General features: G+C 63.6%; 56 protein-coding genes and 1 pseudogene (1 of these 57 cut by a window edge). 29 read left to right on the top strand and 28 right to left on the bottom strand.

The genetic code is table 11. The features are described from left to right. On the top strand, nt 1-1,374 hold the 3' portion of the coding sequence (locus AB6N07_RS06275) for an L-fuculokinase (RefSeq protein WP_370676946.1). The gene continues 120 nt to the left of window position 1, outside the view; the window shows 1,374 of its 1,494 coding nt (coding positions 121-1,494); its start codon lies off the left edge, out of view; it ends in the stop codon at nt 1,372-1,374. On the opposite strand, the gene AB6N07_RS06270 is transcribed toward AB6N07_RS06275, so the two are convergent. Together AB6N07_RS06270 and AB6N07_RS06265 are read right to left on the bottom strand one after the other, a co-directional pair. Continuing rightward, on the bottom strand, nt 1,347-3,389 hold the full coding sequence (locus AB6N07_RS06270) for a VTT domain-containing protein (protein ID WP_370676945.1): 2,043 nt from the start codon (nt 3,387-3,389) through the stop codon (nt 1,347-1,349). The genes AB6N07_RS06275 and AB6N07_RS06270 overlap by 28 nt on opposite strands. A gap of 187 nt (nt 3,390-3,576) precedes the next feature. Then, nucleotides 3,577-4,641, bottom strand: a complete 1,065-nt coding sequence (locus AB6N07_RS06265) for a Tat pathway signal protein (RefSeq protein ID WP_370678198.1) — start codon at nt 4,639-4,641, stop codon at nt 3,577-3,579. Between the two features lie 250 nt (nt 4,642-4,891). On the opposite strand from AB6N07_RS06265, the gene AB6N07_RS06260 reads away from it, so the two are divergent. Next, entirely contained in the window at nt 4,892-5,440 is a 549-nt protein-coding gene (locus AB6N07_RS06260; RefSeq protein ID WP_370676944.1) for a DUF1003 domain-containing protein, read from the top strand. A gap of 64 nt (nt 5,441-5,504) precedes the next feature. Here the strand turns inward: AB6N07_RS06260 and AB6N07_RS06255 are convergent, their stop codons facing one another. From AB6N07_RS06255 to AB6N07_RS06235, 5 genes are all read right to left on the bottom strand, one after another. Continuing rightward, nucleotides 5,505-5,912, bottom strand: a complete 408-nt coding sequence (locus tag AB6N07_RS06255) for a VOC family protein (protein ID WP_370676943.1) — start codon at nt 5,910-5,912, stop codon at nt 5,505-5,507. 108 nt (nt 5,913-6,020) lie between these two features. Further along, nucleotides 6,021-8,111 (bottom strand): methyl-accepting chemotaxis protein, encoded by a 2,091-nt coding sequence (locus AB6N07_RS06250; protein ID WP_370676942.1) that lies wholly within the window; start codon nt 8,109-8,111, stop codon nt 6,021-6,023. A 283-nt stretch (nt 8,112-8,394) separates the two neighbouring features. Beyond that, nucleotides 8,395-9,219 carry a response regulator gene (locus AB6N07_RS06245; protein ID WP_370676941.1) on the bottom strand — a complete coding sequence of 275 codons (825 nt, stop codon included), beginning with the start codon at nt 9,217-9,219 and terminating at the stop codon, nt 8,395-8,397. A 54-nt stretch (nt 9,220-9,273) separates the two neighbouring features. After that, complete coding sequence (locus tag AB6N07_RS06240; protein ID WP_370676940.1) at nt 9,274-10,386, bottom strand: HD-GYP domain-containing protein; 1,113 nt, start codon at nt 10,384-10,386, stop codon at nt 9,274-9,276. Between the two features lie 587 nt (nt 10,387-10,973). Continuing rightward, entirely contained in the window at nt 10,974-11,825 is an 852-nt protein-coding gene (locus AB6N07_RS06235) for a 23S rRNA (adenine(2030)-N(6))-methyltransferase RlmJ (RefSeq protein ID WP_370676939.1), read from the bottom strand. Nucleotides 11,826-11,953: 128 nt separating this feature from the next. On the opposite strand from AB6N07_RS06235, the gene AB6N07_RS06230 reads away from it, so the two are divergent. From AB6N07_RS06230 to AB6N07_RS06200, 7 genes are all read left to right on the top strand, one after another. Then, on the top strand, nt 11,954-12,772 hold the full coding sequence (locus AB6N07_RS06230) for an SH3 domain-containing protein (protein ID WP_370676938.1): 819 nt from the start codon (nt 11,954-11,956) through the stop codon (nt 12,770-12,772). A gap of 102 nt (nt 12,773-12,874) precedes the next feature. Further along, on the top strand, nt 12,875-13,735 hold the full coding sequence (locus tag AB6N07_RS06225) for an SH3 domain-containing protein (protein WP_370676937.1): 861 nt from the start codon (nt 12,875-12,877) through the stop codon (nt 13,733-13,735). A 90-nt stretch (nt 13,736-13,825) separates the two neighbouring features. Then, a complete protein-coding gene (uvrB, locus tag AB6N07_RS06220) occupies nt 13,826-16,522 on the top strand; it encodes an excinuclease ABC subunit UvrB (protein ID WP_370676936.1) in 2,697 nt (898 codons plus the stop codon). Nucleotides 16,523-16,561: 39 nt separating this feature from the next. Beyond that, nucleotides 16,562-16,777 carry a DUF4440 domain-containing protein gene (locus AB6N07_RS06215; protein WP_370676935.1) on the top strand — a complete coding sequence of 72 codons (216 nt, stop codon included), beginning with the start codon at nt 16,562-16,564 and terminating at the stop codon, nt 16,775-16,777. A gap of 28 nt (nt 16,778-16,805) precedes the next feature. Next, nucleotides 16,806-17,566, top strand: a protein-coding gene (locus AB6N07_RS06210; RefSeq protein WP_370676934.1) for an IS5 family transposase whose coding sequence is annotated in 2 segments (ribosomal slippage) — nt 16,806-17,139 and nt 17,139-17,566 — 762 coding nt in all. Because the reading frame shifts where the segments join, the coding sequence is not laid out codon by codon here. Nucleotides 17,567-17,617: 51 nt separating this feature from the next. Then, nucleotides 17,618-17,797 carry a DUF4440 domain-containing protein gene (locus AB6N07_RS06205; protein WP_370676933.1) on the top strand — a complete coding sequence of 60 codons (180 nt, stop codon included), beginning with the start codon at nt 17,618-17,620 and terminating at the stop codon, nt 17,795-17,797. Between the two features lie 199 nt (nt 17,798-17,996). Continuing rightward, nucleotides 17,997-18,890 (top strand): alpha/beta fold hydrolase, encoded by an 894-nt coding sequence (locus AB6N07_RS06200; protein ID WP_370678197.1) that lies wholly within the window; start codon nt 17,997-17,999, stop codon nt 18,888-18,890. A gap of 64 nt (nt 18,891-18,954) precedes the next feature. Here AB6N07_RS06200 and AB6N07_RS06195 read toward each other — a convergent pair whose 3' ends face one another. The 3 genes from AB6N07_RS06195 to AB6N07_RS06185 form a co-directional block, all read right to left on the bottom strand. Beyond that, entirely contained in the window at nt 18,955-19,167 is a 213-nt protein-coding gene (locus AB6N07_RS06195) for a hypothetical protein (protein WP_370676932.1), read from the bottom strand. Further along, nucleotides 19,131-20,264, bottom strand: a complete 1,134-nt coding sequence (locus tag AB6N07_RS06190; protein ID WP_370678196.1) for an MFS transporter — start codon at nt 20,262-20,264, stop codon at nt 19,131-19,133. The genes AB6N07_RS06195 and AB6N07_RS06190 overlap by 37 nt, the downstream gene beginning before the upstream one ends. Before the next feature lie 75 nt (nt 20,265-20,339). Further along, on the bottom strand, nt 20,340-21,194 hold the full coding sequence (locus AB6N07_RS06185; protein ID WP_370676931.1) for a DMT family transporter: 855 nt from the start codon (nt 21,192-21,194) through the stop codon (nt 20,340-20,342). A 79-nt stretch (nt 21,195-21,273) separates the two neighbouring features. Between AB6N07_RS06185 and AB6N07_RS06180 the strand changes: the two genes are divergently transcribed. Continuing rightward, the gene (locus AB6N07_RS06180; protein ID WP_370676930.1) at nt 21,274-21,777 is read left to right on the top strand and encodes a MarR family winged helix-turn-helix transcriptional regulator; all 504 of its coding nucleotides are present in this window, start codon (nt 21,274-21,276) and stop codon (nt 21,775-21,777) included. Nucleotides 21,778-21,810: 33 nt separating this feature from the next. On the opposite strand, the gene AB6N07_RS06175 is transcribed toward AB6N07_RS06180, so the two are convergent. Then, a complete protein-coding gene (locus tag AB6N07_RS06175) occupies nt 21,811-23,178 on the bottom strand; it encodes a methyl-accepting chemotaxis protein (protein ID WP_370676929.1) in 1,368 nt (455 codons plus the stop codon). A gap of 304 nt (nt 23,179-23,482) precedes the next feature. Here AB6N07_RS06175 and AB6N07_RS06170 point away from each other — a divergent pair, with 304 nt between their 5' ends. Continuing rightward, on the top strand, nt 23,483-24,103 hold the full coding sequence (locus tag AB6N07_RS06170; protein WP_370676928.1) for an NAD(P)H-dependent oxidoreductase: 621 nt from the start codon (nt 23,483-23,485) through the stop codon (nt 24,101-24,103). Nucleotides 24,104-24,141: 38 nt separating this feature from the next. Here AB6N07_RS06170 and AB6N07_RS06165 read toward each other — a convergent pair whose 3' ends face one another. The 4 genes from AB6N07_RS06165 to AB6N07_RS06150 are packed head-to-tail and all read right to left on the bottom strand — an operon-like array spanning nt 24,142 to nt 28,166. Further along, a complete protein-coding gene (locus AB6N07_RS06165) occupies nt 24,142-25,008 on the bottom strand; it encodes an ABC transporter permease (RefSeq protein WP_370676927.1) in 867 nt (288 codons plus the stop codon). A gap of 5 nt (nt 25,009-25,013) precedes the next feature. Next, nucleotides 25,014-25,868 (bottom strand): ABC transporter permease, encoded by an 855-nt coding sequence (locus AB6N07_RS06160; protein WP_370676926.1) that lies wholly within the window; start codon nt 25,866-25,868, stop codon nt 25,014-25,016. Nucleotides 25,869-25,870: 2 nt separating this feature from the next. After that, nucleotides 25,871-26,902 (bottom strand): ABC transporter ATP-binding protein, encoded by a 1,032-nt coding sequence (locus tag AB6N07_RS06155; RefSeq protein WP_370676925.1) that lies wholly within the window; start codon nt 26,900-26,902, stop codon nt 25,871-25,873. Nucleotides 26,903-26,927: 25 nt separating this feature from the next. Then, nucleotides 26,928-28,166 carry an extracellular solute-binding protein gene (locus AB6N07_RS06150; RefSeq protein ID WP_370676924.1) on the bottom strand — a complete coding sequence of 413 codons (1,239 nt, stop codon included), beginning with the start codon at nt 28,164-28,166 and terminating at the stop codon, nt 26,928-26,930. A 212-nt stretch (nt 28,167-28,378) separates the two neighbouring features. On the opposite strand from AB6N07_RS06150, the gene AB6N07_RS06145 reads away from it, so the two are divergent. Beyond that, a complete protein-coding gene (locus AB6N07_RS06145) occupies nt 28,379-28,987 on the top strand; it encodes a YdcF family protein (protein WP_370676923.1) in 609 nt (202 codons plus the stop codon). Between the two features lie 99 nt (nt 28,988-29,086). On the opposite strand, the gene AB6N07_RS06140 is transcribed toward AB6N07_RS06145, so the two are convergent. Further along, nucleotides 29,087-29,542, bottom strand: a complete 456-nt coding sequence (locus AB6N07_RS06140; protein ID WP_370676922.1) for a MarR family winged helix-turn-helix transcriptional regulator — start codon at nt 29,540-29,542, stop codon at nt 29,087-29,089. A 94-nt stretch (nt 29,543-29,636) separates the two neighbouring features. On the opposite strand from AB6N07_RS06140, the gene AB6N07_RS06135 reads away from it, so the two are divergent. The 3 genes from AB6N07_RS06135 (at nt 29,637) to AB6N07_RS06125 (ending at nt 32,674) form a co-directional block, all read left to right on the top strand. Continuing rightward, the gene (locus tag AB6N07_RS06135) at nt 29,637-31,316 is read left to right on the top strand and encodes an MFS transporter (protein WP_370676921.1); all 1,680 of its coding nucleotides are present in this window, start codon (nt 29,637-29,639) and stop codon (nt 31,314-31,316) included. Between the two features lie 81 nt (nt 31,317-31,397). Continuing rightward, nucleotides 31,398-32,270 (top strand): pirin family protein, encoded by an 873-nt coding sequence (locus tag AB6N07_RS06130; protein ID WP_370676920.1) that lies wholly within the window; start codon nt 31,398-31,400, stop codon nt 32,268-32,270. Between the two features lie 191 nt (nt 32,271-32,461). Continuing rightward, a complete protein-coding gene (locus AB6N07_RS06125; protein WP_370676919.1) occupies nt 32,462-32,674 on the top strand; it encodes an AbrB/MazE/SpoVT family DNA-binding domain-containing protein in 213 nt (70 codons plus the stop codon). A 71-nt stretch (nt 32,675-32,745) separates the two neighbouring features. Here AB6N07_RS06125 and AB6N07_RS06120 read toward each other — a convergent pair whose 3' ends face one another. Genes AB6N07_RS06120 through pgsA form a run of 3 tightly spaced genes read right to left on the bottom strand, consistent with a single transcriptional unit; the run spans nt 32,746 to nt 34,065 of the window. Beyond that, entirely contained in the window at nt 32,746-33,225 is a 480-nt protein-coding gene (locus AB6N07_RS06120) for a molybdenum cofactor biosynthesis protein MoaE (RefSeq protein ID WP_370678195.1), read from the bottom strand. Nucleotides 33,226-33,230: 5 nt separating this feature from the next. After that, nucleotides 33,231-33,482, bottom strand: a complete 252-nt coding sequence (gene moaD / locus AB6N07_RS06115) for a molybdopterin converting factor subunit 1 (RefSeq protein ID WP_370678194.1) — start codon at nt 33,480-33,482, stop codon at nt 33,231-33,233. A 4-nt stretch (nt 33,483-33,486) separates the two neighbouring features. Further along, nucleotides 33,487-34,065 carry a CDP-diacylglycerol--glycerol-3-phosphate 3-phosphatidyltransferase gene (gene pgsA / locus AB6N07_RS06110; RefSeq protein ID WP_370676918.1) on the bottom strand — a complete coding sequence of 193 codons (579 nt, stop codon included), beginning with the start codon at nt 34,063-34,065 and terminating at the stop codon, nt 33,487-33,489. Between the two features lie 315 nt (nt 34,066-34,380). Here pgsA and AB6N07_RS06105 point away from each other — a divergent pair, with 315 nt between their 5' ends. Beyond that, complete coding sequence (locus tag AB6N07_RS06105; protein ID WP_370676917.1) at nt 34,381-34,725, top strand: multidrug efflux SMR transporter; 345 nt, start codon at nt 34,381-34,383, stop codon at nt 34,723-34,725. 1 nt (nt 34,726) lies between these two features. Further along, entirely contained in the window at nt 34,727-35,317 is a 591-nt protein-coding gene (locus AB6N07_RS06100; protein ID WP_370676916.1) for a TetR/AcrR family transcriptional regulator, read from the top strand. Nucleotides 35,318-35,327: 10 nt separating this feature from the next. Here the strand turns inward: AB6N07_RS06100 and AB6N07_RS06095 are convergent, their stop codons facing one another. Beyond that, on the bottom strand, nt 35,328-35,897 hold the full coding sequence (locus tag AB6N07_RS06095; protein ID WP_370676915.1) for a DoxX family protein: 570 nt from the start codon (nt 35,895-35,897) through the stop codon (nt 35,328-35,330). A gap of 220 nt (nt 35,898-36,117) precedes the next feature. On the opposite strand from AB6N07_RS06095, the gene AB6N07_RS06090 reads away from it, so the two are divergent. After that, nucleotides 36,118-36,795 (top strand): DUF1345 domain-containing protein, encoded by a 678-nt coding sequence (locus tag AB6N07_RS06090; protein ID WP_370676914.1) that lies wholly within the window; start codon nt 36,118-36,120, stop codon nt 36,793-36,795. 24 nt (nt 36,796-36,819) lie between these two features. On the opposite strand, the gene uvrC is transcribed toward AB6N07_RS06090, so the two are convergent. The 3 genes from uvrC to AB6N07_RS06075 all read right to left on the bottom strand — a co-directional run bounded on the left by uvrC (nt 36,820) and on the right by AB6N07_RS06075 (nt 40,002). Then, nucleotides 36,820-38,847, bottom strand: coding sequence for an excinuclease ABC subunit UvrC (gene uvrC, locus AB6N07_RS06085; protein WP_370676913.1), 2,028 nt, complete (start codon nt 38,845-38,847; stop codon nt 36,820-36,822). A gap of 111 nt (nt 38,848-38,958) precedes the next feature. After that, a complete protein-coding gene (locus AB6N07_RS06080; protein ID WP_370676912.1) occupies nt 38,959-39,459 on the bottom strand; it encodes a YbjN domain-containing protein in 501 nt (166 codons plus the stop codon). Nucleotides 39,460-39,714: 255 nt separating this feature from the next. Beyond that, the gene (locus AB6N07_RS06075; RefSeq protein ID WP_370676911.1) at nt 39,715-40,002 is read right to left on the bottom strand and encodes an accessory factor UbiK family protein; all 288 of its coding nucleotides are present in this window, start codon (nt 40,000-40,002) and stop codon (nt 39,715-39,717) included. Between the two features lie 274 nt (nt 40,003-40,276). Between AB6N07_RS06075 and lgt the strand changes: the two genes are divergently transcribed. After that, on the top strand, nt 40,277-41,116 hold the full coding sequence (gene lgt / locus AB6N07_RS06070; protein WP_370676910.1) for a prolipoprotein diacylglyceryl transferase: 840 nt from the start codon (nt 40,277-40,279) through the stop codon (nt 41,114-41,116). Next, entirely contained in the window at nt 41,113-42,186 is a 1,074-nt protein-coding gene (locus tag AB6N07_RS06065; RefSeq protein WP_370676909.1) for a class I SAM-dependent methyltransferase, read from the top strand. The genes lgt and AB6N07_RS06065 overlap by 4 nt, the downstream gene beginning before the upstream one ends. A gap of 70 nt (nt 42,187-42,256) precedes the next feature. On the opposite strand, the gene AB6N07_RS06060 is transcribed toward AB6N07_RS06065, so the two are convergent. Continuing rightward, complete coding sequence (locus tag AB6N07_RS06060) at nt 42,257-42,688, bottom strand: VOC family protein (RefSeq protein WP_370676908.1); 432 nt, start codon at nt 42,686-42,688, stop codon at nt 42,257-42,259. A gap of 73 nt (nt 42,689-42,761) precedes the next feature. Here AB6N07_RS06060 and AB6N07_RS06055 point away from each other — a divergent pair, with 73 nt between their 5' ends. The 4 genes from AB6N07_RS06055 to AB6N07_RS06040 all read left to right on the top strand — a co-directional run bounded on the left by AB6N07_RS06055 (nt 42,762) and on the right by AB6N07_RS06040 (nt 46,224). Further along, nucleotides 42,762-43,358 carry a TetR/AcrR family transcriptional regulator gene (locus tag AB6N07_RS06055; RefSeq protein ID WP_370676907.1) on the top strand — a complete coding sequence of 199 codons (597 nt, stop codon included), beginning with the start codon at nt 42,762-42,764 and terminating at the stop codon, nt 43,356-43,358. 174 nt (nt 43,359-43,532) lie between these two features. Beyond that, nucleotides 43,533-44,303 (top strand): peptidoglycan editing factor PgeF, encoded by a 771-nt coding sequence (gene pgeF, locus AB6N07_RS06050; RefSeq protein WP_370676906.1) that lies wholly within the window; start codon nt 43,533-43,535, stop codon nt 44,301-44,303. A gap of 115 nt (nt 44,304-44,418) precedes the next feature. Then, the gene (locus AB6N07_RS06045; protein ID WP_370676905.1) at nt 44,419-45,054 is read left to right on the top strand and encodes a hypothetical protein; all 636 of its coding nucleotides are present in this window, start codon (nt 44,419-44,421) and stop codon (nt 45,052-45,054) included. 237 nt (nt 45,055-45,291) lie between these two features. After that, on the top strand, nt 45,292-46,224 hold the full coding sequence (locus AB6N07_RS06040) for a ribose-phosphate pyrophosphokinase (protein WP_370676904.1): 933 nt from the start codon (nt 45,292-45,294) through the stop codon (nt 46,222-46,224). 89 nt (nt 46,225-46,313) lie between these two features. Here AB6N07_RS06040 and AB6N07_RS06035 read toward each other — a convergent pair whose 3' ends face one another. Next, the gene (locus tag AB6N07_RS06035) at nt 46,314-47,516 is read right to left on the bottom strand and encodes an AGE family epimerase/isomerase (RefSeq protein WP_370676903.1); all 1,203 of its coding nucleotides are present in this window, start codon (nt 47,514-47,516) and stop codon (nt 46,314-46,316) included. Nucleotides 47,517-47,624: 108 nt separating this feature from the next. Further along, nucleotides 47,625-48,179 (bottom strand): hypothetical protein, encoded by a 555-nt coding sequence (locus AB6N07_RS06030; protein WP_370676902.1) that lies wholly within the window; start codon nt 48,177-48,179, stop codon nt 47,625-47,627. A gap of 276 nt (nt 48,180-48,455) precedes the next feature. Between AB6N07_RS06030 and AB6N07_RS06025 the strand changes: the two genes are divergently transcribed. The 4 genes and pseudogenes from AB6N07_RS06025 to AB6N07_RS06010 all read left to right on the top strand — a co-directional run bounded on the left by AB6N07_RS06025 (nt 48,456) and on the right by AB6N07_RS06010 (nt 51,463). After that, complete coding sequence (locus AB6N07_RS06025) at nt 48,456-49,088, top strand: 50S ribosomal protein L25/general stress protein Ctc (RefSeq protein ID WP_370676901.1); 633 nt, start codon at nt 48,456-48,458, stop codon at nt 49,086-49,088. A 75-nt stretch (nt 49,089-49,163) separates the two neighbouring features. Further along, nucleotides 49,164-49,870 (top strand): annotated as a pseudogene (gene pth / locus AB6N07_RS06020) (aminoacyl-tRNA hydrolase). A 97-nt stretch (nt 49,871-49,967) separates the two neighbouring features. Next, the gene (gene ychF / locus AB6N07_RS06015; protein WP_370676900.1) at nt 49,968-51,062 is read left to right on the top strand and encodes a redox-regulated ATPase YchF; all 1,095 of its coding nucleotides are present in this window, start codon (nt 49,968-49,970) and stop codon (nt 51,060-51,062) included. Between the two features lie 227 nt (nt 51,063-51,289). Next, a complete protein-coding gene (locus tag AB6N07_RS06010; RefSeq protein WP_370676899.1) occupies nt 51,290-51,463 on the top strand; it encodes a hypothetical protein in 174 nt (57 codons plus the stop codon). Between the two features lie 123 nt (nt 51,464-51,586). Here the strand turns inward: AB6N07_RS06010 and fliJ are convergent, their stop codons facing one another. Both fliJ and fliI read right to left on the bottom strand, forming a co-directional pair. After that, a complete protein-coding gene (fliJ, locus tag AB6N07_RS06005; protein ID WP_370676898.1) occupies nt 51,587-52,000 on the bottom strand; it encodes a flagellar export protein FliJ in 414 nt (137 codons plus the stop codon). A gap of 6 nt (nt 52,001-52,006) precedes the next feature. Continuing rightward, nucleotides 52,007-53,359, bottom strand: a complete 1,353-nt coding sequence (fliI, locus tag AB6N07_RS06000; RefSeq protein WP_370676897.1) for a flagellar protein export ATPase FliI — start codon at nt 53,357-53,359, stop codon at nt 52,007-52,009. Between the two features lie 398 nt (nt 53,360-53,757). On the opposite strand from fliI, the gene ctrA reads away from it, so the two are divergent. Continuing rightward, nucleotides 53,758-54,453, top strand: coding sequence for a response regulator transcription factor CtrA (ctrA, locus tag AB6N07_RS05995; protein ID WP_026792093.1), 696 nt, complete (start codon nt 53,758-53,760; stop codon nt 54,451-54,453). The last annotated feature ends 267 nt before the right edge of the window (nt 54,454-54,720 follow it).

Genomic DNA, 54,720 nt, shown 5'->3' with positions numbered 1-54,720 from the left:
TTCCCCCCCGACAGCCTGTGGCGGGCGCTGGGCGACGTTATCCATCGTCTGCGCGATGTCGCGCCGAGGGCCGAGATCCGGGCGGCGGCCATCTCCAGCCACGGCGAAAGCTTCGTACCGGTCGATCGCGACGGGCGGGCCATCGGCCCCTTCATCCTCAATACGGCACCAATAGCCGTCGATGAGGCCGCCGCCTTCGCCGCGCACTTCGGCAAGGCGGAGATTTTCCAGCGGACCGGACTTCCCATCCACTCGATGTACACGTTGCCGAAGATCGCCTGGCTCAGGGCCAACCGTCCTGAGGTGTTCGCCGCCGCCGATCGCTTCCTCTGCGTCGAGGACTATATCCTGAACCGGCTCGGCGTCGGCGCGTGGATCAGCACCTCGCTCGCCTCGCGCACCATGGCCCTCGATGTCGAAAGCTGCGCCTGGATCGAGGAGTATCTCGCCTTCGCCGGCATCGCGCCGACGCAACTGGCAACGCCTGTCGGTTCCGGCACGCCGGTCGGTCGCGCCGCGCCAGCCGCCGCTGATGAGCTCGGCCTGCCGTATGATGTACAGTGGGTGACCGGGGGGCATGACCAGGGATGCTGCTCGCTGGGCGCCGGCGGCGTGGCCGAGGGCATCGCCGTCGACGGCACCGGCACCTTCGAATGCGTCTCCATTCCGGTTCGTGAAGCCGTGCTGACGGCTGCGGCACTCGGCTGCAATTTCCCAACCGAGCGCCACACCGTGGCGCCGCTGAAACTCACCCTCTCCTACATTGCTGGCGGCGTGGCGCTGAAATGGTTCCGCGACGTGGCGAGCCGCCATTTGCTGGAGCTGGCGACGCTCAAGGGTGTCGACCCCTATGAGCTGATCCTCGCCGACCTGCCGGAAGAGCCGACCGATCTCCTGATGTTTCCCCATCTCGTCGGCACCGGCACGCCCTGGCTCGATGCCCGGGCACGCGGCGCGGTGGTCGGCATCGACGCCAACACCACCTACGAAGATTTCGCCAAGTCGGCCATCGAGGGCATCACGCTGGAGATGGGCTGGAACCTAGAACTGCAAGCCTCGATCGGCATCGACATCGGCCGCATCCACGCCGTCGGCGGCGGCGCCCGGTCCGAGCGCTGGCTGCAAATGAAGGCCGATATCTTCAACCGCGAGGTGGTCGCCGTAACAGGCGAGGCGAGCTGTGCCGGAGCCGCCATGGGCGCGGGCGTCGGCATCGGCGTCTTCGGCTCCTATGCCGAAGCGGCGGCTGCTTTCGTCCGCGAGGGCAAGGCCTTCACGCCGCGAGCGCAGCAGGTGGCAGCTTACCGGGAGAAGGCCGCGCGTTATCGCGACGTCGCCGGTCGTCTCTACGGCTTCGTCGCGCCGACTTCCTGACGGGCCAGCAGAACGCGCCCGTCCCACTCCGCGTTCGTTGGCGCGCCGGCCCGCACCATCAGAGTGCCACCGTCAAAGGATCGTGCCAGCGTCTGCCTCGGCGCGTTGAAGTCCGATCCGGTCGAGACCACGGTGATCAGGGAGAGGGGGTGATGGATGCGCTCCTCCATGACCGACCCTGTCCAAAGCGGCTTCGGTTCTACGCCCGCCAGCTCCATGTCCGTTGCCCAGAGACGAAGAACTAGGCGGGAAGCAGAGGAAGCAGGCGCAACCGAAGACTGGATGAGGGTGAGATCGGGAAGGCGGCCGCTGGCAAAGAGAGGGACCACCGGGATGAACGCGGCGTCTGTGGTCGGGCTCAGCCACGCCACCGTGGTCGTCACAGACCAACCCACGGGTTGCCTCCATCCATCTTTTTGCAGAACCTCCTGCAAATTCTGAAGGCTACCGGCCCATTGGAACGTCAGCGGCTCCTCCACCTCACCGGTAAGATCGAACCGCCACGCCGGAAGCGTCTGCCAACCTGTCGTCTGCCAATCGGCAACGGTTACGGTCTGCGTCGTATGTCGAACGGCATAGCGTTGGACATCGCCCGCATGGTTTTGAAAAATGTTGGCGCTCCCCGCCAGAAGCAGCGCGGCGCACGCGGCGACCAGCAAGGCGGGCGAGCCTATGCGTTCAGCCGGCCTGCGTAGATAGAGCAGGCTGAGCAGTATCAACCACGCGGAGCCGAATGCCGCCCCGCCAACCACGTCGGAAAACCAATGCGCGCCGAGATAGAGGCGCGAAACGGCGATGAGGAAGATCAGGCTCAGCGCACCGAGAGCAACCGAAAGCCTTGGTGCCGGCCGAAGCTCACGGGCAACGAGGACCGCGAGGAACCCATAGAGCACCATATTTGTCGTGCTATGGCCGCTCGGAAAGGAAAACGCGCTCCAGCCCGAATAAAGCAGTTCGTCAGGCCTTGCCCTGTGAAGAGTGACCTTGATCGCCGTGTTGAGGGCCGACGCTCCGGCGACGGCGATCAGCCAGAAAGCGGCCGTGTGCCACGCACGCTTCCAGGCGAGCCATAGGAACACGACGGCCGTGACAGCCACCACGACTTTTGGGTCGCCAAGCTCGGTGATGCCGATCATGACAGCATCGCCGGCTGGCGAACGAATTTCCTGCAGGGCATTGTAGATGGCGCCATCGGCGAGAACCAGCGGTTCGCCATTGACGACGTCCTCAAGGATGCCGAGGAACACCCAGGCCGCGCCGACGAGGAGGGCCAGCATCACGGCGAGAACCCGCGCTTCGGAACGCTCCGGATCGAGCAGACCGACGATGCTGCGGCTGAGCCAGCTGTCGCGGACCTCAGCCCAGCACCGCAACTTTGTGATGCCGGCATCTACCAGCGGAACGGCGCGCTTCAATGTCCAGCGCACCAGACTCCACACCGCCCAGCCCGCGGCGAGAAGAACCACCAGAAGGATAGCCACCGGCTTTGCCGCCGCGCCGAGAACGCGGAACGTGGCCCCGAACAGAACGCCCGACAAGATATGCGAGCCCGCCCAGACCAGCGCCGACGCGATGTTGACGGCATAGAACCGCCGCACCGGCATCGCGAGCATACCAGCGAGAATGGGGATGAAGGCACGAACACCCGGCGCGAAACGGGCGATGAAAACGCTCTTGTCCCCGTGCCGTTCGAAGAAAGCCTCGCTGCGCTTGATGAGGTCCGGATACTTGCTGAGCGGCCAACGCCGAAGGATCTCGCCACGGTAACGGTGACCGAGCCAGAAGGAGACGCCATCTCCGACGATCGCACCCGCCGTCGCCGCCACGAGCAGAGGCCACAGCCTCAGAACACCGCTCGGAATGAGGGCGCTCAACGCAAGGATCACCGCCGTTCCCGGCACGACGACGCCGACCATTGGGATCGACTCGGAAAAGGCAAGCAGGAACACCGCGAGATAGGCAATGAGCGAGTGCGCGCTGAGCCAGTCGGTTGCCGATGATATCAGGGATGCCAAGGCTACTATCCTACAGGATGCGGGTCATCAGCCGGTCGGCTCTGGTGCCTTCTCGATACACCCCGCGAACGATGAGCGCGGCAACAGTCCCTGTCAGCACGCCATCGAGAGCGTCGCTGGCATAGTGGGGCCGGCATGAGCAGGCGGGGAAATCACCGCCGGCCGTGCCGTGAGGCGCCCCGCCCCGTCACACCATCACGGCTTCAACCGGTCGGCGCAGTGAAAACGGCATTTGCGGCCCATGGCCGAAGCGCATGACGATGTCGGGGCGCAGACCGGGTTCGCCGACCAGAGAAGCGAGTTCGGGGCGCAGGCTCGCGACCTCGACGGGTTGATTGATGAACGCATGCTTGAGCCCGAGCATGGTCGCGGTAAGGGCAAAACGCTGGCAGGCGCGACCAACCCTGATCCAAGTCTGGATATCGGCCCGCTCGCCCAGAAAGATCGCGATCCCAGAAGAGGAATCGATCTGCTTGGCATATTTGTCGTTCTCGGCGGCGGCCGTGACGAACGCATCGAAGGCTAGCCGGCCCACGAAATCCGGCAGGGCGGGGTTACCACTTGCCGGCGCATAGAGACCATCCCCCGTTGCCATGGCACTCCGCGGATTGAAACGAAGCCACTTTTTGAGTTCAGCTCGAAAGGCCGGATCTTGCATCTGCGCATCGTTGCCGGCGACCACCAGGTCGCGGACCTGATTGATACGGGCTCGTTCCTCGATGATGATGAGCCGCACGCCATCGGTCTCGGCGGCCAGGCGCAGGGTTTCCAGGTCGGAGGCCGCCACGGGCTGTCCGTCATAGAGGGCACGGGTGGTCTGGCGCGCGCCGATCGCCGCCAGCAGTGGATCGGGCTGCGGCGTGCCGAGCCCGTAACTGTAGCGCAGGCTGCCGTCCGGGCTGCTTTCCATCACGCCGTGCACGCCGATTGCCGCCCCGGCAACGACCAGATTCTCGGCCGCGCAGCCGAGGCTGACGAACAGATGATGATTGTCTGGATCAACGACCGGCGTGGCGCGAGACGGATCGGGCCGGATATTGATCGCTGTCTCGGCGACCTGAAACTGCCATGGCTGCGTATTGTGACTGTTGGCGGCGAGCGTCGCCAGGCGGATGAGTTCCGGGACAGCGAACGCGGTGGGAATTGCCCGCGACACAGTGGCATAGCGGCCGTAGGCTCCAGACGAACCGATCGCCGTGTGCAGCCCCGCTCCGCCGGCACCGGCCAGCGCGGCAAGTCCACCAAGCCCCATCAGCAAGGACCGTCTATGCATCTTCCGACCTCCGGAGAGCTGAAACATACGGCGGCTGGATGACACAGGCTGACCTGGGATCAAACGCGTCGACCACGCCGAACATCTCCGGACTATCACGGATTTATGGCCGTCGATCGGCGCGGCCGGCGGAAACGCGAAAATCTGCCACTTTCTCGGCATTCATAGGCACGCCGGCCGGCCAACTCGGAGATGGCGGGAAGCCGGACCGTGTTCGGAGGAGACTTTTATGTCCAACGGCGACAGCATCGAACCAAACGGAGCCAATAATTTGAAAGTTTTCTTCCGGTTTCACCTTCCACACGCGCATCTGCATTCGGTGTTCGGCGACGACTGGTTCGCGTTGAAAGCGGAAAAATTCGCGCGCTTCTTCGGGACGCCTTCCTTCCTCATCGGGCAAACGGTGATTGTGGCCGGCTGGATTGTTGCCAATGTCGCCGGATGGACCCATTTCGACATTTACCCTTTCATCCTCTTGAACCTCGCCTTCAGCTTGCAAGCCGCCTATGCGGCGCCCCTCATCCTGTTGGCCCAGACCCGCCAAGCCGACCGCGACAAGGCCCATGCCGAGGCCGACGCTCAGCATCGCGAGGATATCGCGCACACCAGCGAACAACGCCAAGCAATAGCGGCGCAGCAGACGGCCATGCTCCTCGACCTTGTTCAGCAGAACACCGCGCTGACGGAGACCATCAAGACGCTGACAGAGCGCGTCGAAACACTGACCATCGAAGTCCACCGGCACGTCACCGGCGCGGCGCAAAGCCAGACCTCATGATCATCCCCCCCACCGCCTCTAACCCGAGATGGGTATCGACGGGGCTGAGGTCGGAGCCGAACGGTTAGGCGAACGGGTTGAACACCAGCTCCCAAAGATGGCCGTCGGGGTCGGCAACGAACCCGGAGTAGCCACCCCAGAACACGGTCCTGGCCGGTCGCCGCGGCACAGCGCCGGCTGAGAGGGCATGTGCCATCGCCGCGTCAACGGCCGCCTCGGACGGGTAGTCGTGGGCAAATGTGATGCCGTCGAAGCCGAGACCATCGTTCTCGACCTCGGCATCCCTAGCCAGCAGCGCCCTTGGAAAGAGCGAAAGCGTTACGCTATCGAGCTTGTAGATGACGAACTCGTCGTTCGAGGCTGGGTCGGCTAGGAAGCCCAACGCGTCGTAGAAAGCACGAGAGCGGCGGAGGTCGGCGACACCGAGCGTGATGCTCGACACGGTGCGAAAGTGTTTCTGGCTCACGTTCATCGAATGGTCTCCACCGACTTCGAGATCGGAGTCCCGGCGTCATATCGGGCTCGCAAAGAGCCCGATATGGTTATCCCTTATGAATCCAACCTCGGTCGGCGCGCGACATCAGGCGGCGCGGATCGAGCCGAGGAAGGTGTTCAGCTCGTGCCGCAGGCGTTCGGCGTTGCGGCTGAGCTCGGAGGCCGAGGCCAGGACCTGCGTGGCGGCGCTGCTCGATTCACTGGCGGCCATGGTGACGGAGGTGATGGATTGCGACACCGTTCCCGTGCCGATCGACGCTTCCTGGACGTTGCGGGCGATCTCGACGGTGGCGGCGTTCTGCCCATCCACCGCGCCGGTGATCGACTTGGCGATGTCGTTCATCGTCTCGATGGTGGAGCCGATGCCGTTGATGGCCTCGGCCGCCTCGGAGGTCGCAGTCTGGATGGCGCCGATCTGCGCACCGATTTCGGCCGTTGCCTTGGCGGTCTGGTCGGCGAGTTGCTTGACCTCGGCGGCCACCACGGCAAAGCCCTTGCCGGCCTCACCGGCCCGCGCCGCCTCGATGGTGGCGTTGAGCGCCAGAAGGTTGGTCTGGCCGGCGATCGAGTTGATCAATTCGACGACGGCACCGATCTTCTCGGCGGCGGCGGCCAGGCCCTTGACCTTGTCGTTGGTGGTGTTGGCCTCGATCACCGCCCTTGAGGCGATCTCCGACGACTTCTCCACCTGACGGGCAATCTCCGACACTGACGACGACAGTTCCTCGGTCGCCGACGCCACTGAAGCGACGTTGGCCGAAGCCTGTTCGGCGGCGGCGGCCACCGAAGCCGACTGGTTCTGGGTCGAATCCGCCAGCGACGTCAGCGATTTCGCCGACATCTGCAACTCCGTGGACGCCGATGCCACCATCGTCACGATGTCGCCGACAGCCTCGTCGAACCGGATTGCCAGATTGTTCATGTCTTCGGCACGATGTTCGCGGTCGAGGCGCTCCTGGTCCGCCCTTTCGGCACGCAATCTCTCGGTTTCCTGCATGTTGTCGCGGAAGACGGCCATGGTCTTGCCGAGCGCGCCGATCTCGTCATTGCGCTCCACATAAGGAGCCTCGATCGAGAATTGGCCGTTGGCCAGCGCCATCATACGATCGCCGATGACGCTGAGCGGGTGAATGACGCGACGCTGAACGACCATGGTGACCGCGACGGCCAGTAGCAGCGCACTGCCGAACAGGCCGAGGTTTATCCACAATGAGAGTGTTGCCTGGGTATACGTCTCGTTGGACTTGGTCTCGGCGATGGCCAGCGCGGCGTTGGCAACGTTGAGCAATGTGGTCAAGCGCGGCGCGTTGTAGTTGCTCCAGCCGAGGGTGTCGGTGTCGGCCTTCTGGCCGCTAAGCACCGTCTTGAGCAAGGTGGTCTGACGATCGATCGAGCCCGAGCTGAAGTACTCCCGATCCGCCGTGGCCATCGCCTCAGCGAATGCGGGCGGCAGATCCACACCCGACGACATATCTTTGATGGACTTCCACGCCACCTGAGCTGTCGCCATATTGGCGGTGTAGGATTCCAACGCGTTCGCTGGCACGCCGATCGCCCCCAAGGCGTTGGCGGCCAAGCCCGAAGCATCGCCGGCGGCGTTACGCATGACCCAAGCAAGCGCCTTGATGTCGAGCAAACGGTCGATCAGGCCATCGGCCAGACGCACGTCTTCGGCGATTTTGGAGGAGACTGAGGATAGTTGGTCGATCATCGCCGTGGCGACCTTGGTATAGTCGTCAGCGAGCGAGGCCTGGCGGCTGGCCTTGTCCTGCTTGAAGGCCTCGTCGGTCTTGGCCTGAAGCGCCTTGAGAGCGTCGAACTTTTCACGCAAGCCCTTGGCGAGCTGGGCGCCGTCGGGCAGATCAGCGCTTTCTAGGGTGGCGATCGCCGCCTCGATTGCCGGCATCTCGATGCCGCGCGCATCCGCGACCTGCTTGACGAACCCGTCCAGTCCCTGATCGGCCTTGATGGCCCTACCGGTGTTGCTTCGGTCGATGCGCAGGTTCGGCAAGGCCTGGAACATCTGCGTCGTGGCCTGGGCAACCGTTTCGATGCGGGCAGCCGTGCCGGCGCTCTGCCAGGACGTCCAGGCACCTACCGCCAGTTGAACCAGAATACCGGCAACGAGAACGGCAATGGTTACTCTCAAAGTCAGGCTTACGGTGAGGCGGTTCATTTCAGACCCTCGATAAAGACACCCAAATATATCAATGATTTGTAGCGGAAATATTAATTCCGCGACGGCAAGGGACGCTTATGAAAATTTGGGGACTGCGAATTTTAAAAATTGGGGGAATATATACGCGGTTCAAAATTAAAAATTCAGCCCAAAACTGGTTGAGCTTAGGGAGCAATCCGACGACAAACTGATGAGGAGACATTTAGTCTTGGGAAACTTTCCCAAGAGCCAGCCAAAACCCGGCAAACGAAATTGATGTCAGCACCAACACTCTTTTCCTTCACGACCTGGACTGGGCGGTGCTGTCCGGTTGCTCGAAGACATCGGGCTCTCGTCCCGAGATGAAGTCCGTTTCAGCCACGCTGAACAGGCTGTGCAGCACCTCGTCCACATCCTTGGCGTAAAACGGCTTTTTGAGAAAGAACTCCACGCCGATGTGGGAAGCGGCGCGGCGGATCGGCTCGTCGGCCTTGCCCGACATCAGCACGACATGGGCGTCGCCCGAGGCGTAGAGGATCTCTCCCGCCGCTTCGAGGCCGTCGATCCCCGGCATTTCGACATCGATGAAGGCGAGGTCGAACCCGCCACTGCGAAACTGGCGGATCGCGTCGGCGCCGTTGGCAGCCTCTTCCACCTGCAATCTGAACCGGCTGTGTTCGATGATGCGTTTGACCACCGAACGAACAGTGGCGCTGTCATCGACGATCAGCACCCGGCGCGACTGAACCATCTTGACGATGCGCAGCAGCATCATCGCGACTTTCGCCTTGTCGAACGGCTTGGGCAGCAGCGCATAGGCGCCACGTGCCTTCAGGGCCTCAAGAGTCACCGGTCGCATATCGGTGGAAATCGACACGACGATCGGCGCGCGACGGCCACCGAGCACGGCATCGAACCTTTTCAACAGCTCGATGCCATTGATATTGGGCATGTTGAGGTCGAGGAAGAGAACATCAGGGATGCTGCGCAACAAAAACCGGCCCGCCTCAAGAACGCTTTCGCATTCGAAGACGTGGCAATCCGGCGCGATCTCACGGATCTCGTTCCGCAACTGAATCCGAACGACCGCGGAATCATCGACAATGAGCGCCCTGAGGTTCAGCATCTTGTTTTCTCAGTCCTCGCGAACACCCTCTTCGCCAATCCAGATCGTCTCACATCAGGCCGCCGAAGCAACGGACCAACCGCGGCCCGAGCTTTCCTCAGCCACCTTGCCAAACAAGCGCACCAGATCCGGATCGAGCTTCGTTCCGGCCATCGACAGCAGAATCGAATATGCTTCGTCAAACGGCTTGGGCGGCTTGTAAGCACGCTTTTCCGTCAAGGCGGCGAAGATGTCGCAGATGGTGATGATGCGCGTTATGTCGTCGATTTGCCCGGCGGCAATGCCATTTGGGTAGCCCGAACCATCGAGATACTCATGATGATCGCGCGCCACGCGGGCAATCTCGCCGCTCGTATGCGCGTCGCGGGAGAGTATGTCATAGCTGTAAATGACATGCCGCTTCATGATCTCCCATTCCGCGGCATCCAGCGGGCCGGTCTTATCGAGAATCTCCAGCGGAATCATAGCCTTGCCCACGTCGTGGAAGAAGGCTGCGTCAAATAACCGCCCGGTTTGCGCTTCACCGGCGCCGAGCACCCGGGCAAAGGCAAGGGTATATCCCGAGACGAGTGAGCAATGCTGAGCGGTGCCGTCGTGATAGTTCTGGATCAGCTCGATCCAGACCGACATCGGCGACTTGCCGATCAGCTCGCTCATCACACGCTGCTGACGCTTGGACTCCTCGAGCTTGGGCGCGGCCGGGTCGGCTCTGAGCCGATTGAACAAATCGACGACCTCGTGGGCGATCTTGTCCGACATGCTGGCACGCATCGCCGCGGTCTTCGACGCATCATAGACGACATGTGGGTCAACTTCGGCGATCAGGCCGGCAAGGCTTCGCACCGTCTCATCGGTGGTGACGTTGATGAAGAGAAAGCCCGCTTGCTCGAAGGCGGTGTAATATTGAGGGTTCACATTGCTGAGGAACAGGATGGTCCGTTCCCGGCGAGCGCCGAGAAGCCTGGATAGATTGGCAGGCGTATGAAAGTCCGGCCGGAACTGGCCCGTTACGACCAGAATGTCGCTTTTTGCGACCGTCGCGATATCGTGGGGAAGAAGCGACTTCCTGTCAGCGGCAAAGCCCTGCGAAAGCAGGCCTCGCAGACACGTATCAGCCTCCTCGCGAGGCTCGCCGAGGAGGCGGATTTTAACCCGAGATCGCCCCATATGACCGTTTCCCGTGCACCAACCCCATCGCTCAGTCGCGGCCCATCTCGCAACATCACCGTGAACGCCGGCTTTTCGTGCGCCCGGGGACCCCAAAAGAAGCTTTCACAACAACCGAGACATTTTGCTGACGCCCTACGCTGACGTCTAAGCGCGCCGAACGCTGGTTCCCCAAGCCGGGACCGCCACCATTCGATCGACCCGGCAGCTTGACGGACCGCCTGAAAGCTCTGCCCCTCCAGTTCACGAAGGCGGCAGGATCGACGAGTAAGGTCTTCAAGCGAAAGAAATCTCGCCTCTACGTGCCCAGCCCAACTCTTTTCATCGACACGTTCTAAACTATGCACATTGATAAATTATTACCGGACCTATGATTTACGCCACCCCTTGGTTGGCGATTACTGGCGCGGTCCCGGTAAATGCAGGATCACGGGAGCCACTCTATCTATTTGTTTTAACGAAACTTCTGAAGCAAGCTCGCGGCGAGCTTTACTAAAATTGCTCTCGCCCCCGCGCAAGCCGCGCGCCAACGCGCAAGCAAAGAGCGAAGACTACAACCAAGAGCCATGCCATCAACCCTCTAGCGGTCAGACATCCTCGGCGAGCCTCAGAACACGGGCGCCGGCTTCCTCGTCCTCGCCGAGCAGGCGGGTCAGTTCCGGCAGTATCGCTTCGGTCTCGTCGGCCAGCGTGAACGGCGGGTTGGCAATGAGAACGCCGGCCCCGGCAAGCGGCCCGTCGCCGCCCGGCTCGCGCACCCACTGCTCGATGGCGATAAGGCGCGGATAGCCTGCCTCGCTCGCACCTTTCAGAAAGGTGTCGACGGCGGCGATATCCTTGATCGGATACCAGATCATCAGGCAACCGGTGGCGAAGCGCTTACGGGCGTCATGGACGGCGCGCAACATGCGGTCGAACTCGCCGGCCTCCTCGAAGGGCGGGTCGACGATCACCAGGCCGCGCCTCTCGTGCGGCGGCAACTGGGCGCGCACGGTGACGTACCCGTCTTCCGAACCGACGCGCACCCGACGGTCGCCGGCGTAGAGCGCTGATAGGGACGCGAAGTCCTGCGGATGCAACTCGTTGAAATGGTAGCGATCCTGGAGGCGCCCTAGTGCCGTGGCGATGGCCGGCGAACCGGGATAGAGCAAAAAATCGTCGCCGCCGTTGACGGCCCGGAGCGCCGTCAGCCAGGGGGCGAGCCAATCGGTCAGCGCAGGCGACAGGCGCGCCGCCTGGATACGGCCGACACCGCCCTGCCATTCGCCCGTTTTCAGCGCCTCTTCGGCGGCGAGATCGTAGAGACCTATGCCGGCGTGGCTATCGATGACGCGATAGCCGGCGTCCTTGCGGCTGAGATAGTCGAGGATGCGCGCCAGCACGGCGTGCTTCAGCACGTCGGCAAAGTTTCCGGCATGAAAGGCGTGACGATAATTCATGGGCGAGAGCTAGATCATCCGCCTATTCGACGGCAAGGAAATTCGCCTTTGCCGCCCAAAAGGCCGCACTACCGCCGCATCTGCAACCCAAGTTCCATATCAAGCGTTGAGTCGCAGATGAACGGCCTATGAACGGCAAGTTCAGCCCCCGCTCAAGGAAACGATGCGATAAACATGACCATAGAAAGCCCGGTCGGTGGAACCGGCGAAGGAGTGAACCCTCAATGTTGAAATCCCTGCTGTCGATCGCCGCGCTCTCCGCCGCTGCGACCGTGGCTGCTCCGGCAGCGGCTTCCGCCGCGCCCGCCCAAGTCACCGCCAACGTCAACCTAAGGACCGGTCCCGGCACGCAATACTATCCGATCATGCTGCTGCCGGCCGGCGCCCCCGTCGAGCTATACGGCTGTCTGCAGGGCTATACTTGGTGCGACGTATCCTACGGCCGCGAACGCGGCTGGGTCTCGTCACGCTATCTGTCCACCTTCTACAGCGGCCCGGCCTACCGGCCACGGCCCTATGCTCCGGTGCCGTTCCTGAGCTTCAATTTCGGCTACTGGGACAACCACTATGCTCACCGGCCTTGGTATCAAAACCGTCCTCGGCCCGGCCGGCCGGAGCCAGGTTGGGATCGCGGTCCAGCTGGTCCTGGTCCTGACGGCCCAGGCCGCCCGGGTCCCGGTTGGGATCGTGGTCCGGCAGGTCCCGGTCCAGACGGCCCAGGCCGCCCAGGTCCCGGTTGGGATCGTGGTCCCGCGGGCCCCGGTCCAGACGGCCCAGGCCGCCCGGGTCCCGGTTGGGATCGTGGTCCCGCGGGTCCCGGTCCAGACGGCCCAGGCCGCCCGGGTCCCGGCTGGGATCGCAATCGGCGCCCCGATGGCCCGCCGCCAATCGACCCACGGACGGGTCGGCCGTTCTGCCCGCCCGACGCGCCGGGTTGCCCGAACTGATCTAGAGTGGCGCGATTGCGATATTGGCGTCCCTAATTAAGACGGGATTCGAATGTCAAATTCGCTCCACCGAGGGGACTGCATGACGGAGAATAAATCGCGATGAGTATGCGACGTCTGGCTGCGCCACTTTGCCTGGTCGGCCTGATCTCCTCCACGACCGGCGCGCTGGCCGCGCCGGCCGAAGTCCTTGCCGCCGTCAACCTGCGCACCGGCCCTGGTGCGCAGTATTATCCCATCGTCGTGCTGCCGCCCGGCACGCCGGTGAATATCTATGGTTGTCTCGACGACGACAGCTGGTGCGACGTCGGCTATGGCAATACGCGCGGCTGGTTGGCCTCGCGTTATCTCGGCACCGTCCGCAACTGGTCGGCCGAGCAACAGATCATGCGGCCGCCGGTTTTCTCACCGCCGCCGATCTACCGTGAGCCCCCCGTCTACGCCAATCCGCCGCCCGTCTATCGCCAGCCGCCGGTCTACGGCGACCAGGAATGGCCGCAGCAGGAAGAAGCCTATCCCGGCAACGTCTACATCGAGCCGCCGCCGGCCTACGTCTACCGGCAGCCCCCTGTTACGGCGGGGCCGCCGATGCCGGATCTCCCTCAGCCCAATGTCGAGGTTTATCGACCGAAACCACAGCCGCAAGCGGCGCGGCCAACCGTCGTACCGCCGCCAGTGGTCGCCAGCACACCGCCGATAACGGCGCGACCTGCCCCAACCACCGCGCCGTCGGTCTCGGTGACGCAGCCGAGCACGACAGCCCCATCCCCGACGCAGCCCGCCACATCGCAACCCGCCACGTCGCAGCCCGCCACGCCCCCCAGCCAGTCGGTCGCCACGTCCAGCCAGCCGGCGGTAACGGCGACACCACCGGCAACCGTGGCAAAGCCCAAATACGGCGGCGCCGTCGGAAAGCCGGGTGCACCCTGCAAGTGGGTGAACGGCGTCTGCCGCAACGATTGACGACAGGGGAGTGCCCCTGTCGCCCTGCTGCCACGCCCTGACATCGGTCGATGTGATAAACTGTTCGTTCCAGAGATCGACGAGAGCGCCATGGCACCCCGCAAGCCCGCTTCTAGCCCCGAGACCGATCCGGCACCGGGATTTTCCGAGATGCCGCAGGCGCCGTTCGAAGCGGTGCCGATCGAGGGTTCCTTTTCGGACTGGCTAAAGGACGTTTCCGAGGAGGCGGCCAAGCCGACCCCCTCGCCAGAGTCGCGGATCGTCGAGGAAACCGTCGTCAAGCCCGGCAAGCGCCGCGCCAAGGCCGAGCCGACCACCCGTAAGTCGTCGCGCGGCGGCTCGCTGGGTGGCTCCACCGATCCGAAGACGCGTGCCGCCGGCGGCCTCAACCCGGTGTCCGGCATGCAGGTGACTATGGAAGAGGCCGAGGCGATGCCGCTCGGCGGCGTCACCGCCACGGTCAAAGCGCTGGAGGAGATGATCCAGAAGGGCCGCGACATCTTCCGCGACGGCCAGCCCTGGGTGCCCCACCGACCGGACCGGCCGCCCAAGTCGGAAGGCGGCATCCCCTTTCGCCTGTCGTCGGCCTACGAACCGAAAGGCGACCAGCCCACCGCCATCGCCGACCTGCTCGGCGGCATCGATCAGCAGGACAAGACGCAGGTGCTCCTGGGCGTCACCGGCTCCGGCAAGACGTTCACGGTGGCCAACATCATCGCCGCCACCAACCGCCCCGCCTTGATCCTCGCCCCCAACAAGACGCTGGCCGCCCAGCTCTATTCCGAGTTCAAGAGCTTCTTCCCGGACAACGCCGTCGAGTATTTCGTCTCCTACTACGACTATTTCCAGCCGGAAGCCTACGTTCCGCGCACCGACACCTATATCGAGAAGGAATCGACCATCAACGAGCAGATCGATCGCATGCGCCACTCGGCGACGCGCTCGCTGCTCGAACGCGACGACGTCATCATCGTCGCCTCGGTGTCCTGCATCTACGGTATCGGCTCGGTCGAAACCTATACGGCCATGACCTTCGGCCTGGAGGTCGGCAACCGCATCGACCAGCGGCAGTTGCTCGCCGACCTCGTCGCCCTGCAATACAAGCGCGCCGACATCGGCTTTGCGCGCGGCACCTTCCGGGTACGCGGCGACACCATCGAAGTGTTCCCGGCCCACTTGGAGGACCGTGCCTGGCGTATCTCGCTGTTCGGCGACGAAGTGGAGTCGATCACCGAATTCGATCCGCTGACCGGCCACAAGTCGGCCGACATGAAGTTCGTCAAGATCTACGCCAACTCGCACTATGTGACGCCCAAGCCGACGCTGGCCCAGGCCATCAAGTCGATCAAGAGCGAGCTGCGTGCCCGCATCGAAGAGCTGAACGCCCACGGCCGCCTGTTGGAAGCGCAGCGGATCGAGCAGCGCTGCACCTTCGACATGGAGATGATCGAGGCCACCGGCTCCTGCGCCGGCATCGAGAATTACTCGCGCTACCTGACCGGCCGCGCGCCCGGCGAGCCGCCACCGACCCTGTTCGAATACCTGCCCGACAATGCCCTCGTCTTCATCGACGAGAGCCACGTCACCGTGCCGCAGATCGGCGCCATGTATCGCGGCGACTTTCGCCGCAAGGCGACGCTGGCCGAATATGGCTTCCGCCTGCCCTCCTGCATGGACAACCGCCCGCTGCGCTTCGAGGAATGGGACGCCATGCGGCCGCAGACGGTCTGCGTATCGGCCACCCCCGGCGGCTGGGAGCTCGACCAGTCGGGCGGCGTGTTCGCCGAGCAGGTGATCCGCCCCACCGGCCTGATCGATCCGCCGGTGGAGATCCGTCCGGCCCGCACCCAGGTCGACGACCTCCTGGGCGAAGTGCGGCAGGTGACCGCCGCCGGTTACCGCACGCTGGTCACCGTGCTGACCAAGCGCATGGCCGAGGACCTCACCGAATACCTGCACGAGCAGGGCATCAAGGTCCGCTACATGCACTCGGACATCGACACGCTGGAGCGCATCGAGATCCTGCGCGACTTGCGCCTTGGCGCCTTTGACGTGCTGATCGGCATCAACCTGTTGCGCGAGGGCCTCGACATTCCCGAATGCGCGCTGGTCGCCATTCTCGACGCCGACAAGGAAGGCTTCCTGCGCTCGGAGACCTCGCTGGTCCAGACCATCGGCCGCGCCGCCCGTAACGTCGACGGCAAGGTCATCCTCTACGCCGACAGGATCACCGGCTCGATGGAGCGGGCGATGGCCGAGACCGACCGCCGCCGCGAGAAACAGGTGACCTACAACGTCGCCAACGGCATCACGCCGGAGAGCGTCAAGCGGTCGATCGGCGACGTGCTCAACTCGGTCTACGAGCAGGACCACGTGCGCGTCGACACCGGCCTCGCCGAGGAAGGCGAGATGATCGGCCACAACCTCAAGGCCCACATGGCCGACCTCGAGCAGCGGATGCGCAAGGCGGCGGCCGATCTGGAATTCGAGGAAGCGGCGCGCCTGCGCGACGAGCTGAAGCGGCTGCAGGCGGCGGAACTGGCCATCGCCGATGACCCGATGGCCCGCCAGAGCGACGTCGACGCAGCCGGCGGCGGTTTCGCGGGCGGCAAGAAATACGGCCGGGCCGGCAACACCCCGCCCACCCGTATCCGCAAGAACAGCCTCGACGAAATGACCGTCGGCCGCACCGAAGTGCCGCTCGGCAGCGAACCACCCAAGCGCCCACCGCCCAGCACGGCGGCGGGGACGATTGCCGGAAAGAAGAAGGGGCGGTGGGGGAAGTAGCGCAACCCATCGCTCGCATGACGAAGCGAAAGGGCAACGATGACAACCTTCGATCTCGACGTGGAGTTCTTTCGTTCGCTTGAGCGGACGCTGCACCGCCCGGAGGTTCGGCGGTCGCCGGAGACCGTGGGTGCGCTCCTGGCCGATGACTTCATCGAGTTCGGCAGTTCTGGAACGGTCTATGACAAGGCGTCGATCATCGAGGCGCTAGGCTCAGGACCTATTAAATTGGTTGCGGTCGCAAAGATTGGTTGATTCAATGGCAGCGTGAGGAGGCGTTGCGATGAGTGATCTGATCTGGCTGTCGGAGGCGCAGATGCGACGGATTGCGCCTTATTTTCCGTTGTCGCACGGGGTTCCGCGCGTCGATGATCGTCGGATCATCAGCGGCATCATCTTCGTGATCCGCAACGGCCTGCGGTGGCGCGACGCACCTGCTGAGTACGGTCCGCACAAGACGATCTACAACCGCTTCATCCGCTGGAGCCGGCTCGGCGTGTTCAACAAGATCTTCGCCGGGCTCGCCGCAAAGGGCGGGAAACCCGACCAACTGATGATCGATGCAACCCACCTAAAGGCGCACCGGACCGCAGCCAGCTTGCTCAAAAAGGGGCTGTTCCCCGACGTATCGGACGCACCAAAGGCGGCCTGAACTCGAAGCTCCATGCCGTGTGTGACGCAAAGGGCAGGCCGCTGGTCATGCTCCTGAGCGAAGGCCAGATGAGCGATTACAAAGGGGCGGCGCTCATGATCGACGCCCTGCCCAGGGCCAAGGCCCTGCTCGGCGACCGAGGCTACGATGCCGACTGGTTCCGCGCGGCACTTGCACAGCGCAAGATTGCCGCCTGCATCCCTTCAAGGCGCAACCGTAAGATCCAGATCCCCCACGATGTCGCGCTTTATCGCCAGCGCCACAAGATCGAAATCATGTTCGGCAGGCTCAAGGATTGGCGGCGAATCCACACACGCTATGATCGCTGCGCCCACACCTTCATGTCAGCGATCTGCATCGCAGCCACCGTCATCTTCTGGATCAATCAATGAGTCCTGAGCCTAGCTGGCGAATCCGCGGCGGAGACCGCACTCGTTCCGGACGTGCATGAATTCGCCGTTCATTCCATTGCTTCAGACGCCGTGCTTGTCACTTACCGGAGTAGCCGCCGCCGCTCCGACGGAACAGTTGGAAAAAGCACGCTCCGCAGCTCGATCTGGAAGTTGATCGACGGCCGCTGGCAAATGCTGTTTCACCAGGGAACCATCGTTCCATCTCCTTGAAGGGGCGGCACTCCGTCGCAGATCGCACTGCCAACCGTTGGCGACTTACGTCCCGTCGCGTTAGAAACCCCTTTTGCGCGGAACCATCCTGACCCGCCGCCGTTGCAAGTGTGCCGAAATCGCATGGCCCACGATCCAGCCGGTACCGCCTTCATTCAGCAAAGTGCGCCTGCTTGTTGTCCGAGAACGGGAGGATCTCATGCGAACAGTTACAACGGATACCCTTGAGATTGCCTATCTGGAGTTCGGTTCGGCCGACGGCTGGCCGGTCGTGCTATCGCATGGGTTTCCCTACGACACTCACGCCTTTGACGAGGTCGCGCCTCGTCTGGCGGAAGCAGGAGCGAGGGTGATCGTCCCCTATCTGCGTGGCTTCGGTCCGACGCGGTTCCTTTCGGATACGACTATGCGCAGCGGTGAGCAGGCCGCCCTCGGCAAGGACCTCGTCGATCTCTTGGACGCCCTTGGCATCGAACGGGCCATTCTCGCCGGATACGACTGGGGCGGGGTCGCCTCATGCGTGGCATCGGCCTTGTGGCCAGAACGCGCGACGGCACTGGTTTCCTATGCGGGCTACGACGTTGTCGATGTGGAGCGGAACGGCCATGCCTATCCGCCAAGCTTGGAGCTGGCTGTCTGGTATCAGCATCTGTTTCAGCACGAGCGCGGTCGGGAATGCCTGTCGCTTCACCGGCGCGAACTGTGCCGCATCCTCTGGCGGCAATGGTCGCCGACCTGGGCTTTCGACGACGAGACATTTGAGCGAACAGCGAGCTCCCTAGACAATCCGGATTTTGTCGACGTCGTGATTCACGCTTATCGTTTCTGCTTTGGCCTCGCAGCCGGCGACCCCGCGCTGGCTGCGCTGGAAGCCCGGCTGGCCGACAAGCCCCCGATCAGCGTTGCCGCGATTACCCTTGACGGGACGCAAGACCCGCTGAAACCAGGCGGCACGGCGGACCATGCGCCGATGTTCAAAGGCCGGCATGAGCATCGCGTCGTTCAATGCGGGCACAACCTGCCGTGGGAGGCTCCTCGGGATTTCGCCGATGCCGTTCTGACTGTCCGAGCTTGGGACGTTGGCGCGAGATAGAAGCCTGTGTCCGCCCCATGAAATGTCTTGTCGTCGTCGCCCATCCGCTGCCCGGCAGCCCATCTCAGTGGGCGACCATCTCCGCCGTTTTATCAGCGCGCACGAGAACCATTGCCCCCGCGCCGACGACCAGGACTAGCGCCAGCACGTCAAGTCCAACCCGATAGTCGGCAGTCGTGCTCTTCAGCCATCCCATGATGTACGGCCCGAAAAAGCCGCCCATATTGCCGATCGAGTTGATCAGCGCCACGCCGACGGCGGCGGCCAGGCCGCCCATACGCGCGTCGTGAAGGCCCAGAAGGGTACGATGACCGACCAGAGCCCGATCAACGCCAGCGACAACGCGACGAGGCATTCAACGAGGCCGGTCGCCTTGCCGGCGAGAACACAGCCAGCGGACGCCAGGATGAGCGCACCGACCACATGCAGCTTGCGCTCGCCAAAGCGGTCGGAACTCCAGCCAAACGCCAGCATGCCCACGATCGCGGCGAGGAAAGGTATGGCGTTGAACCAACCGAGCAGCGACAGGTTCGTGCCGTCGAGGGTCTTCCGCAGGATCTGCGGCATCCAGAGAGCCACGCCGTACATGCCCAGCACCATGCAGAAATAGACGATACCCAGGAGACCGACCTTTCCGAACAGGCTGCGTCCCATCAGATGAAACTGGTGACGTTCCAGATGGCCGGTTTCCCTGCCCAGCGCAGATTGGAGGGCCGACTTTTCCCTCTGGGTCAGCCAATTCACCTCCATGGGCGTATTCGGCAGCATAAAGAGCACCACCACGCCGAGGACGACCGCCGGAATCCCTTCGAGGACGAACAGCCACTGCCAGCCGCGCAATCCCCATGTGCTGTCCAACCCGAGGAGCGACATCGACAGCGGGCTGCCGACCAGCCCGGCCACCGCCGTCGAGGCAGCCAGCACGGACAGCGCCCGGGCGCGGTCTTGCGGAGGGAGCCACTGGTTCACGTAGAGAATGACGCCGGGCAAGAAGCCCGCCTCCGCGACGCCCAGCAGAAAGCGGCACAGGTAGAATGTCGCCTCGCTGTGGACGAAGGCCATCAGGACCGAGATGAGGCCCCAACTGATCATGATGCGCGAGATCCACAGCCTCGCGCCGACACGCCGCAAGATGAGGTTGCTCGGCACCTCGAACACGACATAGCCGGCAAAGAACAGCCCTGCGCCCAGACCATAGGCGGCCGGCGACAAGTTGAGATCTTCATTCAGCTGAAGGGCGGCAAAGCTGACGTTGATGCGATCGAGGTAGGCAATCACATAGCCAAGACAGAGCAGCGGCAGAATTCTCAAGGCGACCTTGTTGGCGCCGGACCGCATCACGTCTTGCATATCGCTCTCACTTTTCGGCAGCACATCAATCAAGTTGCCCTTTGGCGGCATAACCGACAAGGCAATCGACCGCAAACCGCCCACGCGAAGACGCGCTTCCTATTTCCCCCGCCGCAGCCCCCTTTGCCCCAACACGATACTGCCGAAGATCAGGGCGATGCCCAGCCATTGCAGGGCCGACAGGGTCTCGCCTTTGAACAGCAAGCCGAGCGCCACGGCTGTCACCGGACTGAGAAAGCCGAGCTGCGCCACGAGATTGGGATTGAGACGGGCGATGCCACGGAACCAGACGATGTAGGTGAAGCCGGCGCCGATCAGGCTGAGATAGGCCACCCCGATCAGGTTATGCGCCGTGAAGCCTGACAGTGCCGGCAGGTTCAGAAACAGGGCGGGCAATAATAGGATGCCGCCAGCCGTCAGCTGCCAAGCGGTGAAGGTGAGCAGCGGCACCGGCGGTTGCCAGCGCCGCGTCAGCACGGTGCCGAAGGCCATCGACAGAGCGCCCAGCAGGCCCGCCCCAATGCCCGTCAGATCGAGCGCCGCGCTCGGCTTCAGGATCAACAGGCCGACGCCCAACGCGCCGCCGATCGCCGCGATGATCGCCAGGGGTTTGATCGGCGTCCCCACCAGAGACCGCGCCAGGAAGACGATGATCAGCGGCTGGATCGCCCCCACCGTGGCGGCCACACCGCCCGGCAAGCGATAGGCGGCCGTGAACAACATCCACCAGAAGAAGGAAAAATTGAGCGCACCCAGCAGGAAGATGCGCAGCCACCAGATCCCCGTCGGTAGTTGCCGGGTGAACAGCAGCAGGAGCAACCCGGCCGGCATGGCCCGGAGGAAGGACACCAGCAGTGGATCCAGCCCCGGCAGGAAGGTCACGGTCACGATATAGGTGCTGCCCCAGATCAGGGGGGCCAGAGCCGTGAGGGCGATGTCGGACAGCCGGTGCATGGGTCACTCCATTTATCTCGACGTCAAGATAAATGGACAAATCTTGACGTCAAGATAATTCTATGGTGACACATTGCCCATGGATGGCGTCGACGAAATCATTGCCCAGTGGAACCGCGAGCGCCCCGACCTCGATGTCGGCCCCATGGCGCTCATCGGGCGGCTGGGGCGGCTGCGGGAGGTGTTGTCGCGCCGGCAGGAAGAGGTTTTTGCCCGCTTCGGCCTAAACAGCTCCGGCTTCGACGTTCTCGCCACGCTCAGGCGCGCCGGCCCACCGCATGCATTGTCGCCGGGGGAACTGATGGAGCAGATGATGATCAGCTCCGGCACCATGACCAACCGGATCGATCAGCTCGCCAAGGCGGGACTTGTCGAGCGCCAGCAGAACCCTGACGACCGGCGCGGCATGATCGTGTCGCTGACCGACAAGGGCTTCGCCCTGATCGATGAGGCCGTGACCGCGCATGTCGAGAACCAGCACAGGCTGGTGTCCATGCTGGCGGAGCCGGAGAGAGCGGCGCTCAATGACTTGCTGAAGAGCTATCTGGAACGGCTGCGACAAAGGCCAGGCCATCCGGACTGACGTTTCCGGCGGCTGGCCCTCGGCGCCGTCGGATCAGCGCAGCTTGAGTTCGCGAACCTTGCCGATATCGCGCGTGACGCCCATGATCTCCTCGGCCGCTCGGTCGAGATCGCCCGTGTGGTCCGTCAACATGCCGGAGATCGACCGGACGCGATCGGCCATGACGCGGGTTTCGTTCATCGTCGCTTCGATGGCGCGCAGGACATCGGTCATCGTGCCGGAATGTCGAACGGCGCTGTTGGTGGCCTCGGCGATCTCCTTGGTGGCGCTCGATTGCGCTCCCACCGCGTCGGACACCATCTGCGATTTCTCGGAAATAGCCGCCACCACCTTGGCGGTTTCCTCGGTCACGGCGGCCGAGCGCCGGGTGGCTTCCTGGATGAGGCCGATCTGCTTGCCGATCTCGTCCGTCGCATTGGCGGTCTGGGAAGCAAGCTGCTTCACCTCGGATGCCACGACGGCAAAGCCCTTGCCAGCCTCACCGGCACGCGCCGCTTCGATGGTGGCGTTGAGCGCCAGAAGATTGGTCTGCGACGCGATGTTGGTGATCAGGCCGACGAAGGAACCAATCCGCTCGACCGTCTCTTCCAGCGACAGGATGGCTTCCCGGCTCGCCATCGTCTCGGTCACCGCCTTGGCGGCCAGACTGGCACTGTCGCGCGCCTGATTGCCGATTTCGAACGTTGAGGCGGACAGCTCCTCGGTCGCGGCCGCCGTTGCGCTGATCGAATGGCCCGTTCCTTCCGAGGACCGGGTCGCACTCGTCACATCGCTCGACACACGGCCGGAAAGCGTCTGCAGTGACTCGGTTGTGGACCCGAGATCCTTGGCGACAGTGCTGATGGAATTGCGCAACTTGTCGATGGTCGAACCGAAGTTTGCCAGAACCTCGCTCGAATGCGTTGCCGTGCTCTTGGCCGCCTCGCTATCGAGCTGGGCGTGCAAGGCCAAGGCCATCGCCATGTCGAGCTGCAGCAGGCGCGTATAGACGTCTGACAGGCGCGCCACCTTGAGACCGTTCCAGCGGAACCGCTTGCCGATCGCGGCGATTCCCCGGCTCATCAGCACGCTCTTCAGCGCGACGCGATAGCGGAAATCGAAGCCGCACGACCGTTCGAACTTGACCCGCTCCAGGCTGTCGCTTTCGAACGTGCCGTCGAGCGGAGCGTCGAACAACCGCAGCGTATACTGCCGGGCCTTGGCGGTCAGCGCCGCGCCATGCGCCTCGAAGGCGGCGCGGAATGCCGTGGCCTTGGTGGGGGCCCAGCTGAGGTTGAAGACCAGCGCCTCATCGATGATCGACTTGACGATGACAGCCAACGCAGCCCTGTCCTCATCACCGACTCCGTCCAGAAGATAGAGACCGATGCGAGCTTTACCAGCTTCAGACAGAGGAGACATTGGCAGCACCATCCATTGAATTTCAATGCGGGAATAGTCATCCATCCGAGTAAATATTTGCTTGCGGTTAAGCAGGAAAGCCGCAAAGCCAATTCGATTAGGTATTGAAACTAAGCAATCTTTCAAACGCTTTTCCTGCGCAGTTCGACGTGGGTTCGCGCCGTTATTGCGTTGGAACAGGAAAGAGCGAGCTATCGGAGGATCGAGCCAGTCCGACCGGCAGTATTGCATCCACCACCCGATCATTTCGTCTGAAAACGGGTAGGCGTAGCGGCCGGGACGTGCCAAGTTCGCGCGTCTTTCCATGTTCCGGGCCTATTCCATGCAATGCCTCGTCGTCATCGCCCATCCCCTGCCGGACAGCCTCTGCCGATCGCTGGCCGGTTTTGCCGCCAAGCGGCTCGAGGCGGCCGGCCATCAGGTGACGATCGAGGATCTCTACGGCGACGGCTTTGACGCGGCGCTGACCGAAACCGAGCGCCGCGGCTACTATGCCGCCCAATTCGATGCCTCGGCCATCGCCGGCGAGGCGGCGCGGCTCACCGAGGCCGAGGCGCTGGTGCTGGTGTTTCCCACCTGGTGGTACGGCTTTCCGGCCATCCTGAAGGGCTGGTTCGACCGCGTCTGGTCGCCCGGCATCGCCTTCGATCATTCCAGCAATTTCGGGCCGATCAAGCCGCGCCTCAAACTCCGCCACGTGCTGGCGGTCACCAGCCTCGGCTCGCCCTGGTGGATCGACACGCTGGTGCTGTGGCAGCCGGTGCGGCGCATCCTGAGGATCGCCATTCTCGGCGCCTGCGCCCGTGGCGCCCGCTTCAACATGCTGTCGCTCCACTCGGCCGAAAATCCGTCGACCGAGCGGGTGGCGCGCTTCGAAGGCCGGGTCGCCGCCGTCCTCGACCGCTGGCCGATCGCCCACACCTGACGCCACGGCCTTGCCACGGCGCCAGCGCCAAGAAAATCCTAAAGCTTGCCCATCCCCGACGCCATCACATCGTCGCGCATGATGCGGCCGGCCAGAACAAACACCACCAACACCGGGAAGGCCAGAATCAGACTGACGACGGCGGCGCTGGTGAAGCGGATCCCCGATCCATCCAGATAGAAGAACAGTCGCACCGGCAGCGTTTCGACCAATGGCGCGCCGACGATGAAGGTCATATCGAATTCCTGGAAGCTGTCGACGAAAGTCAGCAAGCCACCGGCCAGCAGGGTCGGGATCGACAGCGGCAGAATGAGCGCCACCGTGGCGCGCAACGGCGACGCGCCGAGTGATCGGGCGGCGAGGATGAGGTCTTCGGGAATGGTCTCCAGCGAGGCGCTGAGCAGGCGGATCATCAGCGGCAGCGTACCGACAAGCTGAACCAGGACGACACCGGTCACGGTGTAGGAGAGGCCAAGACGCAGGAACAGCTGGCCGATGCCAACGGCGACGACCAGCCCCGGCACGATCAGCGGCGCCAAGATGAACAGCTCGACGGCCCGCTTCATGCGAAAGGGAAAGCGAGCCAAGGCCCAGGCGGTCGGCAGGGCGATGATCGAACTCAGTGTCGTCACCATCGCCGAAATGGCCAGGGAGCGCAGCGCCGCTTCGGCGAGCCCACGGTCGGCGGTGATCTGGCGCCAGTGGTCGAGGGTATAGGCCTGCGGCAACAGGTCGGGCGGGAACCAGCCGTCGGCGAACGACCAGAGCACGATCATGGCCAGCGGCAGACCGACAACCACGGTCAGCGCCGCGTAGAGCCCCCCGGCCAGCCAGGGCGCATCCTCGGGCGTGAACGTGATGCGTCGCTGGGCATCGGGCCTTGCCGGCATGGAGATGGAGGCCATCGTCATCAACTCCGGGCCGTGGCCCGACCGGCGGCAAGCCGATCGGTCAGCAGGTAGTAGGCGATCAGCACCATCAGCGAGGCGGCCATCAGCACCGAGCCGATCGCATAGACCAGCGGCCAGTTCGATTCGCGGAACGCCTGGTACATCAGTACGGACAGCGGCAGCGGGAACGACGCGGCGAGCACATCCGGCAGCACGAAGGAGCCGATCGAGCGTATGAAGGCCAGCAAGATGGCGGCGGTGATGCCGGGCATGGCGAGCGGCAGCATGACCAGTACGAAGGCCCTGAGCCGCGAGGCGCCAAGCGCCCGGGCGGCATGGATCAGCTCGGTCGGCACCGCCGCGAAGCTGCCGGTGATGATCAGCGTCATGAAGGGAATGTCCTTCCAGGCGATGGCGGTGATGACGCCGACGCCCCAGGGATCACGGACCAGTCGCGGCAGATCGAGGCCGACATGGACCAGCAGGCGGCTCAGAAAGCCGCCCTGCTCGAACAGTGTCAGCGTGGCAAAGGCGATGACGATGCTGGGGATGGCCAGTGGGATCTTGTAGAGGCCATTGAAAAGCTTGCGGCCGATGAAGCTACGGCTCAGCGCCAGCGACAGGGGAATGGACACCAGAAGATCGACTACGATCGGGGCAAGACCGTAATAAAGCGTCGTGCTCAGCCCCTCGACATAGCGGGAATCGTGGAAGATCTTGTGATAGGCGGCCAGCGAAAATCCACCTTTCGGCCCGGATATGCCAATTCCGAACGAGCCAAGGAAGGCCGTGACCAGCGGCAACCCGAACATCAACAGCAGAAAGCCTACGCCCGGCAGGAGCAGGATCGGCAGGGTAAGTCTGTCCTTGATCACGATCAGGCACCACCGTTTTCGAGAACGTGCAGCGGTGCCAACGGCAGGAGCTCGACGCGCGTGCCGGCGGCGAGCACGCTGTCGCGTCCTGAGACGCTGGCCATCACCTGATGATCGCCGACCGCCAGGCGATAGCGGATGGACGCCCCGAGAAACTGAGCGCCGACCACCGTTGCCGGTCCCTGTTCGGACGGCTTGGCGGAAAAATCCTCGGGTCGGATCGACAGGTCGACGTCGCCTTCGACCGAGCGGTCGCTCCTGATGACCTGGCCCCATGGCAAGCGAACCTCATGGCCCGACGACTGCGCCCTGACGATCGAGGTGTTGCCGAGAAAGCGGGCGGTGAACAAGGTCTTGGGGGAGAGATATAGCTCGGTTGGCGTTCCGATCTCGACGACCCGGCCATCGTTGACGACGACGATCCGATCGGACATGGCCATCGCCTCGTCCTGGTCATGGGTGACGTAGAGGCTGGTGGTGCCGATACGCTGGTGCAGATCGAGCAACTCCTCGCGCAATGTCTCCCGCAATTTGGCATCCAGATTGGAGAGGGGTTCGTCGAACAGCAGCAGTTCCGGCTGCATGACGATGGCGCGAGCCAGCGCAACGCGCTGCTGCTGGCCTCCCGACAGCTCTTTCGGGCTGCGGTTGAGATAGGCGCCGAGATTGCAGATGCGGACAGCGTGGTCGATGCGCTGCTGCTGCTCGTGCCGGGCAATGCGCTTCATGCGCAGTCCGAACTTGAGATTGCCGAGCACGGTGAGGTGCGGAAACAGCGCGTAGGATTGGAACACCATGGAAATGTCGCGCCGCTCCGGCGGATCGCGGTCGATACGCCGGCCCGACAGGCGGATTTCGCCTTGTGTCGGCAGAGTGATGCCCATCAGCATGCGCAAAAAGGTCGACTTGCCGCAGCCCGAGGGGCCGAGCAGGGTGATGAACTCCCCCTGCTCGACGAGGAGATCGGTGGGATGAAGCGCGACGGTCTTGCCGAACGACTTGCTTAGCCCGTGGACTTCAAGATGCGCCATCATGCCCACCTTTCCCTATGTGCGATGCTCAGAACTTCGACAGGACCTGCTCGACATAACCGTCGCGGATCGCCGTCATGACCGGAACGGTCGGATAGCCGATCGCGTATTTGCGATAGGTCGGTTCCGGCACCAGGAACTGGGCATTGTGGGCGTCGATCGCGTCGGTGATGGCGATGTCGGTGCGGGCCGTGCGCGACGCCATGTGCTTCATCTTCCACAGCTGCGGGTCATACCCCATGGCGTAGTCGATCAGCAGCAAGGCGGCGGCCACATGCTTGGCGTTACGCGGCACGAAGATGCCGTCGCCACCGCCATTCTGGCCGTTGGCCAGCAGCGTGATGCGGTAGCTTTCCGGCAGTTGCTTGTCCTGCACGAAGGTATAGGCGTAGTCTTCCCAGACCGTACCGATCGTCGCGGCGTTGTTGCCGATCAGGTTCTGCGTGTCGGCATTGCCGTTGGTGACCTCGACCAGCGGCGTCAGTTCGATCAGATAATCCCACACCGGCTTGAAGCAGCCGCTCTTGGCCACCCACTCGTGGGCCGCGTCATCGTCCCAACCGAAATCGCTGGACAGCTTGTCGTGGCAATCGCCGGTCAGCATGGTCTGGGCCAGGCTATAGAGGAAGTTTTCACCCGAACCGCCCTTGAGCGGCGAAGTGACGGCGACCTTTTTCGGATTGGCCTTGGCATAGGCGAGCAGCGAGGGGAAGTCGGTGGGAACGTCTTCGGCCTTGACGAGAGCGCTATTGTAGCCGAGGCCAGTCTGGTCGCGGTGCAACGGCATGAACGTGCCGCCGTGGGCAAAGCCAAAAGAGTTGTGCAGCAGATAGCTGTCGTATTTGGTGGCTTCCGGCAGGATGTCGGCCAAGGGCAGATTGGCGATGATCGGCGTGCTGCGCGTCTCGGCCGGCGTCGGGCCGGGGGCGAAATAGGCGTCGGCCGGGGAATCCTGACCGGCCTCGTGAACGGCGATCAGCTGCTGCTTGGCAACGTCTTCCTTCACGTCGTAAAAATTGACGTGGACACCGTATTTCTTCTCAAAGCCCGGAATGACGGCCTCGTTCCAGAAGGCGGGGAAGCTGGCGGCGAAGGAGTAGAGGTTGACCTCGCCCTCCTGCTTGGCGATCGGCGCCAGCATTTCGTAGAAGTTTTCGCGCGTTAGTTTAGTTGCATCGAAATCTAGGTGCAGCAGGTTGAACGTATCGGCGCCAACAGGCTTGGTTTCCGCGTGTGCTCCAATCAATGCACCGGCCGAAAAAACCACGGATAACCCAATTATATTTATGTGCCTAAGCAATTTTTCTCTCCCTTGACTGTTATCACCGAACAGCGAGACTAATTGTCAAGAGCGTTTACTAATTCACGCGCACGACGTTTCAATAACGGTCGTCATTCAATTGTTCGCCTGACCTGACAAAAGGCAGACAGCGCTATCCCCAGGCGTCTTCGCACCACGCTCCGTTCCAAGGCCCAGCCATGACCCGTACCGCCTATTTCGACCGGCTTTTGTCGCTTTCCCTCAGCGAATTCCGCCCGGGATCGCCGATCCCTAATGCCGGTCTTGAAAGCCTTGATGCCATTCTTGTTCTCGGTCATCAGCTTGAAGATGACGGCGGCCTAAAGCCCCGGCTCGTCGCCCGGCTGGAAGCGGCGCGCGCGCTGGCCGAGGCAAGTGCAAAGGCGCCGTTGGTGCTGACGGGCGGCAAGCTCGGAACGGTCCGTAGCGAAGCCGACGCCATGGCGAATTGGTTGATTGCCAGAGGCTTGCCGGCCGCCCGGCTGCATCTTGAGGAGCAGGCTACGGACACGCTGGAAAATGCCGCCTATTCGCTGCCGATCCTGCGGCGGATCGGCGCTCATCGTGTCGCGCTGGTGTCGAGCACCTATCATGTGCGGCGTAGCTTGATATTGCTGCATGCCCTGGCCGACAGACGCGGCGACGGCATGGAATTCCTCCATCTCGCCGCTGCCGATCCCAGCCGGCCGACGCCGCTCGATGGGGCAAGCAAAGAAGAAATCGACCTGATCACTGCCGATTTCGCGCGTGCGATGGACATCGACCTGTCGCGCTATGACGGCCCGTGAGGAGCAAATTCCGCCCAGCGCCGGCCGTCAGGCCATAGGTCGTCCGGGAAAACACACGCTGGCTCGGTTTCTTATCCAGGCAAGCCGTTGCCCGCCTCGTCAACCGATCATGCTCTCGGCACGATCGGCTTCGAGCAGCGCGGCGTTGAACCGCTTGAGCAGGCCGGCGAACGCTTCCCGTTCGGTCTCGTTCCAGTCGGCGAGGATGCGGCCGAGCCGCCCTTGGCGCGCCGCGCGCATGTCCGCCACCGACGCCGCGCCGGACGGTGTCAGGCCGACCAGCACCGAACGCCGATCCCTAGGATTTGGCCGGCGATCGGCGAAGCCCAGTTCCTCGACCGCCGCCACCTGACGCACCACGGTCGAGTGGTCGAGGCCGAGCGCCTCGGCGATCTCGCCGGTGCTCTTCTCGCCCTCTTCGAGACGACCGAGCAGCAGATAGTGGGCGCGCTCCATCGGGTAGCCGCGCTTGCGATAGTTCATTTCCAGCCGCCTGACCAGGAACGCCAGCTCGGGCTCGAGGCGCGAGATCGCCTCCTCCGGCAGGTCTGCCATGACGTTTTTCCTCTACTTAGGTGTATCATACACCATTATTTGTGTATCATACACGAAATTGCCGCGCCCCTCCGCGCGACGGCAGGAGCTTTCCATGTCTCACTCTACCGCGTCGCCCGCGCCGGCCACAGGCTTCTTCGATCAGCCGAAAGCCGTATGGGCCACCATCTTCGCCTGCACCGTCGGCTTCATGTCGATCGGCCTCGTCGATCCCATCCTGACGTCGATCGCCAAGGGGCTGAACGCCGGACCGGCCGAGGTGTCGCTGCTGTTCACCAGCTATTTCTTCGTGACGTCGGTGATGATGCTGGTCACCGGTTTCGTGTCGAGCCGGCTGGGCAGCCGGACGACCATGTTGGTCGGCGCGGCGCTGATCGTCGTCTTCGCGGCGCTGGCCGGCAACTCCACCTCGGTCACCGAACTGGTGTTGCTCCGCGGCGGCTGGGGCCTCGGCAACGCCTTCTTCGTCGTCACCGCCCTCTCCGTGCTGGTGGCGGTGACGGCCGGCGGCACCGGCCGCGCCGTGTTGCTCTATGAGGCGGCGATGGGCCTCGGCCTGTCGGGCGGTCCGCTGCTCGGCGCCCTGCTCGGCAGCTACTCCTGGCGCTGGCCGTTCTTCGGCACGGCAACACTGATGGCCGTCGGCCTGATCGCCATCGCGCTGTTCCTGCCGCACCTGCCTCGTCCGGCCGTCAAGACCAGCCTCACCGCCCCTATCAGGGCACTGGGTCATCCCGGCCTGCTCACGGTGGCCATCGGCGCCTTTTTCTACTATTTCGCCTTCTTCACCGTGCTGGCCTTTGCTCCCTTCGTGCTCGACATGTCGGCAATGCAGGTCGGCGGCATCTTCTTCGGCTGGGGCGTGCTGCTCGCCATCTTCTCGGTGTTCGTGGCGCCGCGCGTCGAAGCGCGCTTCGGGCTGATCCCGGTCACCACCGTCTGCCTGACGCTGATGGCCGTCCTGCTCGTCGTCATGGGTTTTGCGCCCAAGGGCGTCGTCGCCGCCTGCGTCATGCTGTCGGGCGCGGTGATGGGCATCTGCAACACGCTGTTCACCGAACTGGCGCTGGAAATCTCCGACTCGCCCCGGCCTGTCGCCTCCGCCGGCTACAACTTCCTGCGCTGGTTCGCTGGCGTCATCGCCCCCTATGCCGTGCCGAAGATCGCCGAATTCTGCGGCGTCGAGGTCGCCTTCTCCGTCGCGGCCGCCGCGGCATTGGCCGCGCCGCTCACCTTCTACCTGCGCCGCCGCCATCTGGTGCGGCCGACCGCCGAGGCGGCAACTTCCCTCGTCTCGCCGCTGCTCGTCGCCGTCGACGGCAGCCTGAGTGACGCCGGCGTACTCGACCGCGCCGCCGCCCTCGCCCGCGCCGAAGGGCGTCTAGTGCTGGTCGCCCACGTCCGCATGGCCGAAGTGGTCGATGAAGAGGAAGCCGACCTTGAGGATGCCGCCACCGCCGACACCATAGTCGGCTTAGCCATAGAGCGGCTGATGGCGGCCGGCATCGCGGCGAAGGGCCAGATCATCGACGCCACCGCCGGCGCGGCGGCGCGCAGGGTGTCGGAATTGGCGGACGCCGTCGCCGCCAGTCGGATCGTCGTCGGCGCTACCCATCCGAACGATCCCGAAGACATCCGCCACGGCAGCTTCAGCGCCGCCCTCGTCACGCTTCGCGGGGTAGACAAGGTGACGGTGGTTGGACAGACGGCGGATCTGCGAGTGAAGAGCGCTGATATCCGGGCACCGAAGGCCAAACCGGTACACTCATCCTGATGACGGAACGACGGCGAGTTGCCGTGGCGGAAATGCGGCCTATATTAGGCGAAACTGCGTAACCACCCGGAAGGCCCTGTCATGCGTAGCGTTCTCGCCGTCCATCCCGCCCATCGCGACGATATCGCCGACCTCGTCACCCGCCGGCCTATACCGGGACCGGACGTCGAGCAGATCGACCCGTTCCTGTTCCTCAATCACCACGGCCCGCAGACCTACGCACCGAACAACCATGGCCTCCCCTTCGGCCCGCATCCCCATCGCGGCTTCGAGACCGTGACCTTCATCCTCCAGGGCAGCCTGTCGCACCTCGACAGCGGCGGCCATGAGAGCATCATCGAGGCGGGCGGCGTCCAGTGGATGACCGCCGGCTCCGGTCTCGTCCACGCCGAGCTGTCGCCGGAAGACTTCAAGCGCGATGGCGGCCCGCTTGAAATCCTGCAGCTCTGGGTCAATCTGCCGCCAGCGCTGAAGATGACCGAGCCGCGCTATATCGGCGTCCAGAAGGCCGACATCCCCGCCCTGTCGATCGCCGCCGGCAACGGTACGCTCAATTTGATTTCTGGCGAATTCGCCGGAGCGACCGGCCCGATCGCCTCGCTGACCGACGTGTTCATGTCGACAGTGGAGCTGAAAGCCGGCGCCAAGGCGGCGTTGCAGGTCGAGAAGGGACGGCACGTTTTCCTCTACGTCGTCTCCGGCCGGGTCGATGTGGCCGGCACGGCGGTCGACAAGTGGAACCTCGTCGAACTTTCCAATGACGACGACAGCTTCGTCGTCGGTGCCGCCGACGATGCCGTGCTGCTGTTCGGCCACGCCGTGCCGACCGACGCGCCGCTGGTGGCCCACGGCCCCTTCGTCATGAACACCTTCGAGGAGATCAAACAGGCCTACGCCGATTATCGCGACGGTAAGTTCGGCGATCCGGCCAAGCTCATAAGGGCGGGAGACTGAGCTTCGGGTGCGTCGAACCAAGACACGAAGCACCCTGTATCGGCTGCTTGCTCTGTCCTGCAGTAGGACCACGCTTGCGGAAGACCTCGGTCCGAATGAGGCTCATCGGCGAGATCAGGCGCATCTTCTGAAACTCGACGATCGGAGATACTGTCTTACCGATGAGCCATCGATCGAAGGACGGCGCCACCATGTCTACTACGGCCAAACTTTCGTCCAAGTATCAGATTTCCATCCCCAAAGCGGTCCGCGACGCCAGGAAGTGGAAAGCCGGGCAGGAATTCGCGTTCATTCCCAAGGGGTCTGGCGTGCTTCTTGTCCCCGTGCCGAAGATCGAAGACCTCGCCGGCACGTTGGCTGGCGTGGATATCCAGGATTACCGCGATCGCGACGATCGTTACTGAAGCGCGTTGTCGACACATCCGCATGGCTCGAGTACGGGAGCGGCTGGCGGCGGGGCTAACGAGACGGGTTCCTAACCCTTCTCGGCCGTCCACCGGTCGGCCCGGGCGTCGTCGTCGATCTTGGCTTCCACCCAGCCGCCGTCGGCACCTTCGGCCAGATGCTCCTTCTTCCAGAAGGGCGCGCGCGTCTTGAGGAAATCCATCACGTAGTCGCAGGCCGAAAAGGCGGCGGCGCGGTGGCTGGACGATACGGCGACCAGCACGATGCGCTCGCCCGGCTTGATGCGTCCACCGCGGTGGATCACCGTGACGGCGAGGAGTGGCCAGCGGGCGACGGCCTCCTTCACGACGCGGCCGATCTCCGCCTCGGCCATGCCGGGATAATATTCAAGCTCGAGCGCCGCGAGACGGCCGCCCTCGTCGCGGCAATAGCCGACGAAGCTCGTCACCGCGCCAACGGCGGGGTCGCCGGCCTGCAACGCTTCGATCTCGGCGCCGACGTCGAAATCGTCGGGGCCAACGCGAACGATGATGCGCGGCACAGCTGTCATGGCCATCAGCCGCCGGTCATCGGTGGGAACAGGGCGACCTCGCGGGCATCGCCGATCGGCTCGTCCTGCTCGATATGCAACTGATCGACGGCGACGCGGATGGTGCCGGGCGTCTCGAAGGCAAAGGCATAGGCCTCGCCACGCTCCGATAGCCAGCGCACCAGATCACCGGCCGTTATCACGGTCTCAGGCAGCAGCAGCCGCTCTTCGGAAAGACCGATGCGCTCGCGCACCCAGGCGAAATAGCGGATCAGCACCGGCTCACGGCTCATGGCCTGCCTCCATCAGATGGACGACGCCGCTGCGGAAGTAATCATAGCCGGTGTAGAGCGTGACGATGGCCGCCGTCCACAGCATGGCAAGGCCCAGTTCGGTGATGCCGTCGACCAGCTTGTCGCCGGTCGGTCCGAGCAGCAGGATGCCGATGGCGATCAGCTGCAGTGTCGTCTTCCACTTGGCAAGCCGGCTGACCGGCACGCTGACCTTGAGATCGGCCAGGAATTCCCTGAGGCCGGAGACGAAGATCTCGCGCATCAGGATGATCACCGCCGCCCACAGCGAGAAGCCGCCGACGGTGCCGTAATAGGTGAGCACCAACAGGCAAACCGACACCAGGAGCTTGTCGGCGATCGGGTCGAGCATGCGGCCGAGCGTCGACTGCTGTTTCCACAGGCGAGCCAGATAGCCGTCGAAATAGTCGGTGATCGACGCCGCGGCGAACAGACCGAAGGCCAGCCAGCGCCCGGCGTCACCCTCAATGTAGAAGGCGGCGACCACCGCCGGAACGGCGACGATGCGGAGATAGGTGAGGATGTTGGGCAGGGACCAGACGAATTTCATAGCGCCGACATGTGTTGATCCACCAAAGACATTGCACGATGCCCCGGTGAGGGCAAGGGTCGGAGCGGGCCGAAACTCCGACAAAACATGACACGCAACTGCGCGGCGGGTTTGCTCCAACGGCAGGCCCACCAACAAAGACTTAAAGCGGGCAAAGCGAATCCGAAAGATCGCGACGCGTTTTTGGTGAACGTTCGGTGGTCACCGTGGCGTGATGTCATCGCCAGAACCAGTTGGATCCATAAATAGCCCGTCATTGCGCTTGAAAAGAAACCGACCATACGGTATCTTTCGTGTCGATTTCAGGAGCCACTTATGAACCCGTCTCTGGCCGCTTACGGCTTTCTTGCGCTTGCCATCGTCTCGGAGGTCACGGGATCGTCCCTGCTTCAGAAGAGCGAGCAGTTTTCCAAGGCCTTGCCCACCCTGGGGATGGCCATCTGCTTTGCCGCCGCCTTCTTCTTCCTGTCGCAGGCCCTGAAGGTCATTCCGCTTGCCATCGCCTACGCGATCTGGAGCGGCGTCGGCATCGTACTGACCGCTGCCATCGGCTTCCTGGTGTTTCGCCAGGCGCTCGACACCTGGGCCCTGTTCGGCATGAGCCTGATCGTGCTGGGCGCCATCGTGCTGAACACCATGTCGCGCAGCACGGTTCACTGAGATGGAAGCCAGCTATCCGGAAACTGGCTATCGGCGCAAAAAGCAGCCGGAACTCGTCCACCGCGCCCTGTTGGACCACGCGGCGAAGCTGGCCGTCGAGCATGGCCTCGCCGCCGTCACGGTGCAGGCGGTGGCTGAGGCGGCCGGGGTCACCAAGGGCGGCCTTCTGCATCATTTTCCCAGCAAGCAGGCGTTGATCAGCGCCGTTTTCGCCGATCTTCTGGAAGCGCTCGACCGCCAGCTCGATGCGCGGATCGCCGCCGACCCCGACCCGCGCGGCGCCTACACGCGGGCCTATCTGGACTCCGTCTTCGACATGGAGCCGGAGACAAACGGCGCCGTCTGGGCGGCGCTGTCGATATCGCTGCTGACCGACCCGCAGCTGAGGGGCCTTTGGTCGGACTGGGTCAAGACCCGTCAGGAGCGGCATCGCGCCACCGACGGCAGCCTGGCGCTCGCCACCATCCGCCTTGCGGCGGACGGCATCTGGCTGGCCGATCTGACCGGGGTATCAATCGAAGAACGGGCTGAGATGCGCCAGTTTCTTATCCAGCAAACCCAGGGCGGAGAACACGCTCACCGCCCCGGCTGACCTTCCAGACTCAGAATACTTTGCGCAGGCGACGATCCACCGACAGCCAGCCGCCGCCGAAGGCTGCGAATAGGAACACGCCGCCGGTCCAGAACATCGAGGCCAGTTCCGCCTTCTCCTGCACCTGCGCCAGGAAGGCCGCTCCGCCCCCGACAAGGCGAGCCTTCGCCTCCGGCGTGAACAGGTCGGCCCCGGAGTTCAGCGCGTCGATGCCGGCGGCCGTCAGGAAGGCGTCGCCATAGGGATGGGCGACATGGAACCACCAGGTAATCGCCAGCATCACGCCGTTAGCCAGCGCCGCCGGCCGGGTGAACAGACCAACGGCGATCAGGATGCCGCCGAAGAACTGCAGGCCAGCCAGCACCGGCGACCACAGCCAGCCGGGATGAAAGCCAATGCCCTCGACAAACCCGACCTGAGCCAGAGGCGCCATGATCTTGGGCCAACCCTCGATGGCCAGCATCAACCCCACCGCGATACGCAGGGCGACGAAGGCCAGCGGTTGGGCGACTGTTTCATAGAACGGCCCAAGCGCCGGAATGATGAGGCGGTCGCGGTCGGTATCGGTCGGCAGTGGCATGATCGATCTCCATTGATCCGGAAGAATTGAGCGCAGCCTGATCCGGTCTTGCCATCGGCTCCGTGATCCAGGTCAAATAATATGAGATTCGATATCACCTTTACCAGAACAGACTGTTCATTGAATAGACAACAATCGCCAGTCCGCCCCCCCACGAAGGCGATTGCTTCTGCTCGTGCGCCGGATAAAGCTGCGGTGACCGATCGACACGCGAGGCCTCATGACCACCCCAACGTCACGCCGTTCCGTCCTTCACAGAGGATATCGCGCCCTCAGGGTGCGGCCGCGCCTGATCACCAGCATCGTCGTCGGGGTCGCCGTCGGCCTGTTGTTTCCCGAGGGCTTCCGGTGGCAAACCCGTGTGCTGGCCGGCTGGGACGCCGGCGTCCTGCTCTATCTGTCCACCACATGGACGATGATGATGCGCTCGGATGTCCACCAGCTGCGCCGCCGCGCTGCCCTGCACGACGAGGGGGAATGGACGATCATCCTCCTGTTGGTGGCTGCGACGGTATCGAGCCTCGTTGCCATCGGCGCCGAGTTGCATCAGGCGCGGCTGGAAAACGTCATCCACCTTTGGCGCCCGGCCGCCGCCGCCGTCACCATCATGCTCAGCTGGCTGTTCCTGCATTCCATCATGACCCAGCACTACGCCCACGACTATTACCTCAGAGAAGGCAGCGAACCCGGCCTCGTCTTCCCCGACCACCTTGCCGAGCCCGGCTACTGGGACTTTGCCTATTTCTCCTTCACCATCGGCGTCGCCGCCCAGACGGCCGATGTCGCCATCGCCTCGCCGCGCATCCGCCGCGTGGCTCTTGCCCACTCGGTGCTGTCCTTCTTCTTCAACACCGCCATCATGGCACTGGCCATCAACGTCGGCGCCAGCCTGCTCTGAGGGGCGCCGACCTCGCCGGCCCTCCTAACCCTTGCGGAAAAAGTCGTGGATGGCCTTGGCCGTCGAGGCGGAAATGCCGGCCACCTTCTCGAGATCGGTGAGCGCCGCCCGCTCGATTTCCTTCAGCGTGCCGAAGTGGTTGAGCAGCGCCCGCTTGCGCGTCGGACCAACGCCGGGAATCTCCTGCAATCCGCCTTCGGAGATCTGCTTGGAGCGCCGTGTCGCATGGCTGCCGTTGGCGAAGCGATGCGCCTCGTCGCGTAGCCGCTGGATGAAGTAAAGGATCGGGTCGCGGGTCGGCAGCATGAAGTCGGAGCGGCCGGGCACGAAGAAGCGTTCGCGGCCGGCGTCGCGATCCGGCCCCTTTGCGACACCGACCAGCGGCACGTCGGTGATGCCCAGTTCGTCGATGATCGATTTCACCGCCGACAATTGGCCGGCGCCGCCGTCGATCAGCACCAGGTCGGGCCACGGCCCGAAGCCGTCCTCATCGCGCGGCGCCTCGGCGCGGCTGCCGTGCTCCTTGACGAGGCGCGAGAAGCGCCGCTCCATCACCTCGCGCATCATGCCGAAGTCGTCGCCGGGCGTGATGTCGGTCGAGCGGATGTTGAACTTGCGGTATTGGTTCTTCACAAAACCGCCGGGACCGGCGACGACCATGCCGCCCACCGGGTTGGAACCCATGATGTGAGCGTTGTCGTAGATCTCGATCCGCTTGGGCGTCTCGGCAAGGCCGAACACCCGGCCGACGCCCTCCAGGAGCTTCAACTGGCTTGAGGTATCGGCCATGCGGCGGGCCAGCGCTTCGCGGGCGTTCTGCACCGCCTGCTCGACCACGTCTTTCTTCTCGCCGCGCTGCGGCCGCAGGACTTCGACGCGGCGGCCAGCCTTCTCGCTGAGCGCCTCGGTCATCAGCGCCATGTCTTCGAACGAATGGCTGACCAGCACCAATGACGGACATGGCTTGTCGTCGTAGAACTGGGCAATGAACGAAGACAGCGCCTCACCGGCCTCGGCGACGCCCGCCTTGGGGAAGAAGGCGTGATTGCCCCAGTTCTGGCCGGTGCGGAAGAAGAACACCTCGACGCAGGTCTGCCCGCCCTCCTGATGGACGGCGAACACGTCGGCTTCCTCGATGCCCTGCGGATTGATGCCCTGCCGGCTCTGCACGTGGGACAGCGCGGCGAGGCGATCGCGACAGATGGCCGCCCGTTCGAAATCCAGCGCCTCGGCGGCGGTGTTCATCTCGATGGCCAGATGCTCCTTGATCTGCCGGCTCTTGCCGGACAGGAAGGCCTGCGCCTCGCCCACCAGCTCGGCATAGCCGGCGGCGTCGATCTCGCCGGTGCAGGGTGCCGAGCAGCGCTTGATCTGGTAGAGCATGCAAGGCCGCGTCCGCGTCTCGAACTCACCGTCCGAGCAGGTGCGGATGAGGAAGGCCTTCTGCATGGCGTTGATGGTCGCCGTCACCGCCGAGGCCGAGGCGAACGGGCCGAAGAAGCTGCCCTTGCGCGACCGGGCGCCGCGATGCTTGACCAATTGCGGCGCCACGTGGTCACCGGTGATCAGGATGTAGGGAAAGCTCTTGTCGTCGCGCAGGAGCACATTGAAGCGCGGCCTGAGCTGCTTGATCAGGTTGGCCTCGAGCAGCAGCGCTTCCGTCTCGGTCTTGGTGACGACGAATTCCATCGCCCCCGTCGCCTGCACCATGCGGATGATGCGGGTGGGCAGTTGGCCGAGCCGTGTGTAGTTGGTCACCCGCTTCTTGAGGCTCTTGGCCTTGCCGACGTAGAGCACGTCGCCGGTCGGCGACAGCATGCGGTAGACGCCGGGACTGTTGGGCAACAGGCGAACCATCGCCTGCACCACCTCGACGCCGCGCCGGGTTTCCGCCGTCGACAGGTCGATCTCGCCGCCCTCTTCCTCCACCGCCTCGAGTTCGGATGTTTCCAGCTCGGCAGGGGGCGCGTCATCGGCGTCGGTATCGGAAATGAACTCGGGATCGTCGGTCATGGCCTCAACGGGATTCGCGGAAGGGCGCCTCTCTATCATGGCGGCATCATATCAGCGACGGCTGCGTCAGCCGATGGCGGCAGTATCATCAAAAAGCAAAGTCCCGGCAGGAACTCTACCGGGACTTTGTTGGTCGAATGGAGGAAAGGGTCAGGCCTCGCCAACCGTCTCCAAAAGCGCGAGATCGAGCGCTTCCTTGGCATTGCGGCCGCTACGCACCACGAAATCGAAGGCGAGACGATGCCGTTCGCAGGTGTCGACCGCCGTTTCGATCAGCGCTTCCATCTGCTCGGACGTCGCCTCGGCCTGGCCGGCCAGCAGCAGCGTGTTGCGGTACATCACCACGCCCTCGGCCTGCCAGATATCGAAATGACCGATCCAAAGCTGTTCGTTGACCAGCGCCAGGAGCTTCGTCACCTCGTTCCTGCGGGCCGTCGGCACCTTGATGTCGAAGGCACAGGCGACATGCAGTGCCTCCATCTCGGAGAGCCAACTGACGGCAACATTGTAATCCGTGTCGTCACCAGCAATCGAAATGGCGATCTCGTCATCGTCGGAGCGCTCGAACGTCCAGTCGTTCTGCGCCGCGAGGAGTTCGATCTCGTCCACGGGATTGGCGGTTCGCTCGGAATGCACGTCGATGAGGGTCATGTCGACCTCCAGGGTTGCCGCTGCGGAACAGCGTGTGCCGATACCGTTGCCGACCATCCTTGCCCCGCCTGATGGCGGAAGCGCCGACGCCGACACCTTTTAGCCAGTGGCGGCAAACCGCCAACCGACAACACCGAAGCAGTCGCAACCGCCCCGGAATACAGCAACCCAACATGCGCCCATACCGAAGACAGTCGGCGCACGAATCTCACGTTGACTTCAGAATATGCCTGAAGGACGCAAAAACGGAAGCCCTTACGAGCCTTCTGTGTTCACGACCTCGGCCTCGCTGTGGGAAAGCCGTGCCTCAAGCTCGGCGACGCGGGCGGAAAGCCGCTCCACTTCGGCCAGCGCGCGCGTGGCAATTTCCTTCACCGTCTCGAGATCCTCGCGGCGGACGAGGTCGAGTTCTGAGGCAAAACGCTCGCCCTGCGAGCGGAAGGCGGAGGACACTTCACGGCTCGCCGACTGGGCGAGACCGGCAGCGTCGTTCATCAGCTTGGCGAATTCGTCGTAGATGCGTCCCTGGGGGCCGGTGGTCATGGTCGTTGTCTCCCGGATGGCGGGTCAGAGCCTCTATTTGGCCTCTCCCCCGCTCCGCTTCAAGCGGAAGATGATGCCAGAGCCGGTAGCGGCTCCATCACCGCGAATAAAATGCAGGACAACCCTGGGTCCGGCGATGAACAAAGCCGGTTTATCCGGCAATTGCCCAAGTTACGCCCTCATCAGGCTTGACGACGGACTGAACGCCCATCAATCCTCGCTCGCGGGATTTTCGCTCGACGGGGTTCAGCCGCCACCCGACAGAAGGACCACGATGCCGTTTTTCGCCCTGCCCTTCCCGCCGATCAGCCCCGTCCTCGTTGAACTCGGCCCCGTCTCCATCCGCTGGTATGGGCTCGCCTATGTCACCGGCCTGATATTCGGCTGGTGGTACATCATTCGCATGGTGGAAACCGAGCGGCTGTGGAACGGCCTCAAGCGACCGAAGGCGACCGACATCGACGACCTTCTCGTCTGGATGACGCTGGGCGTCGTGCTGGGCGGCCGCGTCGGCTACATCCTGTTCTACAATTTTGAAGCCTACAGCGAGAACCCTTGGGAGATCCTGCAGATCTGGCACGGCGGCATGTCGGTGCACGGCGGCTTCATCGGCACCGCCATCGCCCAATATCTGTTTGCCCGCCGGCGCGGCCTTAACGTGCTCACCGTGTTCGACCTGTCGGCGGCCGCCGTTCCGGTCGGCCTGTTCCTCGGCCGCCTCGCCAATTTCGTCAACGGCGAACTCTACGGCCGCGTTACCGACGTGCCCTGGGCTTTCGTCTTCCCCAATTCCGACGGCCTGCCCCGCCATCCGAGCCAGCTCTACGAAGCCGGCCTCGAGGGCCTGCTGATCTTCGCCGTGCTGACGCCGCTCATCTGGAAAACCGGCATCCTTAGGAAACCCGGCCTCGCCGTCGGCATTTTCGGGCTGATCTATGCCGCCGCCCGCATCCTCGTCGAAACCGTTCGCGAGCCCGACCCACAGGTCGGCTTCCTGGCCGGCGGCTTCCTGACCATGGGCATGCTGCTGTCGGCGATCACCGCGATCGCCGCCCTGGTGCTGGTGGTCCTGGCGATTGGCGGACGGACGCGGCGACCGGAACCGTCATCATGACCGGCCTCGAAGACAAGCTCCGCCGGCTGATCGCCGCCGTCGGTCCAATCTCGATCGCCGACTACATGAGCCTCGTGCTGTCCGATCCGGAGCACGGCTATTACACCACCCGCACCGCCATCGGCATCGATGGCGACTTCATCACCGCGCCGGAAATCAGCCAGATGTTCGGCGAGCTGATCGGCATCTGGTGCGTCGCCACCTACGAGGCGCTGGGTCGGCCGACGCGGCTGACGCTGGCCGAACTCGGCCCCGGCCGCGGCACGCTGATGGCCGACCTCCTCAGGGCCGGCCGCGTCGACCCTGGCTTCATCCGCGCCGCCGAGGTGCATCTGGTCGAAATCAGCCCGGAACTGCGGCGCCGGCAGGCGGCTTGCCTGACCGGCTTCGCCAGCCCCGTCTGGCATGACCGCGTCGACGACCTGCCGGACGGGCCGCTCATCGTCGTCGCCAACGAATTCTTCGACGCTCTGCCCATCCGCCAGTTCGTCCGCAGCGAACGCGGCTGGCGCGAGCGCGTCGTCGGCCTCGACGACGACGGCAACCTCGCCTTCGGCATTGGCGCCGCCGCGCCCGATCTGGCCTTGTTACCGCTTGGCGCGAGCGAGGCGCCCATCGGCGCGGTGGCGGAGATCAACCGTCCCGCCGAGGCGATTATCGCCACCCTCGCCCATCGCCTCGTCAAGCACGGCGGCGCCGCTCTGATCTTCGACTACGGCCACATGAAAAGCGGCTTCGGCGAAACGCTGCAGGCGGTGCGCGCCCATCACTATGCCGATCCCCTGCGGGAGCCCGGCGAATGCGACCTCACCGCCCATGTCGACTTCCACCGCCTAGCCCAGGCAGCCGCCGCTGAAGGGGCGGCGGTGCTGGGGCCGGTCATGCAAGGCGACTACCTGCTCGCCATGGGCCTTACCCAACGGGCCGGAGCGCTCGGCGCCGGCCGCAGTGCCGAAGACCAGACGAATATCGTCGCCGCCGTCGAAAGACTGGCCGGGCCCGAGGAAATGGGCACGCTGTTCAAGGCGATGGCGGTGACCCACCCGCCCATGGAACTGCCGGGATTTTAGCCCAGATCTCGAGGACTCGGTCCCAAAAACTCTAGTCGGTCTGATGTCCGCAGAAGGACAGCCCGCCTTTTCATGCCCCCGGCAACGCTTCGGATGCATAGAGCGCGGCAAACTCGGCGCTGGGCGGAATGGGCTTGACGACGTCGATCAACACGCCGTTGGGGTCGCGCGTGATGAAATGCCGCTGGCCGAAATCCTCGTCGCGAAGCGACAATTCAATGGGCAGACCGCTATCGCGGGCGCTTTCATAGGCTGCGTCGACCTCTTCCACCTCGAAATTCAAAAGCAGGCCGCTCGCGCTACGCCCCCGGCCGCATTCGGGGATCGTCACATGCGATGATTCGAGAACCGCCAGGTTGACGTTCGGATCGCTGATCGAGCGGAGATGGACGTACCAATCCGTCGTGAACAACGGTTCGAACTGGAAATGCCGGATATAAAAGTCTGCTGTACCGGACACGTCGGAGGTCATGATTACCGGATAGAAGCTGGTGATCTTCATGGCTGGCGCTCCCTAGGGTTTCGAGATACAAACAGACTGTTTGTAGATTGCAAATAACATACAGGCTGAATGTATGCAACAGATCAGACGTTCGAATCGAGACCGTAGCGAGACCACGCGAGCGGCGTTGATCGCCCGCGCCCGCGCTCTCTTCGTTGAGAAAGGCTATGCCGGAACGTCGACCCCGGACATAGCCGAGGCGGCGGGCGTATCGCGGGGGGCGCTCTACCACCAGTTCGACGACAAACACGCGCTGTTCGTCGCCGTGATCGCCGCCGAATATCGGGCGGCCACCGAGGCGATCGAGGCTGGGGCGGCCGAGACCACCGACGCGGAGGAGGCCTTGCTCGCCGGAGGCGACGCCTATCTCACAGCCATGCGCGCGGAAGGCCGGACTAGGCTGCTGCTGATCGAGGCGCCCGCCGTCATCGGCGTCAAGGAGGCGCGGGACATGGACGCGGCATCGGCAGCGGCAACCCTGTTGCAGGGGTTGCAGGCGGCCCGGACGAATGCCCCATCCCCAAATGGTCCGCCAGAGGAGCTGGCCGCCACAGCCGATCTGTTGTCAGCAGCCTTTGACCGCGCCGCGTTGGCGATCGATCGCGGCGGCGACGAGGCCGTCTATCGACAGGCCATTGCCGGACTGGTGCGCGGCGCGCTCCGCCAATAAGTGGTGCTCATGACGCGCCGGAACGGAGCTTGTGGGAAAGTCCGCCGAGCCGGATTTTCAAACGGCGGACAGGATGTCACGCTCTTTCCCAACGCCCGCCCGAAAATGGTCGAGATTGCATCGTCATTGGAGGGACATAGACTGCTGCAAACGCTTTCTCTCCGGAACCCATCGATGATCGTCCGTTCGCCCGTCCTCTCGGCTCTCCCCGGCGTCCGCCACGGCTGGTTCACACGCGAAGGCGGCGTGTCAGGCGGGCTCTACGCCAGCCTCAACACCGGTTACGGCTCCAAGGACGACCGCGCCAACGTGACCGAGAACAGAGGTCGCATCGCCGACGCCATCGGCATCCGGCGCGACAAGCTGGTTACGCTTTATCAGGTGCATTCGCCCGACGTCGTGGTGGTCACCGAGCCCTGGGCCGTCGAAAGCAACCCGGAGGCCGACGCCCTGGTCACCCGCGTTCCCGGCATCGCGCTCGGCACCAGTCACGCCGACTGCGGGCCGGTGCTGTTCGCCGACGCCGAGGCGCGTGTCGTCGGCGCCGCCCACGCCGGGTGGAAGGGCGCCTTCACCGGCGTGCTCGAGGCGACCATCGACGCCATGGTCAAGCTCGGCAGCCGGCGCGGCGACATCATGGCCAGCCTCGGGCCGACCATTTCCGCCACCGCCTACGAGGTCGGTCCGGAATTCGTCGGTCGTTTTCGTGAGGCCGGCGAAGAGATCGATCGCTGGTTCACGCCGTCTAGGAGGGCGGGCCACGCCATGTTCGACCTGCCCAACTACATCATCTTCCGGCTGGAGCGGGCCGGCATCCGCGCCACCAATCTCGGTCTTTGCACCTATGGCGACGAGGCGCGCTTCTTCTCCTATCGCCGCATGACGTTGAACGGCGAGGCCGACTACGGCCGGCACCTCGCGGCCATCGCGCTCGAAGGCCCCTGACGCCTGCCTTGGCCGTTACCTTCCAACCAAGGGATAGGCAACGCGAAAACGGTTTTCAGGCGGGCCGAAAAATGCTCTAACGGCAAGCGGCTGTGATTTGCCGGGAGGCGGATGGATGGGTTTTCTGAGCGGAACGAAGCGGACCGGATCACTCCGGCTGTCGGGAGCTATCCTGGCAATCTCCCTCGCCTCCGTCCTTACGGCCTGCCAGTCGACTGAGCCTGTCCGGCCGAAGCCGGCCGCTGTCCTCGCCGGTCCGACCGTTCCGGCGCCGCCCGAGGCAACGCAACCGGCCGCGCCCGCCGTGCCGGCCGCCGTCGCCACCTTCTCCTTCGACCAGATCAAGGGCGTGCCGACCAACAAGCAGGACGTCCTGGCCAAGGCGATCGCCAAGTACGCCCAGGCGCGCAACCTGCACCTCGTCCGCCGCACCGACACCACCGCCACCTACCATGTCTGGGGCTATCTGTCGGCCGTCGGCGGCGACGTCGGCACCAACGTCACCTATGTCTGGGACATTCTCGACCAGAGCGGCAATCGCGTGCTGCGTTTCGCCGGGATCGAAATCACCGGTGCTACCAGCGAAGACCCGTGGCAGAGCGTGGGGGGCTCGACGCTCGACACCGTCGCCGCCCGTACCGTCGAGGACGTTTACGCCTGGATCAACCGTCTGCCGCAGCCATCGGTGATCGGAGCCCCAGCGGCCCAGGCCGGCGTCAGCACGACGAAGCCGCCAGCCGGCACGCTCTAGTGGTCCCACACAGACATTTGCAGCCGTCCGATACCATCCCCGAGCCAATGTCTAGGGCTAGAGGACCAGGAGCTTCATAAGCCAGCGCAAAACTCGGGCAGCATGGCTGCATTCGCGAGATCGCGTGTTTACGCGCCCCTATCGCGCTGCTAAAAGGCGCGCGAAACCAGCCAGCCGGTCCGGGCGCCGCTTCCGTTCTCATGGAGGCGGCGAGGTCTTTTAGCGAGGTCGACGTTCATGAAACTTGTCGCTGGAAACTCCAATCCGAAGCTGGCCGAGCAAGTCTCGGAATATCTCGAGCGGCCACTGTGCAAAACCTCGGTCCGCCGCTTCGCCGACCAGGAAATCTTCGTCGAGATCCTCGAGAACGTACGCGGCGAGGACACTTTCGTTCTCCAGTCGACGAGCTATCCCGCCAACGACAACCTGATGGAGCTGCTGATCATCACCGACGCGCTCCGTCGCTCCTCGGCCAAGCGCATCACCGCCGTTCTGCCCTATTTCGGCTACGCCCGGCAGGACCGTCGCTCGCAGGGCCGCACACCGATCTCGGCCAAGCTGGTCGCCAACCTGATCACCAACGCCGGTGTCGACCGCGTTCTCACCCTCGACCTGCATGCCGGCCAGATCCAGGGCTTCTTCGACATTCCCACCGACAACCTGTTCGCCGCGCCGGTGTTCGTGCGCGACATCAAGGAACGCTACGCCACCGACAACGTGGTGATCGTGTCGCCGGACGTCGGCGGCGTGGTGCGCGCCCGGGCGCTGGCCAAGCGCATCGACGCGCCGCTGGCCATCGTCGACAAGCGCCGCGAGCGGCCTGGCGAGTCCGAAGTGATGAACATCATCGGCGCCGTCGACGGTCGCGATTGCATCCTGGTCGACGACATCGTCGATTCCGGCGGTACGCTGTGCAACGCCGCCGATGCGCTGCTCCTGAAGGGTGCCAACTCGGTCACCGCCTACGCGACGCACGGCGTCTTGACCGGCGGCGCCATCGCCCGCATCGACGCGTCCAAGCTGAAGGAGATGGTGTTCACCAACTCCATCCAGCCGACCGAGGACTTCGTAGCCAGCCCCAAGCTGCGGTCGATCTCCATCGCTCCGCTGATCGGCGAGGCCATCTCGCGCACCGCTGCCGAGCAGTCGGTGTCGAGCCTGTTCATCTGAGATCGAGGCCTGTCGCGCGGGCTTGCGCGACACCGCTACCCAAAGGAATCAGTGCCGTGGCACGCGAAAGCGGCCACGGCATTTCTATTTCACTTCTCGAGCCGCTCCAGCATCTCGAAGCAGGCGCGGCCGTTGTGATAGGGGCATTTCCACGGACCGGCGAGACAGGCGTCGGCATCCTCGGCCGCCGTGGTGGGCCTGCCGTCCGGCGTCAGCTTGGCATGCCATTCGCCATGTTCACGGTCGGCCACCTTGTCCCGGATGAAGGCCCAGACATCGCGCACCGCATCTCGGAACGCTAGGTTGCCGGTCATCTCGAATGCGTTCTGGAAGCCGACCAGCGCCTCGGCCTGCGGCCACCAATGCTTGTGGGCATCGATCAGTTGGCCATCGCCATGTGCCTCATAATGAAGGCTGCCGTCGCGGTCCCGCCCCTCGATGAGCGTCCGGTTCGCCATCAGGATGGCCGCCTGTCTCGCCCTGGCGATCAGCGCCGGATCGCCCAGCACCTCGGCCGCTTCCACCAGCAGCCAACTGCCCTCGATGTCGTGACCATAGGAGATGTGGTCGTTCAGCGAACGCCAGTCCATGTCGAAGAACAGCTTGAAATGGCCGCCGTCGACGATGCGATCGAGTGTCACGGCGATCAATTCGGCCTGCCGCGCCACCAGCGACGGATCGCGCCATATCCGCAGGAGATTGGTGTAGGCCTCCATGATGTGGAGATGGGTGTTCATCGACTTCGGACTGTTGAGGTCCTTGGTCGACAGGCGCATGTCATCGAGCGGTTGCCAGACACGATCCAGCGCCTCGATATAGCCACCGCTCCTACCGTCGGCGGCGTGCTTCTCGATCAAACGGAACAGATCGATCGCCAGTCCGAGACTGTCGCGATTGCCAGTGGCGCGGGCATACTCGGCGAAGGCGTAGATGGCGAAAGCCTGGGCGTAGATCTGCTTGCGGTCGGAAAGCGGCCGTCCCTCGGCGTCGAGTAGCCAATAGACGCCCCCGTGCTCGCCATCGACGAAGCGCGTCCGGAGATACTCGAAGGCCCAGTCGGCGGTGGCGCGATAGTTTGCACCAAGCACGCGCGTTGCCGTGGCAAAGGTCCACAGGATGCGGGCATTGACAACCGAGGCGCGCGGCGCGCCTTTGTCAACGATACCATCGCAGTCGGCGGCACCGAAAAACCCGCCCTTGGGATCGCGCATGCGACCCTGCCAGAACGGCAGGATATTCTCGGTAAGTTCGCGAAGAATCTCCGCGCGCATGCCCTTGTCGTCGACCGCCATCGTCTTCCGCTCCGTCTGGCCGGACACGTCAGGCCGGCCCCGCTGTCCTAAACGTTTTCAGCGGGATTTCCAGATCGGAGAGCTCCGCGATGCCGACAGCTTTTCGGATCAGAGCGAAGAGCGCCGCGAAAGGTCGGCCATCACGATGGCTTTGCCCAAGTATGCCTCGAACATCGCATAGTTCTTCTTGGCCTGCTGATAGCTGGTAGCCGAACTTGCAAGCGTGATGAGAAAATGAGTGCGGCTGCTAGCTGGCATATGCATGGACAGATGGCCGCTATGGAAAAAATCGGCGGTAAGCCCTGGAATCGGCATCGGTCGCCAATGGGTCGGCCGCCCCTTCTTGTCGATCGCATTCGGATATTCGCACGTATCGTATTTGCCGGCATTTTTGCAGGTGATCGGCAAGCGAGGTTCTTTCTGCTGCTCTCGGATCTCGGCTTTGGTCGGGGCCGGTGCATCATGAAAGTGAAAGCTGACGATCGATCCCTCGCCACAGATCTTCGGCGCCCTGCAGTAGAAAAAGACGGTTCCCGTTTCCCTCGTCATGGTCAACCAGCCGGGAAACTTGTCCGATGGCACAGGCGTCGGATCACCGGCAAAGGCAGGCAAGGCGGCGGCGGAAAAGCAGGCAAACGCCAAAGCGGCGGCAAAGGATTTCATATTGGCCCCGTTGCAAGACAACACCGACAATGCGATGTTTGTAACCGGAAGTAGCGAAAGGAATCCATCCTCGCCCTTCGTCGGTTCCACTTTTCCTTAAGACTGGTCGCTCCCCGACAATACGGGTAGACCCGAGAAAACCCGGCATTCCCTTGCCTTCCCCTGCCGTTTCCGCTATAGCGCCCGCATCCGCGCCGACCCCCCTGGAGGGAGCGACGGATCGGTGTCGGCCGCGTGGCCGCCGCCGCCAGTACTCCGAATAGAAAGCACGAGAAAATGGCTCAGACCTACGAGCTCATCGCCTCGCCGCGCGACCGGGTGGGAAAGGGGTCCGCCCGTGCCCTGCGCCTTGAAGGCAAGACACCCGCCGTCGTTTATGGCGACAAGCAGCCGCCGCTGGCGATCGCGGTGAATACCAAGGAAACCTTCCTCAAGCTGCACGCCGGCGGCTTCATGACCCACGTCGTCACCCTCAAGGTAGACGACAAGGAGATCAGGGTCCTGCCGCGCGACTACCAGCTCGACCCGGTGACCGACACCCTCGTCCACGTCGACTTCATCCGCGTGTCCGACACCACCAAGGTGGCGGTGGACGTGCCGGTGCACTTCGTCGGCCAGGAAAATTCGGCCGGCATCAAGCGTGGTGGTGTGCTGAACATCACGGCCCACGAAGTGGCGCTGCTGGTTTCCGCCAACAACATTCCCGAGCACCTGACGGTCGACATCAGCGCGCTCGACATCGGCGATTCCGTGCACATCTCCGGCGTGACGCTGCCGGAAGGTGCCAAGCTGATCGGTCACGACGATTTCTCCGTCGCCGCCATCGTCGGCTCGGCTGCCGGTACCTCGGAAGAGACCGCCGCTCCCGCGGCTCCCGCCGCCGAAGCGGCTCCGGCGCCCAAGGCCTGATTTTTACCGGCCTGTGCTTGACATTCGGGGTTCCGGTCGCGAGATCGGAACCCCTGATCTTTTCGGGAGAGGCGCGTGCTCATCCTCGTCGGTCTTGGCAATCCGGGCGCCAAATATGCGTCGAACCGCCACAACATCGGCTTCATGGCGGCCGACGTCATCCACACGCGCCACCGTTTTCCCCCTGGCGGAAGAATTTCCAGGCCGAGGTGTCGGAAGGCACCATCGGCGGCGAACGCGTGCTGTTGATGAAGCCGCAGACCTACATGAACGAGAGCGGCCGCTCGGTCGGCGATGCCGTTCGCTTCCTGAAGCTCGCCCCGTCCGACGTCGTCGTCATCCATGACGAACTCGATCTGCCGCCCGGCAAGCTCCGGATGAAGGTCGGTGGCGGCCACGGCGGCCACAACGGCCTGCGCTCCATCACGTCACAGATCACCGACGCCTACCGTCGCATGCGGCTTGGCATCGGCCACCCCGGCGACAAGGCGCTCGTCCATAACCATGTGCTCTCCGACTTCGCCAAGGCCGACCGCGACTGGCTGGTTCGTCTGCTCGACGCCATCGCCGACAACGCCGACGAGCTGGTGAAAGGCGCCGACGCCACCTTCGCCAACCGCATCCACGCCATCACCGAGCCGAAGCCGGAACGCAAGCCAAAGCCCGACGCAGCCACCGACAAGACAACACCGGCCGGCGAGCCGGTACCGGAGAAGCCGCCGGAAAAGAATGCCATGGCGGCCATCCTGAAGAGCCTGCTCGCCCAGAAGAACCGGCGGTGACGCTCCCCTTCAGGACATAATTCCCTTGACGGCCGGCGGGACGCTTCCCTAACACCTCGGTCAATCATTCCTCGCTCCAGACGAAAGCCTGATCACCATGGGTTTCAAGTGCGGCATCGTCGGTCTGCCCAACGTCGGCAAGTCCACGCTCTTCAACGCGCTCACCAAGACCGCGGCCGCCCAGGCGGCCAATTATCCTTTCTGCACCATCGAGCCGAACACCGGCGAGGTGGCCGTCCCCGACACGCGCCTCGCCATTCTGTGCGAGAAGGCCAAGTCGGCGCAGGCCGTGCCGACGCGCATCACCTTCGTCGACATTGCCGGCCTGGTGCGCGGCGCTTCCAAGGGCGAGGGCCTCGGCAACCAGTTTCTCGGCAACATCCGCGAGGTGGATGCCATCGTCCACGTGCTCCGCTGTTTCGAGGACACCGACATCACCCACGTCGAGGGGCGCATCGATCCGGTGAGCGACGCCGAGACGGTGGAAACCGAGCTGATGCTGTCCGATCTCGACAGCCTTGAACGGCGCGTCGTGCCGCTGCGCAAGCGCGCCCAGGGCGGCGACAAGGAAATCAAGGAGCAGGTCGAGCTGATGGACCTCGCCCTCGAGGCGCTGCGCGACGGCCGACCGGCCCGCACCGCCAGCATTCCCAAGGGCGCGGAAGGTGCCTTCGCCGGCCTCAATCTGCTGACCTCCAAGCCGGTGCTTTACGTCTGCAACGTCGAGGAAGCGGCGGCGGCCACCGGCAACAGCCAGTCGGCGCGCGTGTTCGAGATGGCGGAGAAGCTAGGCGCCAAGGCTGTGGTCATTTCGGCGGCCATCGAGTCGGAAGTCGCCCAGCTCGACGACGCCGAGCAGAAGGAATTTCTGGAAACGCTCGGCCTTGAAGAGCCTGGCCTCGATCGGCTGATCCGCGCCGGCTACGAGCTGCTCGGCTTGATCACCTATTTCACCGTCGGCCCGAAAGAAACCCGCGCCTGGACGATCGTCAACGGCACCAAGGCGCCGCAGGCGGCCGGCGTCATCCACACCGACTTTGAGCGCGGCTTCATCCGCGCCCAGACCATCGCCTATGAAGACTACATCGCCTATGGCGAGGCGAAGGCCAAGGAGCTCGGCAAGGCGCGCGACGAAGGCAAGGAATATGTCGTCGCCGACGGCGACGTCATGCTGTTCAAGTTCAACACCTGATCGCACTGTTGCCACATTTTTGACGCCGCCGTGGAACCTTCGCGGCGGCGTTGGCGTTTCCTATTTTGGTTCCCTTATTCTGTTTCCGGCCGGAACACCGCGTTTACCAACTGTTTACCGCGATGAACGCGAGATGAACGGTAGGTTCGGGGCCTGTTCAAGCCGGCCGGAATATGGTGACATCATGGCGCGGAAAGGGCTGCGCCAAACAAGAACGGCAGCACGCCATGGCCCGCAGGACCAAACTTCTGAGCTGGATCGCCGCCGCGCTGGTGGCGCTGACCACCGTGGTCGCCGCCAGTACCCTGCCCAACCGGCTGTGGCCTAGTGACTTCAGCGTCAGCGTCGAAATTTCCGGGACGGCCGGTGCCGGCGTGTCGACCAGCTGGCAGGCGCCCTGAGCGGACAAGCGGTCGAAGAACACACATTCGGCGCGCCCGACACCAATGACAACGGCGGGCATGCTGAGCATACCCGCCGGGAAAATCCTGGACGATGGGGAATAACGCGTCGATTTCGACCGGTCAGCTCGCGTGATACGAGCGGCGCGCCGCCACTTCGTCGAGCGCGTCCTGCTCGGCAGCGTCCTGAACGGTCTTCTCGCGCATCTGATCGCGCTCCTCCAGAAGCTCGATCTTCTTCATTTCCTCGACCGCCTCGCTGAGCGCGGCCTGCGCGGCGTCGAGCTGCCCCCTGAGATCGTTGGCCGACCCCATGAGGTTGTCGCGCCGGCCCATCGCCGCTTTGGCAAAGGTCGGATAGGCGAAGTGCGCGATGTCGGTGATGCCACTACGCTTCTGTTCAGACAGAATCTGCTCGTCGAGTTCTGAGGCCATGCGCTCGAACTCGGCAATCATCATTTCGATCTGCATCACCTGCCGACGCTTCTCGTCGACCTGAAACCGCTTGAGTCGGATAAGACTGTTGCGAGATTTCATTTCAAATTACTCCCCGGAATGCGCGTATCGTAAACCGACAGTGCTTTCCAAAAGGTGAGCAAGATCTCGGTATCCGTCATGACGACGGGTACATTCACCCTTTCCTTGCGTCAAAAAGGCTTCGAGCGGGCCGGAAACGTCGATCGACTGGTCGACTTCCGGGTTGCTGCCGCGCCGGTAGGCCCCGAGGCGGATCAGTTCCTCCATGTCGGCGAAGGTGGCCATCAGCCGTTTGGCATCGCGGATCATCGGCCGAATCTCCTCCTCGATGCAACCGGGCATGGTGCGCGACACCGTCTTCAGAACATTGACCGCCGGATAGCGGCCGCGCTCGGCGATGGCGCGCTCCATGACGATATGGCCGTCGAGGATACCGCGTACGGCGTCGGCCACCGGTTCGTTGTGGTTGTCGCCATCGACCAGCACTGTGAACAGGCCGGTAATGGTGCCGCCGCCCACCGGGCCAGGGCCGGCGCGTTCGAGAAGGCGCGGCAGCTCGGAGAACACCGTCGGCGTATATCCTTTGGACGTCGGCGGTTCGCCGGCCGACAGGCCGATCTCGCGCTGGGCCATGGCAAAACGCGTCACCGAATCCATCAGACAGAGCACATTCTGCCCATCGTCGCGAAAATGCTCGGCGATGGTTAGCGTCAGATAGGCGGCCTGGCGCCGCATCAGCGCGGTCTCGTCGGACGTGGCGACCACCACCACCGAGCGGGCGAGGCCGTCCTCCCCAAGGTCGTCCTCGATGAATTCCTGCACCTCGCGGCCGCGTTCGCCGACCAGACCGATCACCGACACGTCGCAGGCCGTATATCGGGCCAGCATGGAGAGGAGCACCGACTTGCCGACGCCGGAGCCGGCGAAGATACCCATGCGCTGACCAAGGCAGCAGGTGGCAAAAGTATTAAGAACGCGCACGCCAAGGTCGATCGGCTCGCCCACCCGCGCCCGCTCGGCGGCCTGCGGCGGCGAGGCCCTGAGCGGCATCTCGCGCGGCCCCAGCGGCAGTGGTCCCTTGCCGTCGATCGGCTCGCCGAAGGCGTTGACCACCCGGCCGAGCCAGCCCTCCGACGGCCTGACCGATCCCGACGACGCCGAGATCGTCGCCTTGGCGCCGAGACGAACCCCTTCCATCGAAGCGAACGGCAGGCAGAGCGCCTTGCCGTCGCGGAATCCGACCACTTCCACCGGGACCTGGGCGCCACCAAAGCCGCTGACCGACAGGCGCGCGCCAACGCTCATCTCCTGCACCGGGCCAGCCACTTCCACCAGCATGCCCTGCACGCTGGACACCCGCCCGTAAATTTCGAGCGGACGGAGGGCTTCGATTTCAGCGGCGAGCCGGTCGAGGGTCATCGGCGGGGCTTCCGAGCAAAAGGTTTCCGAATTGATTCGGATTTCCTGACCAGTGTAACGCTTCGTTAAGGTCGGGCGTTAATACTTTGCTTAAGAGTACGGCGGTGATCGACCGGGGCAAAATGGGGTGTGGACAAGGAATCTTCGTGGAGTCGGCAGAATCGCTTAGGCAAAAATGTTAATTTGCTGGATGAGGATAACCGAAGCCAATTTATCGTGGATTCTGAATGGCCTGTCCGAACTTTCGTCGGTTTTTCGTCAAAGTGCTTGCGGCCGAGAATCATTGTTTGTTAACCATTCGGAACTAGCCTTGAGCCCGATAGCCCATGTCCGGCGGAAGTCCGGACGGCTTCCGACAGAATGTCGGGCCCGAGGCCCTAGAAAAAGGGGATAACGGAATGCGAGTTTTGCTGATCGAGGACGACAGCGCGACCGCACAGAGCATCGAGCTGATGCTGAAGTCCGAGAGCTTTAACGTCTATACGACGGATCTTGGCGAGGAAGGTATCGACCTCGGCAAGCTATATGACTACGACATCATCCTGCTGGACCTCAACCTGCCGGACATGTCGGGTTATGAAGTGCTCAGGACGCTGCGCGTGTCGAAGGTAAAGACGCCGATCCTAATTCTGTCGGGTCTTGGCAACATCGAGGACAAGGTGCGCGGTCTCGGCTTCGGAGCCGACGACTACATGACCAAGCCGTTCCACAAGGACGAGCTGATCGCCCGCATCCATGCCATCGTTCGTCGCTCCAAGGGGCATGCCCAGTCGGTCATCGTCACCGGTGATCTGGTGGTCAACCTCGACACCAAGACCGTCGAGGTCAATGGCAACCGCGTGCATCTGACTGGCAAAGAATATCAGATGCTTGAGCTGCTTTCCCTGCGCAAGGGAACGACGCTCACCAAGGAGATGTTCCTCAACCATCTCTATGGCGGCATGGACGAGCCGGAACTCAAGATCATCGACGTGTTCATCTGCAAGCTTCGCAAGAAGCTCGCTAATGCCACCGATGGCCGCAACTATATCGAGACCGTCTGGGGCCGCGGCTACGTGCTGCGCGAGCCGGACGAGATCCAGGAAGCGGTCTGATCTTATCCGACCCAGCGAGCAGCGGCGCGTTTTCCCCTTTCGCGCCGCGCTTGGCGTCACCCCGGCTTCGGCCGGGGTTTTTTGTTTTATGGGGATCTTTTCGTCAAAACTGAATTTAGAGCCACTCCAGCAAAAGTGGGAACCGGTTTTGCGTCCGGAGTTGCGTGAAAACAAAAGGCTGGGGCATGTTGGCGAACCGGAGTTTGCCGGACATGTTTTAGCAGCATCATCCGACCGGAGTGAAACGAGGGTCGAAAAGATGATGCT

Source organism: Pleomorphomonas sp. PLEO (assembly GCF_041320595.1).
In the GTDB taxonomy this organism is placed as follows: Bacteria; Pseudomonadota; Alphaproteobacteria; order Rhizobiales; family Pleomorphomonadaceae; genus Pleomorphomonas.
The sequence above is the reverse complement of the archived record's forward strand: the minus strand, read 5'-3'. Positions and strand labels throughout refer to the sequence as shown.

What these genes read in the sequence shown, in the direction of transcription:
- AB6N07_RS06265 (WP_370678198.1), bottom strand. Translation starts at nt 4,641, where the DNA reads ATGGGGCTTGGTGGACTTGCCGCGCTGGCCGGTGCCGGCGGAGCGGGG.
- AB6N07_RS06260 (WP_370676944.1), top strand. Translation starts at nt 4,892, where the DNA reads ATGTCCAACGGCGACAGCATCGAACCAAACGGAGCCAATAATTTGAAA.
- AB6N07_RS06255 (WP_370676943.1), bottom strand. Translation starts at nt 5,912, where the DNA reads ATGAACGTGAGCCAGAAACACTTTCGCACCGTGTCGAGCATCACGCTC.
- AB6N07_RS06250 (WP_370676942.1), bottom strand. Translation starts at nt 8,111, where the DNA reads ATGAACCGCCTCACCGTAAGCCTGACTTTGAGAGTAACCATTGCCGTT.
- AB6N07_RS06245 (WP_370676941.1), bottom strand. Translation starts at nt 9,219, where the DNA reads ATGCTGAACCTCAGGGCGCTCATTGTCGATGATTCCGCGGTCGTTCGG.
- AB6N07_RS06240 (WP_370676940.1), bottom strand. Translation starts at nt 10,386, where the DNA reads ATGGGGCGATCTCGGGTTAAAATCCGCCTCCTCGGCGAGCCTCGCGAG.
- AB6N07_RS06235 (WP_370676939.1), bottom strand. Translation starts at nt 11,825, where the DNA reads ATGAATTATCGTCACGCCTTTCATGCCGGAAACTTTGCCGACGTGCTG.
- AB6N07_RS06230 (WP_370676938.1), top strand. Translation starts at nt 11,954, where the DNA reads ATGAACGGCAAGTTCAGCCCCCGCTCAAGGAAACGATGCGATAAACAT.
- AB6N07_RS06225 (WP_370676937.1), top strand. Translation starts at nt 12,875, where the DNA reads ATGAGTATGCGACGTCTGGCTGCGCCACTTTGCCTGGTCGGCCTGATC.
- uvrB (WP_370676936.1), top strand. Translation starts at nt 13,826, where the DNA reads ATGGCACCCCGCAAGCCCGCTTCTAGCCCCGAGACCGATCCGGCACCG.
- AB6N07_RS06215 (WP_370676935.1), top strand. Translation starts at nt 16,562, where the DNA reads ATGACAACCTTCGATCTCGACGTGGAGTTCTTTCGTTCGCTTGAGCGG.
- AB6N07_RS06200 (WP_370678197.1), top strand. Translation starts at nt 17,997, where the DNA reads ATGCGAACAGTTACAACGGATACCCTTGAGATTGCCTATCTGGAGTTC.
- AB6N07_RS06195 (WP_370676932.1), bottom strand. Translation starts at nt 19,167, where the DNA reads ATGGGCGGCCTGGCCGCCGCCGTCGGCGTGGCGCTGATCAACTCGATC.
- AB6N07_RS06185 (WP_370676931.1), bottom strand. Translation starts at nt 21,194, where the DNA reads ATGCACCGGCTGTCCGACATCGCCCTCACGGCTCTGGCCCCCCTGATC.
- AB6N07_RS06180 (WP_370676930.1), top strand. Translation starts at nt 21,274, where the DNA reads ATGGATGGCGTCGACGAAATCATTGCCCAGTGGAACCGCGAGCGCCCC.
- AB6N07_RS06175 (WP_370676929.1), bottom strand. Translation starts at nt 23,178, where the DNA reads ATGTCTCCTCTGTCTGAAGCTGGTAAAGCTCGCATCGGTCTCTATCTT.
- AB6N07_RS06170 (WP_370676928.1), top strand. Translation starts at nt 23,483, where the DNA reads ATGTTCCGGGCCTATTCCATGCAATGCCTCGTCGTCATCGCCCATCCC.
- AB6N07_RS06165 (WP_370676927.1), bottom strand. Translation starts at nt 25,008, where the DNA reads ATGGCCTCCATCTCCATGCCGGCAAGGCCCGATGCCCAGCGACGCATC.
- AB6N07_RS06155 (WP_370676925.1), bottom strand. Translation starts at nt 26,902, where the DNA reads ATGATGGCGCATCTTGAAGTCCACGGGCTAAGCAAGTCGTTCGGCAAG.
- AB6N07_RS06145 (WP_370676923.1), top strand. Translation starts at nt 28,379, where the DNA reads ATGACCCGTACCGCCTATTTCGACCGGCTTTTGTCGCTTTCCCTCAGC.
- AB6N07_RS06140 (WP_370676922.1), bottom strand. Translation starts at nt 29,542, where the DNA reads ATGGCAGACCTGCCGGAGGAGGCGATCTCGCGCCTCGAGCCCGAGCTG.
- AB6N07_RS06135 (WP_370676921.1), top strand. Translation starts at nt 29,637, where the DNA reads ATGTCTCACTCTACCGCGTCGCCCGCGCCGGCCACAGGCTTCTTCGAT.
- AB6N07_RS06130 (WP_370676920.1), top strand. Translation starts at nt 31,398, where the DNA reads ATGCGTAGCGTTCTCGCCGTCCATCCCGCCCATCGCGACGATATCGCC.
- AB6N07_RS06125 (WP_370676919.1), top strand. Translation starts at nt 32,462, where the DNA reads ATGTCTACTACGGCCAAACTTTCGTCCAAGTATCAGATTTCCATCCCC.
- AB6N07_RS06120 (WP_370678195.1), bottom strand. Translation starts at nt 33,225, where the DNA reads ATGACAGCTGTGCCGCGCATCATCGTTCGCGTTGGCCCCGACGATTTC.
- pgsA (WP_370676918.1), bottom strand. Translation starts at nt 34,065, where the DNA reads ATGAAATTCGTCTGGTCCCTGCCCAACATCCTCACCTATCTCCGCATC.
- AB6N07_RS06105 (WP_370676917.1), top strand. Translation starts at nt 34,381, where the DNA reads ATGAACCCGTCTCTGGCCGCTTACGGCTTTCTTGCGCTTGCCATCGTC.
- AB6N07_RS06100 (WP_370676916.1), top strand. Translation starts at nt 34,727, where the DNA reads ATGGAAGCCAGCTATCCGGAAACTGGCTATCGGCGCAAAAAGCAGCCG.
- AB6N07_RS06095 (WP_370676915.1), bottom strand. Translation starts at nt 35,897, where the DNA reads ATGCCACTGCCGACCGATACCGACCGCGACCGCCTCATCATTCCGGCG.
- AB6N07_RS06090 (WP_370676914.1), top strand. Translation starts at nt 36,118, where the DNA reads ATGACCACCCCAACGTCACGCCGTTCCGTCCTTCACAGAGGATATCGC.
- uvrC (WP_370676913.1), bottom strand. Translation starts at nt 38,847, where the DNA reads ATGATAGAGAGGCGCCCTTCCGCGAATCCCGTTGAGGCCATGACCGAC.
- AB6N07_RS06080 (WP_370676912.1), bottom strand. Translation starts at nt 39,459, where the DNA reads ATGACCCTCATCGACGTGCATTCCGAGCGAACCGCCAATCCCGTGGAC.
- AB6N07_RS06075 (WP_370676911.1), bottom strand. Translation starts at nt 40,002, where the DNA reads ATGACCACCGGCCCCCAGGGACGCATCTACGACGAATTCGCCAAGCTG.
- lgt (WP_370676910.1), top strand. Translation starts at nt 40,277, where the DNA reads ATGCCGTTTTTCGCCCTGCCCTTCCCGCCGATCAGCCCCGTCCTCGTT.
- AB6N07_RS06065 (WP_370676909.1), top strand. Translation starts at nt 41,113, where the DNA reads ATGACCGGCCTCGAAGACAAGCTCCGCCGGCTGATCGCCGCCGTCGGT.
- AB6N07_RS06060 (WP_370676908.1), bottom strand. Translation starts at nt 42,688, where the DNA reads ATGAAGATCACCAGCTTCTATCCGGTAATCATGACCTCCGACGTGTCC.
- AB6N07_RS06055 (WP_370676907.1), top strand. Translation starts at nt 42,762, where the DNA reads ATGCAACAGATCAGACGTTCGAATCGAGACCGTAGCGAGACCACGCGA.
- pgeF (WP_370676906.1), top strand. Translation starts at nt 43,533, where the DNA reads ATGATCGTCCGTTCGCCCGTCCTCTCGGCTCTCCCCGGCGTCCGCCAC.
- AB6N07_RS06045 (WP_370676905.1), top strand. Translation starts at nt 44,419, where the DNA reads ATGGGTTTTCTGAGCGGAACGAAGCGGACCGGATCACTCCGGCTGTCG.
- AB6N07_RS06040 (WP_370676904.1), top strand. Translation starts at nt 45,292, where the DNA reads ATGAAACTTGTCGCTGGAAACTCCAATCCGAAGCTGGCCGAGCAAGTC.
- AB6N07_RS06035 (WP_370676903.1), bottom strand. Translation starts at nt 47,516, where the DNA reads ATGGCGGTCGACGACAAGGGCATGCGCGCGGAGATTCTTCGCGAACTT.
- AB6N07_RS06030 (WP_370676902.1), bottom strand. Translation starts at nt 48,179, where the DNA reads ATGAAATCCTTTGCCGCCGCTTTGGCGTTTGCCTGCTTTTCCGCCGCC.
- AB6N07_RS06025 (WP_370676901.1), top strand. Translation starts at nt 48,456, where the DNA reads ATGGCTCAGACCTACGAGCTCATCGCCTCGCCGCGCGACCGGGTGGGA.
- ychF (WP_370676900.1), top strand. Translation starts at nt 49,968, where the DNA reads ATGGGTTTCAAGTGCGGCATCGTCGGTCTGCCCAACGTCGGCAAGTCC.
- AB6N07_RS06010 (WP_370676899.1), top strand. Translation starts at nt 51,290, where the DNA reads ATGGCCCGCAGGACCAAACTTCTGAGCTGGATCGCCGCCGCGCTGGTG.
- fliJ (WP_370676898.1), bottom strand. Translation starts at nt 52,000, where the DNA reads ATGAAATCTCGCAACAGTCTTATCCGACTCAAGCGGTTTCAGGTCGAC.
- fliI (WP_370676897.1), bottom strand. Translation starts at nt 53,359, where the DNA reads ATGACCCTCGACCGGCTCGCCGCTGAAATCGAAGCCCTCCGTCCGCTC.
- ctrA (WP_026792093.1), top strand. Translation starts at nt 53,758, where the DNA reads ATGCGAGTTTTGCTGATCGAGGACGACAGCGCGACCGCACAGAGCATC.